The following is a 42,288-nucleotide window of genomic DNA, read 5'->3' as shown; positions in this document are numbered from 1 at the left end:
CAGCATCTAACGTAGTATATCTGCCAATATTATTCATACCATAAACGTCTGAACAAGCAACGGTTGCTAAAAATTCTCGCAGTACAGGGGCGGCTTCTCTTAATGCCACAGCACTATTACCATTAACATTAGCAGTGGCTAATTTACTTTTGATTGTTTGATATTGAGCAGAGGTCAAACTAGGTTGACCCGACATTGTAGAGCTTTCGCCTATTGATGTAGTACTACTGGTTGGAGTAGTTGATTGAGTACCTAAAATAGCGTCGGTCGCATTAATTGCTTTGGTTAATTCATCAAAAAATCCTGCGTAAGCTGGCATAGTGCTAGTCAATAGAGCCATTACTAACAATTTCTTCATTACTTAATCCTATTTAAATAAGTCGGTCACTTCAAAGCTAAAGTACACCTATCAAAGCAAAAAACAGGTATAACCGTCGATTTTAAAAGTTGTCATTTACAAATATAGCTAAATACATTTTAAATTAAAGTTAGGTGCTTTACCACAACCTTAAATAGCTGGTAAAACCTTATAAAACTGGCAACGTTCGTACAATCTTAGCGTTATTGACTGTAGAAATGGCAATGCTTAAAGCAATCGGCCCAGCCATACTGTCCTTGGCGTTTATGGCAATCACATCGAGGCGCACCTGTATTTTTACAAATTAAATAAGTCACGGGCAAAAAATAGCTAAGGACTACTGCTACTGCCTTAATGTAATTAGGCACACATTCTAATCAGTTGTATGAAACAATAAAAATAATTCGCTCAAGTTACCCTCGATACTATTAGCCATTTGCGCTAGGGCATCCTCATCACGACGAATAGCAGCTAAATCCTCATCTTCTTCGCCATCGATAGTATCAATCCCACTAAAGACCATCATCGGCAAAGTGAGCATCGCCACATCTTCACTGTTTTCTTCATCGCTAAACCAATCAACGTTTTCATCACCGTACATGGCGTCAACAAAACCAATCGACCAAGCGGTTAATTCTGACTCTGGAGAGAAGTCCATTTCGCCCGAATCATCATCGATATCTAAAGGTAAGGCAATGCCCTCTTCGCTATGAATATCTTCAAGTAGCGCCTCTCTCCATGCTGTAATAGCTGCTTTTACCTCAACATTGACCTTCGACTCTTGACCTTCAAAGAGTAAAGAGAGCCAATTTGGTAATGGCATACCCACTATTGTTGCGGTTAGAAATCCGTGAGTCGCCACACTGTCAAGGCCATGGACATTGTCCTCAGAATCTAGGAAGTTTTGTAACTCTTCTAAAGTCATAGTATTCTCATTTATTTTTAGGTGAAAAATGCGCACTAGCCGTGTCAATTAAATAGCGTTAAGACTCAGCAGTATATGTATTTAGCATACCATTAAATTTAGTACAAAATTTAAAGGTTTTAACAGGTTAATGGTTAGCTTGAGGCTAACCGCTTATCTTAATCATCTTCATCTTCATCCGACAAATCATCATCACCATCTTCATCATTAAGGTCTTCATCATCGAAGTCTTCGTCATCAAAGTCTTCATCATCAAAATCTTCGTCAAAGCCATCTTTTAGTTCACGAGCCAAGCGTTTTTCTTCTAGCATGTTATCGATCAGACGGCGCTTTTCAAGGCTGGTTAAACGTACAGTTTCTGTTTCCGCTTCATCCACCTTTTTTGCATCATCATCGTCTTCAAAATTTTCATCATCGAAATCATCAAGATCATTATCACTCATGGCTTTATCCTCTTATCTTAATGGTCTGATATGACCGATTATATTTATTGGTTAATGTATTGGTTATTTCAGGCAAATGGTACATCAATTAGTATCAACAACGTATACTTATATTTCTAAAAACACTAGTTTAATTAAGTTAGTCTATTTAGTTAATAGGTAATAGCAAACTTAATTTAAAGCAGACAACAATACGGCATCACGAACTTCAATTAACCGCTGCATCATTGAATCACTTACCCCTTCTACTATTGCACAATCACGCTCATAAACCGTGGTTGGGTTTTTCAAACTATTTAGCTGAATATAGCCACGTAGTTGTTTAATGCCTTCTACCGGCAATAATGCCAAAATATCATCCTCACTAGCATTATTAACGAGCAATTGCTCCATCTTTTCACTGGTGGCTTGATCACTTACGCCGGCGATCACTTGTAAAGCAAAACGCTGTAATTCACGATGCTTGATATAGGTAACTTCATTAAGCATGACGTAAGCTTTGGCCAGCATTATCGCTGCTAAACCAGCCTTGCTATGACTAGTAGTGGCTAAGAACTCAACTGTTGCCCCATTTTCATCGAATACTGGCTTATTATGTAGCTTAATACCAAATAAAATGGGCTGCTTTAGAAGCTCATCAATCGTACGCTGCAATAGCTGATTACAAAGCGCAAAATAGGGTTCTGATTTTTCAAACGCCAATGCCGTTAACAGAAGGTTAGGGTCATAAAAACGAATTTTGACAGTTGCCACTTCAATAGGTCTGTTGGCTGTTAAAGATTGCAGCTTAGCGCCCGTTGTTGTTAAAGCACCTTCAGACTCAGACAACTCATCTGCATTGGCCCCACCATTGCCAATGGCATTGTCATCTATTTTTTTCAAAATGTCTTGATGAGCGTTAGCAGGATTATCGGACGTAGATTGTACTGTATGTTGACCCTCATTGATTAGGTCGCTGTCAGCTTGAGAACTATCCTCATCTTGATGCGATTTTATATACGCACCCAATGCTTTATGAATACTTAACCCATCTTTAGGTTGCGAAGGTTCTGAAACGGAATGTTCGTCTCCTACTCGACCTGAATTTTGATTTTGATTAATCAAATAATCTTGAACATCACGACTTAAAGCGGCCAACTGCTCTCGCGTAGGCCGTGCCACATAGCCATATAGTAGCCAAATAAGTAAGTGAGTGATAAATGACCCCAAAATAAATATCCACTGTGAGGCGATAATTTCACCATTGCCAGTATCACGTAAGGTCATATCTACTCTACCGATTACGGAGTCTCCCATAATCACTTTACGACTTAGGGTCTTACCTTCTAAAAGTTGGGCTTGGCCGGTTTGAATTAACACTTGATTATCAATGTCTTTTACAGTCAAACTTGCAACAGTATTCTCACTGGTATATCTACCAGTTAAAACACTTAAACTGACTTTATCCTTACTCAGTAATGGCAGTTTTACTTCATCAATAAGTTGAACAAGCATTCTTTCGCCAGTCTGAGTTTTAAGCTCATCAAGCTGTTGATTGGTGCTAATCAACAACAATGTGGTGTGTATAAAAAAGCTGATGAGAATAATTATGGCAAACAGGCCTTGCCGTGGCGCTAAATAGGTCATGTTATGCTAAACTTTTATTAATAGGGAGGGGTGCCATGTTAGGCACGCTCTATTATTCCTAATCTTGCCTACGCTTACAAGGGGCTTAGCTCACCATGACGAAAAATACTACAACTAACTACCAAAATAATGAGATTTTGACTACTAAAGACGATTTTATTAACCTTAATAATGCCACTGCCAACTTCGCAAGCTTCGGTTCTGGTATGACAGCGCATTTAAAAGCATGGATTACTGCATTACAAAAAGCCAACGACTTATTGCCTCATCAGTTACGCTTTAGCGATATTGAGTTCGATCATGGAAATAATGAAAGTGGCAAAATATCATTACATTTGGTTGAGCAATTAGAGTCCTTGCCCGTTTTTGCGCTCTCTGTAGTAGTACAAAAACAAGCCCTGCATTCAGAATCAGCTAGTGATACAGATAAAAGTGATCAAGATAAAAATGCCGCGTTTGAGGCTCATATTGCTGAATGGGCATCACAAAATCCATTGTGGCAACTTATTGAAGTCGTGCGCGGCACCGATAGTCTTCAGGATATTACTGGCAGTGACCGTTTGACCCCAGTACTAACCTATCGTTATATCTTAATGCCAACGGATACTGCCACCATGCAGCCTGCTAAAAAGTCTGCTGCAGCACGTCTTCTTGATGACAGTATTACCTCTCATTTGCGCCAGTTTATTGATAGTCTACCTATTACGCATGATCTCGGTGGCGATGCCTCCATTGATTGCCATATTGTATCTTTAGCAAAAATGCTTCGCCCTCATCGTGTTGCCGTTTTTGATATGGATTCTACTTTAATTGAGCAAGAGGTGATTGTAGAGCTTGCCAAACACGTCAATATTGGTGATCAAGTGAGTGAAATCACTGAGTCTGCAATGCGCGGGGAGATTGATTTTGATACCTCATTTAGCGAAAGACTGGCATTATTAGGAGGCATTTCTACTGATGCATTAGATGAAATACAGCAACAGTTGACCCTTTCAGCCGGTGCCCGCACCTTAATTGCTACCTTAAAATCTTTGGGTTATCACACCGTATTGGTATCTGGCGGTTTTACTTACTTTGCTGAGCGAATCGCAAAAGAGCTAGGCATTGATGAAGTGCATGCCAATGAATTAGATATTGAAAACGGGGTCGTAACTGGCAATGTTAATTTGCCTATCGTTAATGGTGAGCGTAAAGCGACATTAGTACAGCAAATTGCCGATCGAATGAACATTACTACTGCTCAAATTATTTGCGTCGGAGATGGTGCCAATGATTTACCAATGATGGCCATTGCAGATTTAGGAGTTGCCTATCATGCTAAACCGATCGTACGTGCTCGTTCTGATGCAGCTATCAATGCCACAGGTTTAGAAGGCGTATTGTACGTATTAGGCTATTCAGCTCAAGACTTGCTCTAATCTGATGTAGTAAAAATCTATGTCCATTATGAACCCGTACTTAATTTTAGACATATTTAAGAAAAACCTAACAATTACTTGTATTTAGCGACAAAAAGAATCGATAAAGTCAGACTGTTTGCTATATTATAATGGCTATAGAGTCTGACTTTTTTATTTGCATTTTTTTATTTTTATGCTTATAAACTGGTATTATCAGAAAAAACAACCTTCTAAATAACGACCATAAAATTTTTACAAAATTAAATTTATTTCATTTAATTGTCATATTTTCTTCGCATTAAGTAACATCTAGCCTTGGACCCTGTGTCAAATTTTTCTTAAAACTAAGCGACAATCATTGTCGTAAGTTCTTTAGATTTACTTTGTATTTTAATAAAACATCGGCATAATAACTATCAATCAATCGCAACAATCGATTTACTACATGCAGTTATTGTGTAGTATCTATTGACCGTTCATGAGGCAAAATACATGACAACTTTATCCATCATGGCTAGTAGTACCCCTGGGTTAACTAGTACTTTATCTTGGTCTACTTTAGGTTACATGCTTCTCGTTGTAGGCATTGTAGCCACCTATTTATCTGGACGTCGTTATTTACTTGGATATTTAATTGGAGGCATGGGTTATTGGATAGCTATCGAGGGCATTCAGTCTATCGTGGTTAATGTCACCTCTGTGAGCAGTGGCTTCGGCTATTTGACCGCCATACTAATTAGTGTGGCTATGTTGGGTGCTTATTTAGCATACCGCTATAAACAGTTTGTCGATAATTTAGAAACTCAGAAATCTGGCGTGGAATCGTTGGGTCGTCGTACTGTTTCAATGTCGGCCGCTGCAAGAGTTCGTACCCCTCGTGATAAATATATTGAACATACGCCTATCTATAATAACTATGAGCCACGCTTTCGTAATTAATGCTAGGGTGCTTGCAACTTAGGATTAAAGTTATAATAGATTACGGTTAGTTTTAAATTTTTTAACAGTCTTATGATCTACTCAGATAGCTAGTCTCATTTAAACCCTATCTATTCATTTTAAATTATTTCTTAATCACGCTTCATTAGGGTTAATGAGGCGTTTTTTGTTATGGGCTAATTTATTGATATGTGATTATTTTATTATTAAGTTAGCTTAGCTTATAGGTCTTAAGCTTATTATTGGAAGCTCTAATAACTATTTTCTCAATTGCTGTAATGAGATTACAACGGATAATATATATTGACACTAATATAATCTAAAATTATGACTTACAATAATATTACGCATAGTATAGGGTTTATAATACTACTTAAGCATGTTGCTTTATAAATCGCTTGCCTAGTCATGAAGATAGTTTTAAGCTTATAACTAATCCCCCATCCTTATTATATGGACTTTATTTATGTTTACTGTTCCCGTATTAAATATCAAAGCCAATCCTTTAGACGCTCTATTGGCAGCCGTTGGTTATCGTTTATCCATGTTGGCTAAAAGCGATGACCCAAATATCCAGCAAATTCTTGAAGGTCGTAAAGTTAGTATCGAGTTAGGTAGTGAAGCTGATGGTATTGCTCGTTACTACGTTTTTGATGAAGGTTCTTTCCAGCAGTATTCAGGTAAAGCAAATCAGCCTAGCCTACGTATTGATTTTAAAGATTCTATGACTGGTGTGAAGCTGTTAACTGGTGGTAATGTTGCCGCATTCATGACAGCCATTCAGGACAAAGATTTAAAAATGGAAGGCGATTACAGCTTGCTAATGTGGTTCAATCAACTGGCCAAGCATATCGTTCCAGCTGTGCCTGAAGAACTTAAACCAATTCTAAAAAAAGCACGTCCGCTTGCTGAAAAAGCACGTCCATTAGCGCAAAAAGCACAAGGCATAGCTTCGCAAGCGTTGAATATGGTTATGCAAAAATTAGCCAAATAAGTCTTACTAGCTTACTCACTAGTCTTGACAGTCAGGATTAACCTCCTGATTTGGCTACGCTAATTTAGATAAACAGATTTAGATGCTCAGATTTAGATACATAGCTTTAGATGCACTGATTTACATGTACTTATTTAGACAAACAGATTGAAGCTATATTGAATGCCTAAATGGTTTTGTCCATTTAGGCATTTTTTACGCCAATTATTGCCATAACAGATTATAATTAAGTGATACAATCAAGATAACCTGTCACCTCCAGAAATGCTCAAATGGTGGGTAGTGATGAATTGGTGAGCGCTCTAACGGTTATAATTTGTTAACAATTACTATTGCCAAAAGTTAGCAATTTGATTAATAAAATTCGATTAATGAAACTTGACTATTAAAATTAGATTATCAAAATAAGATTTTATAACTTCGATTATTAACAAAGGAATGCAATATGAGCTCTTTGTCCCAACTTAAAGAGCCTGATACCAATGCTTGTTTAGACAATTTGACTATATTGGCCAAATCTAGTAATCAGACTCAGCAGTACAGCATATCTAATACATCTGATGTTTTTACTGATCCTGCATTGAATACTTCAACAGATGACGCGTCAGATTATAAAATCAAGGCAGTTAATCAGAAAATTAGTCGAAAGTATATACAATCGCTATTTGATCTGCCTTTTATGGATTTACTCATGCAGGCGCAAAGCATCCATCGTCAGCATTTTAATGCCAATGAAGTTCAGGTAAGTACTTTATTATCAATTAAGACCGGTAATTGTCCTGAAGACTGTGGTTACTGTTCGCAATCTGGCCATTATCGTGATAGCACTGGACTGCAAGCTGAAAAGCTACTACAGGTTGAAAAGGTGTTGGCTGCGGCTAAACGAGCAAAAGCTTCAGGGTCCTCCCGATTTTGTATGGGAGCGGCTTGGAAACATCCCAATGATAAAGACATGCTATATATTGCTACCTTAATCAAAGAGGTAAAAGCGTTAGGACTCGAAACTTGTATGACATTGGGCATGTTAAGTGCCGAGCAATCCGAGCTACTGGCAGAGGCAGGACTTGATTATTACAACCATAATTTAGATACCTCGCGCCATTATTATGATCAAGTAGTGAGTACCCGTAGTTATGATGATCGCCTCCAGACCATAGATCATGTGCGCCGCTCTGGGATTAAGGTGTGTAGTGGCAGTATTGTTGGTATGGGAGAGAGTCGAGAGGATCGTATTGATTGGGTATATGAACTTGCCTCAATGCCTTTACCTCCAGAATCTATACCGGTTAATCTACTGGTGCCAATCCAAGGGACGCCACTGGGGGACAAAGTGTTGACGGAAGGTCAATTGCCCGTATTAGAGTGGATACGCACTATTGCCGTTACTCGTATTTGTTGCCCTAAAAGTTATGTCCGTCTATCTGCTGGCAGAGAAAGTCTGTCAGACGCTGAGCAAGCTTTAGCTTTTATGGCAGGTGCTAATTCCTTTTTTTATGGCGATAAGCTGTTAACTACAGGCAATGCCAGTCAATCGAATGACGATCGTTTGATGACCATGTTGGGATTAAAAACCATGTCACCCAAGCCTGCCCTAAAGGTAATCGATGCGCTAAGCGGTCAAAAAAGCTATTTGTAATAGATAACTTAGAATTGAACGAATAATTCATACCTTCATTAAAGTGGAATAACAACTATGGTAGATTATTTATGGCAGATTATTTGAACTGGATAAAGGCCGCCCATGTCATCTCTATGGTATGTTGGTTTGCGGCTATTTTCTACTTACCTAGATTATTTGTCTATCATGCTATGAGCGATGACAAAGTGAGCCAAGATCGTTTTGTTATTATGGAGCGAAAACTGTTTCGCGGCATTATGATGCCGGCAATGATTGCCACTTGGATTTTTGGCTTATGGATGATTATATTAGGCTGGGATGTCTATAAGACTCAAGGTTGGCTGCACGTGAAGCTATTACTAGTGGTTTTACTCTCGGCATATCATGGTCTATGCGGGGTCTATCGAAACAAGCTAATCGATAATCCAAAGTTTAAAAGCCATGTATTTTGGCGTTGGTTCAATGAAGTACCGGTGTTCATATTAGTAGCAGTGGTGATTTTAGTAATCGTAAAACCCTTTTAATAAGTTTTTCAAAGGATTATTTTCATCTATTTTTTGGCTGACAATTAACTATAAAGTGGGCCGCATGACGTTATAGGTATTTGAGACATCATAAACTTTATAACTTGCCGGCTCGTTGCGACTCTCGCCTGCATAACTTAAGATCAAGGCTTGATTGGTACTGCGATTGACCCAACCCACAAACAGACCGCTGTGTTCAACATCATTATAGTCATGATTAATATAATACAACCAATCTCCAGGTTGGATCGCATTAGTGTCTATGAAGAAACCGTAAGGATATTCGCCCTTGAATATGGTTTCTTTTGTTACCCCTGCTTTATTGAAAGCTGCATTTAAATAATCCCAACAAGACCCTGAAATAATCTCCCTATTGTCTAATGCCATTTGACGTACTGTACGCAGCACCTGTTGACTGGCTCCCATAGAATTTTGTTCAGCTTGATATAGAATATCTATGTACTCGGCATTGATATTTGGGGCAAAAGCATAATTTTGATAAAAGCTTGTGGTACTTTGCAGATTATATGATGCCGGTGTGCCAGAACCATGATAAGAAGTGGTGGATTCAAAGGATTGGGTTTTTCTCTCAATTAAATCGGCCAAATCATCGGCATGTGACCAAGAGCTTGATAGAAACGTTACTAAGGCAACGGCCATAAAGGGTATAGCTTTAACTAACATAGCTTTTACCGACATTGATTTGACTGACATTGCTTTGATCGACATCGATTGAAGCATATTTGATTGATGAGTATGACGGCTCATATTTAGCCTATAGCTCATTATACTCAAGCAACGTAATCTCTTATTCAGCAGAATATTTGACACTTCTATATGTTACTCCTTATTGTATTTACTAAGCCAAAGTCTAATAAAAGCGCATTGAGAAGTGTCAGCTATAAAAACTGACAGCTATAATAAAAGGTGCATTTTTAAAAAAAGCTACGCTATAAAAAACAATTATGAAGATTGCATCTTGATATTGGCATTACGTTTGCCAAATTGCTGACCTTGCAAAATCGCTTGCATTACTTGAGCTTCTTTTTCAGAATCAAATCCAGAAACCTGACACTTGGTACCACCATTTGCGCCAATAATCGTTAAAGCTTTACCATTAACATTGATAGTGTCATCTGCAGCTAGGCTAATGCGTTGTATTTTACCCAAATGATTATGGACAAACAGTCCAGATTGAACTTTAACAATACCTGAACTTATATGAGTCTGACTGCCTTTTTGACGGCTACGCAGTCTATTAAAAAAATAGCTACCAACGATTAGCAATCCTAAAGCGCCTATTGCCAAGCGCTCAGGCAATAAGCTCATGCTTATTGCTACGCCTAATGCCCCAATCAATAAGGCCATACTGAACCAAAATACACCGTCGCCTCTAACTTCTGACTTACCTGACAAAGTTATATTAGCGCCATTATCCGTTACTTGCAGCATGATTCGTTGTGTCCTATTGATCGGCTTAAAAATAGCGACTTTTCAAATAACCACTACCAACCTAAAGCCGTTTGTTGTAGCTTGACCAAGTCTGCAATGCCTTTTTCAGCCATAGCTAGCATTTTATCTGCCTCAGCACGGGTAAAAGGCTTTTTCTCTGCAGTACCTTGAATTTCAATGAACTCGCCTTTTTGGGTCATTACTACATTTAAATCAGTATCGCAGCTTGAATCTTCTAGATAATTTAAATCTAGCAAAATTTCGCCATTTTTTACACCAACAGAAACAGCTGCTACCAACCCTACTAATGGATCTTCTTTCAATTTTTTCTTTTGTTGTAGAGCTTCTAGCGCATCGATTAGAGCAATGGCTGCACCGGTAATACTTGCAGTACGTGTGCCACCGTCTGCTTGTAACACATCACAATCTAAATAAATGGTGTTTTCACCAAGTTTATTTAAATCAACCATTGCTCTTAAGCTACGGCCAATCAAACGTTGGATCTCTTGGGTGCGTCCAGACTGCTTGCCACGAGCGGCTTCTCGTTGATTGCGAGTATTGGTGGCACGAGGCAACATACCATATTCAGCTGTTACCCAGCCTTGACCTTTACCTTTTAACCATCGAGGCACGCCAGATTCAACACTAGCGGTACAAAGCACTTTAGTATCGCCAAAACAAACTAACACTGAGCCTTCGGCATGTTTGGTGTAATTACGTTCAAAAGTTACAGCACGTAGTTGATCAAGCTGGCGGTTATCTATACGCATCGCTAAGTTATATCCTATCTCTATTAAAAAAATGAAAGGGCTAAATGAGAGATTGAGGTTTAACTCAACCCTTCTCAATTCGCCCAAATATATTGGCTCATCGTAACGTGATGACTAACCAATAGCAAGCGCTAGTCAAGGCTATTGCCTCTACTATTGACTATTCTAAACCCTCTCTTTTGCGTAGCTCTTTGCGTAAAATCTTACCTACGTTTGATTTAGGCAGTTCATCCACAAACTCAACAATACGCGGACGCTTATAGCCGGTTAATTGCTTTTTACCAAAATCTAATAACTCTTGTTCAGTCACTTTAGCGCCTAGTTTTTTTACCACAAATATTTTTGGATCTTCACCACGGCTATCACTTGGAATACCAATAGCACCAACCTCTAATATAGCCGGATGCTGAGCCATAGCTTCTTCGATTTCGTTAGGATAGACGTTAAAACCAGACACTAAAATCATATCCTTTTTACGGTCAACAATTTTAATAAAGCCTTTTTCATCTAAGATACCAATATCGCCAGTTTTGAAATAGCCATTTTCAGTGAAAGCTTCTTTGGTCTCATCAGGACGATTTTGATAGCCGACCATAACTTGAGGACCTTTAACACAAATTTCACCACGTTCCCCAATCGGCATCTCTTTGCCATCTTCATCGATTAAGATAATATCCGTATCTGGAGCAGGTACCCCAATTTTAGCGGTGAATTCAGAAATATTCATAGGGTTAAAGCTAACCACAGGTGAAGTCTCTGACAAACCATACCCTTCTACGATAGGTAAGCCCGTTACTTCATGCCAAGCTTTGGCAACGCTCGGTAATACTGACATACCGCCACCGATAGAGGCTTTTAGATTAGAGAAATCTAAAGTTTTAAAATTCTCATTGTTAACCAATCCATTAAATAAAGTATTTACTGCAGGGATATAAGCAGGTTTGTATTTATCTAACTCTTTAATTAGGCCATCTAAATCACGTGGGTTAGGAATTAACAGTGCCGCGCAACCTTCATACATCGAGTACATACCACATACCATAAAGGAGAACACATGATATAAAGGCAGAGCGGCTAACAGGACTTCACCATTGCTAGAATCCCCAAAAGCAGCTCTCATTACCATATCAATTTGAAGCATATTTGCGATAAGGTTACCGTGAGTCAACATAGCACCTTTAGCCACACCGGTAGTTCCGCCAGTATATTGCAATAAAGCCACATAACTTTGGTCAAGCTCAGGGCGCTTGTATTGATGAGCAGATACCGACTCTAAAGCTTTTTTGAAACTAGTACTGTTAGGAATCGAATAGCTTGGTACCATTTTTTTAACATAGCGCACCATAGTATTGACCACAAGGCCTTTAATCATCCCTAACATGTCACCCATGCTACAGACCACCACGTGCTTTACCTTGCCCTTGTCTTTCACATCTTCAAAAGTTTTGGCAAAGTTTTCAATAATAAAAATGGCCTGTGCATCGCTATCATGGATTTGATGCTCAAGTTCACGGCTGGTATAAAGTGGATTGACATTGACCAGTATCATGCCGGCACGTATCACGCCTAATGCAACTATAGGATACTGTAAGACGTTAGGCATCATTACCGCCACTTTATCGCCCACTTTAAGACCTAAAGATTGTAGATAGGCTGCGATTTGACGGCTGCGGTTGTCCAATTCACGATAGGTTAAGCTTGCACCCATACAGATATATGCATCACGATTGCCATAACGTGCAAAGTTACGTTCAAATACTTCTAGTAATGAGGTGTCATCAGCAGGCTTATCAATTGAAGCACTTAGGCCATAACGTTCATAAGATTCAAACCAAGGACGATCACTGGGGATATCAGGATAGGTGGGAAAAGTACCGTGATATTCACTTGAAGGTGTCTGATTGGTATGATTAGAAGCTGTTGTCATGTAATTACCTGTAGAATTATTTAATGGAACAATAACTGCATTATTATAAATAACCTCTTGTATACAAAGAGGTTATGTGAATATATTTGTCAAAAAATGCATGAAAGACTATCTTGTAAAAACCCTATAACTTATTATTTCTCTAACTTTTTGTAAAATATCAATCCTAATATAACAACGTAGCGCATAAAATTCGTCTACATAGTTTTATTTATATAGTATCCAAAAACACTGCTTAGTTTTTTATACAAAAAAAAGGATACGCCAAATGCTCGTATCCTTTTTAAATATGTCTAATGAATCCATTTATACTTTAGTATAGTACTGTGGTTATTGTACTCGCTAACCAACTAAACTTAAAGTATGAAATTTTGAGAGATTTTGTACATCAATTAGCTTTTATTCTTAGCTTCTTCCATATTACGTAATTCTTTACGTAAAATTTTACCGACATTTGACTTAGGTAATTCGTCCACAAATTCAACAAAACGAGGACGTTTATACCCTGTTAAATTCGCTTTGGCATAGTCCAAAACCTCTTGTTCAGTCAAACTTGGATCACTTGCCACAACGAAAATCTTCGGTACTTCGCCACTCTTCTCACTATAAATACCGATCACACCACACTCTAAAATCTTTGGATGACCGCTCATCACATCCTCAACTTCATTGGGATAAACGTTGAAGCCTGAAACGATAATCATATCTTTTTTACGGTCAACAATTTTGAAATAGCCCTCTTCATCCATTACCCCGATATCACCTGTGCGGAAATATCCATCTGGCGTCATAACTTCACTAGTCGCATCTTCACGCTTCCAATAACCTTTCATAACCTGTGGTCCACGCACACAAATCTCACCGCGCTCACCGATGGCAACTTCGTTACCTTCTTCATCAATGATGGCCATATCTGTAGCTGGGAATGGCACACCAATGTTTCCTGGGAACTCATCTAAGCCCATTGGATTCGCTGAAGCTACTGGTGAAGTCTCAGATAAGCCATAACCCTGAACGATCACATTACCAGTACCTTTTTTCCATTTCTCGGCTGTGTCAGTTAGTACTGCCATACCACCGCCCATGGACATCTCAAGCTTACTATGGTCAAGCGCACGGAAGTGCTCACTGTTAATTAATCCATTAAATAAGGTATTAACCGCTGGGAAGAATGCAGGTGGATAATCTCTATAAGCTTTAATTAAGCTTTTACCATCGCGTGGATTAGGCACCAGTGAGTTAATTGCACCTTTGCGTAAACCATACATACAACATACGGTAAATGAGAAAATATGATACAGCGGTAAAGCCGTTAAAATAACCGGCTGCTCATTTAATTCTTCAAACTTATCAAAGGCAGCACCAATGTAAGTGTCGGCTTGTATTAGGTTGGCGACCAAGTTGCCATGGGTTAACATAGCGCCTTTAGCAACACCAGTAGTTCCGCCGGTATATTGTAGTACCGCAACATCTTCTAGACCAATATCCGTAGGACGCTTATATTTTTTCTTAGCGCCAATTTTTAAAGCCTTTTTAAAAGTGATACTGCCTGGAATATTATAGGCTGGCACCATTTTTTTCACATAACGAACTACAGAGTTGACAATAAAGCCTTTGATGGGGCTCATTAAGTCGCCCATTGAAGCCACAACCACATGATCTACAGTCTTGTTAGCAATATCAGCATATGTTTTAGCAAAGTTTTCTAATAGAATAAGCGCTTTGGTATCTGAGTCTTGAAGCTGATGCTCAAGCTCATGCGTGGTATATAATGGGTTCACGTTTACCAGAACAAAACCTGCACGGATAACCGCTAAAATACAGATAGGCGTCTGTAAAATGTTGGGCATCATTACCGCCACTTTATCGCCTTTTTTTAGGCCTAGCGACTGCAAGTATGCGCCAATATATTTACTATAAGTGTCTAAGTCATCAAATGATAACTCTTGGTTCATACAGACAAAAGAGACCCTACCTTTATGGTTTACAAAATTTTCTTCAAAAACCTCAATTAAAGAAGTATTGGCTGCTGGCATTTCAATGTCGTACTGCATGCCAAATTTTTCGTATGTCTTTATCCAAGGTTTATCGTTGCGGCGAAATTGATTATTTTGATTGTCCATAATCTACGGAGCTCCTAAAGAATTGCTTAAACTGTATGATTTAATAGCATAAATTGTCATTGAATGGCTCTTACTACTCGCCTGTATTAATTTGTATCTAAAATACACTATTTAACTTGTAGATGACAACCAATATGTGAATTAATGTCACAAAAACGATTAACCAGTAAATTTATATTAAATTTAAAGCTTGGCGTCATCAGTTGACGCATAACACCTAAGATTACTACTTAATTTAGCTCATATCCTATACGATATACTGTACAGTACTTGCGTTTTTTTAGTAATTTAGAAATTGTTTATTCATTTCAATAGACAATAGCTTAAGCGTTAAAATAAAACCAACTTAAATAGTAGTTGATTTATTGCTACTGCTATAATAGCAAGATTACTGACCGAGTGATTGTATAAATAATAATTTAGACTACCGATATTAAACTTAAAATTTTCACACTGCTTAAATAAAAATTCTCACTGTAGTAAATTTTAGTACTTATAAGCACCTTTTTATTTAAAACAAGGCAAAATTACCAATTATGTCTGATATTTCAAATATCCCACCGACTTCAACTGTCATACCTACAGAAGCAATGGATACTCGCTCTGTAGCAGAATTCACAGAACAGGCTTATCTGAACTATGCCATGTATGTCATCATGGATAGAGCATTGCCACACATTTCTGATGGTCTAAAACCGGTTCAGCGACGCATCATCTATGCCATGAGTGAACTGGGTCTAAAATCGACAACCAAACCCAAAAAATCAGCACGTACGGTCGGTGATGTGTTAGGTAAATATCACCCTCATGGTGACTCAGCCTGTTATGAAGCCATGGTACTTATGGCGCAACCTTTTAGTTACCGCTATCCCCTAATCACCGGACAGGGTAACTGGGGTAGTCCTGATGACCCTAAGTCATTTGCAGCCATGCGTTACACTGAAGCTAAAATGTCAGCCTATGCCAACACCTTACTTGAAGAGCTGGCTCAAGGGACTGTAGATTGGCAAGACAACTTTGATGGTTCAATGCAAGAACCGATAACCCTTCCGGCTCGCCTACCTAATATTTTGTTAAATGGAACTACGGGTATTGCGGTAGGTATGGCCACTGATATTCCGCCTCATAATTTAAATGAGGTGGTGCGTGCTGCCATTCGTCTGCTAAAGAACCCTGAGTTATCTGTTAAGCAATTGACTCAATCTATACCCGCTCCTGATCTGCCCACTGCGGCCGAAATTATTACCTCTAAAAAAGACTTACAAGCTATTTATGAGTCTGGACGTGGCAGCTATAAAATGCGCGCCGTGTACCATGTCGATAAGCAGGAAAAGAATTTAGTTATTATTGATGCACTGCCTTATCAAGTGTCAGGCAATAAGATTCAAGAGCAAATTGCTAAGCTTATGATGGATAAGAAGCTGCCTTGGATAGTAGATATTCATGATGAGTCAGATCATGAGAACGCTTGTCGAATTGTATTGGAGCTTCGTTCTACTCGCGTTGACGTCGATCGGGTAATGAGTCACTTATTTGCCAGTACCGACCTTGAGAGCAGTTATCGCGTCAATATGAACGTGATTGGGCTTAATGGCAAGCCGCAAGTAAAAAACTTGAAAGAGATCATAGAGGAATGGTTGGTGAGTCGCCGTCAAGTAGTGACTCGCCGCCTACTGTTCCGCTTGGACAAAATCGATAAGCGCCTACACATTTTAGCAGGCTTGTTAATTGCCTATCTGCATATTGATGAAGTGATTCGCATCATTCGTGAAGAAGATGATCCAAAGATGGAGCTGATGACCCGCTATGACTTAAGTGAGATTCAAGCCAACGCTATTTTAGACATTCGTCTACGTCAACTAGCCCGCTTACAAGAGATTGAACTTCGCACTGAAAAAGATGCTTTGGAAGCTGAGCGTGCCACTATCCAAGAGCTACTTGATAACCCTGAAAGTCTAACTCAGTTAATTATTGCAGAGTTAGAAGCCGACATGAAGGAGCATGGTAATAGTCGTATGTCGCCTGTGATAGAGCGTGATGAAGCAACCGCACTTAAAGAGTCTGATCTTGTGCCAAGCGAACCCATTACTGCTATTTTGTCTAAAGCTGGCTGGATTCGTGCTGCTAAAGGACACGATGTTGACGCTACTGGCATGAGTTATCGCTCAGGCGACAGCTATCAAGCCCATGTACGTAGTAAGTCTAATGAAAAACTCTATATTATGGACAGCACCGGTCGTAGCTACAGTATTGATGCGCATATATTGGCTTCTGCGCGTGGTCAGGGCGATCCATTAACCAGCGTGTTAAAACCTGCCGCTGGTGCTAGCTTCGAGCAGCTGCTTGCCGGCGACGATGATCAGCGTATTATCTTGTCCAGCTCAAAAGGCTATGGCTTTATCAATACACTGGGTAATCTTGAGACCAATCAAAAAGCGGGTAAAAATGTCATTAACTTTGACAAAGATGCTCATTTACTTAAAGTGGCCTATGTTGATGTCAAAGCAGAGTCTGAAGATGATAAGCATGCCTTGGCTCAAGATCAAATAGCAGTGGTTACTTCAGCCGGCTATTTATTGATATTTGCAATTGATGAACTGCCAGAACAGCAGCGCGGTAAAGGCAACAAGTTAATAAATCTAAAAGACGATGATGATGTAGTGGCAGTGTTGCCTTTACATCATGATGACAGCTTGACGGTAACTGCTGGCAAGCGACATGTCACACTAAAACCTATGGATTTAGCAAATTACACCGGTAAACGTGGTAATCGCGGTAGTCAACTACCGCGTGGTTTTCAAAACGTGACTGATATTTGGGTAGCAGAGTAGCATCGCTATTTTGCTTAATAGAGAACTGTATCTCAATAAATTTTTGAAGTGAGTCTATTGATGGTGTTAAAACCTTTTTCCTTAAGGCAGCTACCTTTGGGTAAACACTTGCCAAAACAAATTTTGATTATTTCAGTAATAATGATGCCTTTAGCACTTAGCGCATGCTCATCTTCAAATAGCGACAAAGCTGGCATAAATATTGAGTCTATTAAGCACCTAAAAGATAAAATATTGCAGATTATTACCCCTGAACCTGAAGACGCTATAGAAAATGAATCACAAGCGCCTACTGAACCGGTTAAACAGTTGCGTCCGAATATTAGTCAGCAATTTATTGGCGATACGCCATCGCAGTTACGTCTTGCAAAAGCTTTACCAGAGCTGCCTTATGAGACCACTAACCTTCCTGAAAAAGCTCAACAGGTTAACCAAGCAGTCTGGACTGCTGATGCACCTCTTGATGAGAATGTCATTCTAAAGATTCAGGCTTTACTGAATTATAACCATCATTCTGTGGGTGCCATTGATGGACGACTTGGTAAAAATGCTATCAAGGCGATACAAGTATTCCAAGAAAAGCAGGGTCTAGAGGTTACAGGTAAAATAGATGACGCCACTTGGAAGTTACTGACAGCGGACAGTACTATAAGTGCTCAGCCAGTATTGGTCAATTACACCCTCACAGATGATGATGTGACTTTAATTAATAATCCAAAAGGGCAGCAGTTTAAGTCTGTGCTTGAGGCCATGGGTGAAAAATTTCACATGAGTAAAGCACTGCTATTGAAGCTAAACCCAAACACTAAGTTTGAAGCAGGCAATAAAATTGTGGTGTATAACCCATATCAGCCTAATGAGATTCCAGTGCACCGAGTCGTGGCGGTGAAGAGCAAGAACTTACTATATGCTTATGATGAAAATAATGAGCTTGTGGCCAGTTACCCAACCACTATGGGCAGTAGTTATAAACCTTCACCAAATGGTCAATATAAGGTTGTCAGTCGCATCATAGATCCAACTTATAACAAAGACTTTAAAAACCATAAAAGTGTGCTCCCTCCTGGTCCAAATAACCCTGTGGGCCGTGTCTGGCTAGGTCTTAGCAAACGCAGTTACGGCATCCATGGCTCTCCAGAACCTGAAAGAATCAGTCGTCAAAACTCTTCAGGATGTGTGCGCCTAACCAATTGGGATGCCCTTGGGCTATATGGCACTATTGAGGACGGCGCTAAAGTAGAGTTTTTATAACTTAAGGCTAACTTTAGCCATTACGCTTTTGGTTTAAACACGATACTTTAAAAATTGTATTGGGGGGCATGGTTTTGTCAGTCGCTCGCAAAAACCCCCAATTCGCCCAAAATCTTTTAAATATGATTAATCAAGAAGTTAATTGCGATACGGATAAAAAACGTTTGGAAAGTATCATAAATGAATTTAAGAATACTGTTATTACATAAAAAATTAATTATTCAATATTCCAATAACTCTTTAGAAAAAAATACTTAGGATTTAAATATTATTATCTTTTTGTTAGCAAGTAAGTTGAATTTTTTAATTAAATCAATCTTTAGTAAAGGGTATTTAAATGAAAAAATTCAAGTTATTAGCCACTACGGTTTTATCTAGTTTACTAATGTTCTCGGCAATCAATGTAAATGCAAAAGAAATTAATGAAAATTCTCTTAGCAGCCAAATTAAGAATGATAGATTTCACACTCGTATTATTCCATTACAAGCCGAAGATACTGTAAATCTATCTTCTTCATACAATGCTACAATTATTACCAGTCCAGAAACCGGACAAAGATTTTTAAAAGTTCCTGCACAAGTTTCTGAATATGGTTTAAAAAAGGCTGCCATAGTTATTGCCTTTAGATATGGCGGACCAAATCTCGCTCTAGTATTAGATACAGTCTCACCTGCTGTAGGAACATATATAAAAAATAATTCCTTGAAAATAGCCACTACAATTGATGGAGTAAGTTATATGGCAGAGGGTTCAATAATGCAAGCTCTAATTTCGGCAGGTATCCCATCTACAACTGCAAGAACTATCACATGGGCTATAACAACTGTCTTACTATAATAAAAATGGAATTAATAAATGTCTGATATTTCTATTGAAAACCTTGCAAAAGAAGTAACAGCTTTGAATAAGAAAGTTGAACAACTTCGATACCATAATTTTACCTTAGCGACCTTGGTTGCTAATTTAATTGAAGGTGAATCTGTTGTAGGTTCTTTACAAGAACTTACGGTATTACTAGACTTATCAAAGGAAGACTTAAAAATTTCCCAAAAATTAATATCTAGCTATGATGGCGATATTGATTTACTTAAGAAAAATTTTAACAATCCTGATGGTAACCTTAGTGAACAAAATCTACCTCTGATTGTTCAAGCCTATAGAAATAGTAGTTCAATGATAGAAAAATGCGATAAAATTATTTCTGACTTACAAAAATAATTTTATTTTTTTTGTTTTTCAAAGCTTTTAAACAACAATCCTTTATTTTTAATATATTTTTATTTTTAGACCCTAAATTATTTTTTAAAATCATATACTTACTAGCCTCCTTCTATACACTATTAGCCTCATAGTAAATCAATATGAACCTGATAAATATCAGACTATTTCTTACTTATTAAGATCCTTATTGATTGCTTTCTTAGCTTTCGCATCAGGCTTTGTAATAGTAGGATTTATAGGAGATTCTAGGGATCAAGAGTTAAAAATTGACCACAATACTTTCAATACCTTATCGTATTTTTCACTTACTGTACTTTTTTTTATACCTAGCATATCTAGAATGAATGCTAAATATAATTTGGAACTCTATCAGGAAAACTTTTTAATACTGAATTTACAAGGTTAATTGGCTAGTTACCCGTTGCTTGCCGGAATAGCCATACACCGAATTTATAAAATATAGTAGCTACCAACAGTAGTATTAACACAGCGATAATATAAACCATTGCGTTTGGAAAAGGACTTAACCAACCAATACTAAATGCTAAGTTCTGAAACCCTTCCATAGGCCATTGTGACATTGGCGTATTATTGCCTGAATTAAATACTGTCGATACTATAATTAGTCCGAAGATAGCACTAAATACGCCCATTATCTGTGGCTTATACATAATTTGAAGCCTTATTGATTATGCTTAATTGATAACCTAAATGTCACTAATTTTAGAACGCTTTTGCTGATTAGCGCAATCCGAGTATCGGTATAACCAAATCCTCTTCATCCGTCAAATGCTGCGATAAGAAGTCGCTGCCAGTAATTAAGTTAGCATGTAAGCGGTCTGCTAACTTTTTATCTTCATGCTGCGCTTTTGCCAACTCATCATTTAACCCTTGTAGATCATCTAATAACTTATCGAGTCTAACATGGTCACGCTCTAGAATATCAAAGCCAGTCTTTAACTGCGGATAGGAGCTGACAAACTCAGGAAAGAATCCATGATCCTCTACACTGTGGTGCTGATGCAATTTAAGCACATGCATACTAATACGCTGTAGCACCTGACTTCGATAATTATCCCAATTTAAGGCACCCATTAAATACTCTTCACTTAGCTGTCTTAAAATACGTTGACGCTTACGAATATTGGTATGGACGTTTAGCCACCCAGACGTTTTGTAAGCATAATCAGAGGAGTACCATTGATTAGGCGGTAGTTTTTCATATAAAAATAACCAATCAGGGTCCAATCGACTTTCAGGATGTCGGGGTGTTGCAATGACCTTGTTCTCTTGTTGATTATTTGGGCTTGTATTTTCAGTTGCGCTGTTCACAAGTCACCTCCTTAACGAAGCACTATTTGAGGCTACACCCGTTTTGACTAAACCTTAAGGTATATAACACTCGTTATTATTTACTAAATCCAAATTATTTAATAAATCTAAATATATCGAATTATAACTGTAGAGTTTATATAAGGTTTATCCGATCATTATCAAGGTTTTAACGGCGTTGATTTGTATAGGGCGTGTTGGTGAATACATCCTATTCATTCACGATATTTACTTTAATACTTGTAAATACTCCTTCCTGAAGCCTCATATTTATTCTTAAACACTTATAGTTAATTTAGGTCTAGTTCATCCCAAATATCAGTAAATATCGCTTCTAAATTGGCTCGCATTTCTAACGTCAGCTTGGTACATAAATGGCGTAATCCATGCACCTGTACCCCTGCCACCTCAGTGTAAGCATAATAGTCTTCCATTTTACCCATTAAAGGCAGCTTTCTGACGATTATCTCACTACCGTCACCATAGTGCTCTAAGAAACGATCAAAGGAGCGCCAACCCATACAAATAATATGCTTAGGATTGATGTGTTCAATATCCAATCGAGTCAGGGCATGATGCTCAAGTTGCATATCTTCAGGCAATTCGGATAATTGGGCGTGTAGGACGGCTTCTTTGGGCGCAGCAAAATAGGACACGAAGCTGGTCTCAGCACAGCGCTCTAATCGCTTAATATCGCCTGTACATACCACATCGACAATACGCTTGGCATAGCGACTGCCTCTTGCAACATCAGCAATATATTTACAGGTAAGCTTTTCAAAATCCTTTACCACAGCTTGAGCTCGGCGCGCTTCAATATCGCCCCAGTCCTCTCGATTACTGTGCCCAGGATTGATACTGACAAATAAAATATCCGGACGCACTGGCTGACCGGTAATAAAATCACCGGTATAGCACAAGGGATCATCACCGAGAATTAAATTAGCGCGCGCCACAAATTCGTTGATGCGTTGTTGCTTGTCTTCAAAATAAGCATAGGTCATACGATAGCTCCAATCAATCTTTTAACTCGCACTTTATTGAAATAGCACCTTGATTATAAATCCAGGTCGCTTTCTCTTCCTTGGGCATTGATGCGGCGCTGTTCCTGACGTTGATAACGAACTCCTGAACCTTTGTACCACTGTACCTGAGTTTGTTGTAGCAAGTCACTTAAGCTTTGTAATTGTGCCTGCAAGGTTTGGGTCAACCAAAAGTAACCCTGCCATTCAAAATCCAATTGGTGAATACTTGGATAATCTGATATTTTTATACGGGTAATAGGGCGAAAAACTTCATCACTGGGACTTCTTAACACCGCTGCCATATGGCGCATGGCCTGCGTTAACTCAGAATGATAATGTTCCAATAAAATACGATTATCCCCATCAATAGGGTGCTGATTAAGAGTTGGAGCCGCACTTAATAACAAGTCGATGGTGCCAATAATATTACGATGCATGCGCTGAATTTGATCAAGGGTTTGTTTGTCGATACCTGTCTCATTAGCGGTGGCGGCAATATGAGCACGTGCTTTTAAAAGGCGTTGATTAATTTTTTTAAGACGTTGCACCATATCATCATTCACCAGACTACCTATCTTGGTATCACTTAACTCGCCTATTGACGTAATGGTTGTGGCACCAAGATCCACTCTCGACTCTCGGGGAGATAATAGTTGATCGTCTAAGTCTACTCTTTGTATAGAAGCTGCCTTGATAGTCGGAGCTAAAGCTTCTATTGAAAGTGGATGTAGCTGCTGATTATCATTAGGCTCTTGAACGTGCAGCCCTACCCCATCGTATACTTGCGCGCAGGCTTCAAGATTATTGGCTAACAAAAAACGCCACATCAAGGTGGATTTAAGCGGCAATATTACGGTCGCAACCACCGATATCAGCGTGCCAATAATGACATTCAACGCACGGTATAGCCCATCTTCACCGACATTACTAGTACTGGAGATAATCATGCACATAGTGATGCCTGTCAGCATGCCGATATAGCCCAGTTGACGAATGGCATAATAGCCAATGATGGCACTTACCACCCCTATCACTAAATAATATAGCCATTGTTCATTTAGCAAATTATGGTTCAAAAATAATAACACCAGTCCTATGACGATACCGAGAGCGGTGCCAGCGATACGTTCAATCGCCTTGGTATATATCGCACCTTGGTATTGAAGTAGCCCCAAAATGATAAAGACGGTAATGGTCGTCCACTCACCATGCGGTATTTCCGTCACTTGGTTGATAATTAATGCCGTTACGATAGCTAAACCAATGCGCATGGCATGCAGCAAGTCTGCGTTTTGGTAACGGGCATAAGGCTCGATAAAAGGGGCAGCCAGACGTTGTTTGAGAGACTTATTTTCCACAATCTATTATTTCCAAAAGCATTTTTAGACAGCCGTTTTATAGACACACGGTTTTCAAAAGCAGTTTTTACAAAAGAAGTGACTTCAAAAGCAAAGCCACATTCGGATAGGGCCTGTTTAGATTTAACGTTATCCTATAACCCTTAGCAAACTTATTTAAAATTTTTATGATGAACAATTAATTCATAATCTCGAATGTCGTCAAATATTTCAATATCCGCTGGCGTATCGCTGGTTTTGATTACGCTCATATCGCCTGTCGTCTCCATCACCATAGCAAATACTTCAGAAGTAGACTTGATGCCATTTTTACGAAGCACTTCTTGCAAATCATTTTTCGACATTTTGGCTTCTTTAATATTATCCCAATTAAACTCACCATGCGCCATCAACACAATAGGTTGATTGTCAACCAGCCTTCTAATGACGGTTGATTTCCGGCGTATCACTGAAATACACCCTTGTAATAAGAACAAAATTGCAATCGCCAATAACCCTTTTAACAAAGCAGGTGACTTCGACAAAATAGTAGACGCCAGAATACTACCCATAGCGACCGTCATGGCAAAGTCGTAACTTGATAACTTAGCAAAGCTACGCAGCCCCATAATTCTAGTATAGAAGATAAGGGCAAAATATACAGCGGTTGCCGACAGTACCACCGCTAGAGCAACTTCCCAATCTATAAATAACCACTTTGACCAATCCATATTTTCCCTCAATATTGAACAGACTCTAAATGTTAAACAGACTCTAAACTTTATCGGTATAGGGTAACATTATCACCCTAGTGAACTCTTTAACAGTCATAGTGCTATTTTGTAGTCATGTGTCACGCTTTAATATTAATTGCATCTGATAGCTTTATTCAATTTTCATTATTTATTATTCATTATTCTCAACCTACTCTTGCTGTTCCCACCATGGTGAGGTAGGTAAGTTGTCTAAATCAAAAACTTGTCCAATCAGTGGCGCGGCAAGTTTAATTTTTTCTTCTTCTGGCAGAGTGCTATTGTGAGCATCAATAGCTGAAGTAATGCGTCTCACAGGTTCCCGCCAATGATGGGTCGACAAGTCAAACTTGCCCCAATGTATAGGTAATATCTCTTTGGCTTGTACATCAATACCCGCTTGATCAGACTCCTCAGGGAGCATATGCACCTCTCGCCAGCGCTCGTTATAAGCCCCATCCTCAATAAAGGCGATATCAAAACCCTCAAAGCGATCCCCAATCTTTGCAAACTCTTCACAGTACCCACCATCACCACTAAAATATACCGACAATTCAGGCGATTGTACCGCCCAACTACTCCATAATGTCTCACGATGCCCGGTAATACCTCGACCGCTAAAATGGTGACTGGGGGCAAATGTAATCGTAATAGCTTGACCATCGTTTCCAGCTATCTGTGTACTGTCATACCAATCATATTCACTAACCTTTGACTCCGCCACACCCCAACGCAGCAGATGTGCTTTTACGCCTAAAGGTACATAGAAATGACCAACCTTATCTTTCACTTGCTTGATGGCTTTATAATCTAGGTGGTCATAATGATCATGCGAAATAAGCACCGCATCGATATACGGCAAATCGTCAACGCTAGGTACATGCGTCATATCAAAAGGCTTGGCACCAATAGAAATGGGTGATGCACGATGAAAAAAAGGGTCAGTAATCAGGGTTTTGCCCGCCGTATTAAATAGTACGGTAGAATGACCTAACTAACCAAACAAACTCACCTTCTTTTAATGTCGTATTCGCAATACCATGACTTGGTGCCTTTGAGGCGTTTAAAGAATTGTTTTTTGAATCGGAAGGATTAGGGATTAAATTTAAGGGTATTGTCTTGATTGGTTGACTGGGGTTTTTACCTTTTGGCGGGAATAAAAAATCCCATAGCATATTACCATTTTGATCAGACTCGCCTTTAAGGACGCCGGAGAAAAAAACTGTACTAGCGTGAGTTTGGGTTAAATTAACGAACGTCTTTCCCTTAAAGTTTGGTGACGATTGAATGCGAGACTGGCTATCAGAATCCGGCTTACCCCCAAATGTTGGTGCAAACTTTAAAAATAAAACCGTTAAAATAACTAGGATGATGATAATAATCAGCAACCACTTAATGACCAATAAGAAGATATGCATAACAGCAAAATCCAACCGTAGAGTATGTGTAGTGAGAGTAGTGCGTTATACTAAGGCATCTAAAACCGTCATTTACGCATTAAATTTACGCATTAAATAAGCAATAAGCAATTAGTCTAAGAAATAGGTCTAATTAAACACATTGAGACAACTATATGATCTATGACATTATCGGAGATATCCATGGGCATGCCCGTAAGCTGAAAGGTCTACTTGACCTCTTAGGTTATACCCTTACTCATCACCCCTCATTAGCTATTGACTATTATCATCCCCCTGAAGGACATCGGGCGATATTCATTGGTGACCTAATCGATAGAGGTCCTGAAGAGCTTGAAACCTTACAAATTGTGTTTGCTATGTTAGATGCCGATGTGGCACAGGCTATTATGGGTAATCATGAATACAATGCGTTGGCCTATGCTACCCTTGATGAGCTTACCGATGATTCCAATCCTAAATATTTGCGAACTCGCAACGAGACCCATACCCGGCAGCATCAAGCCTTTTTAGATGAACTTCCTTTAGATTCTCAGGCACACCATTATTGGTTAAAGCGCTTTTATGAGTTGCCATTATGGATTGAGACTGAACACGCCTGCTTTGTACATGCCTGCTGGGATGAAGACAAAATGGCGGAGTTAAAACCCCTGCTAACCGATGACAACCGCCTTATCCCTGAAGCTCTGCAGCAAACAGGGCAAAAAGACTCAGAGGCTTATAATGCCGTTGAGCGCGTACTAAAAGGGGTTGAAGTACCTCTACCTGAAGGTAGTAGTGTGACTGATAAAGATGGCACGGTACGTCGCCGTATGCGAGTAAAATGGTGGCTGGAAGACTTACAACATCAGCGTATTATTGACATTGCACGTGCCTCAACCTCTGACATAGCGCAAGTGCCTCAATACGCTGTTATTGACCATGTGGATTTTGAACTGAAGACGGATAAGCCTATATTTATTGGTCACTATTGGCTAACTGGGACGCCAAAACCGTTAAGCCCACAAGTAGTATGTACTGATTATTCAGCGGCTGGTAACGGTTACTTAACCGCTTATCAATTTGATACCAAAAAGCCTATGCCATTGTCTGCCGATAACTTTGTACAATATATTGAAGACTAACTTTTTATAAACCCTTAATATACGTCATCCAAGATTAAAGGACACACTATGCCAAAACTTAAAAAAGTAAGCAAAAATGAATGGGCTTTTGAAGCAGACTATTCTCGAAGTAATATGCCTAAGGATGTTGAGAATTTTCTAGAGCAAAAGTTAAAATCTGGTGAGCTTGAACAGATGTCACCTGAACAAGTTATGCTCGAGCTTATGACAACAATGCCTGACGCCTTAATTGATCTAAGTCATGAGCCCACCCAGTTTGATGAGTTAGCAGCCACTGCAGAACTACTACAAATTGGGAGTTTTTTTGAAGCAAAGTTGTCCTCAGAATCCTATGTCACCACTTTTCCTAACGACCCTGATGGTTGGGGTATGCTCGCAAGTACATTTAAGATGATGGATGAAGATGTGTCATCGATGCTAGCCTATCGTATGTGCATTGATGTCTACACTAAGGATTTCCCAAAAACCTTTGACTGGAAGAAAGCCAAGATTGATTGGGGTTTCCTCGAAAATCGTCCTTTTTTAACAGCACTTTCTCAGTTGGCCTTAAGCTATGCTGATCTCGATATGTATGAGCCAGCTATTGAATGGGCTGAAAAATTAATCCATTTAAACCCAACGGACAATATTGGCATAAGAAGCAACTTAGTAAAGTTTTATCTAGAAACAAAACAGTATCAAAAGATATTCAATCTAGCCAAAAAATATCCTGAAGATACTATTGCGGTTGAAATCCCTTATGGTGAAGTGTTGGCATATTGCTATTTAGATGATGTAGAAAACGCACAAAAAACTTGGCTGTCAGCTCAAGAAACACTACCACTGGTTGCCAAAGAGTTAGCAAAAAAACGTCATCCAAAACCTAAAAATGTGGATGGTTATGTCACTATTGGCGGTGCTGACCAAGCATATTACTACTGGGAAACCAGCGGTCAATATTGGCAAAACAACGTAATAGCGCAACAGTTGATAGAAGACTATCGTAACGCGAAAAAATAATCCTTTTTTCTCATTCGAAAATTCGATATGATAGTATGTTTTCAAACTCTATTCTACTTATTAAATTCCCTTACGATTTAATGATTAGACCGTAGAATAGAGTCAAGTTAAGCCAGTAAACTCTTTACGGCTACTAGGAAACCCCACATCATGAGCAAAAGCCAAATAAAAACCTCACAACCGGCACCTATTAAATCTCCTGAAGGTACAGCCAAAGTCGGTATTATCATGGGCTCACAGTCTGATTGGGCAACCATGAGTTTGGGCGTCCAATTATTAGCAGACTTTGGCGTGCCATTTGACTGTGAAGTGGTTTCGGCACATCGTACTCCAGATAAGTTATTTGAATATGCTAAATCCGCTAAAGGCAAAGGCCTACAAGTAATTATTGCAGGTGCAGGCGGAGCTGCGCATTTGCCCGGTATGTGCGCCAGCCAAACAGAGCTGCCAGTATTGGGCGTGCCTGTTAAATCTTCTACTTTAAGCGGTTGGGACAGCTTACTGTCAATCGTACAAATGCCAAAAGGCATCGCAGTAGGGACGCTTGCTATTGGTACCGCAGGTGCTTATAACGCTGCTCTGTTAGCCATTCAAATCTTAGCATTACAAGACGAGGCTTTGGCCAAACAGTTGGTTGAATTCCGAAAAAATCAAACCGAAACGGTACTAGCCAGCCCAACCCCAGGCATTATTAATCCTTAGATTTGCTATACTTGAACAGCTATTTATTGACAGTTTTTATTAACTGTTCTGTATTAATGGTTTTTTAAACTAAATTGGTGCTATAAGCACCTTTTTGTGTTTTATGATTCTGCTATACAAATTCTGCTATAAAATAAGTATCTTAATCATTTGATTATTTAGCTTTAATTTTGCCACTATCATTTCTTCTACTTTTCAATAATTTAAGAGCCAAACATGACCATAGCCAATACATATCCTGCTAATCAAACCTTCCACACCATTGGCATTCTAGGTGGCGGCCAACTCGGTATGATGTTAGCCGAAGCGGCGCTGCCTTTGGGATACCGATGTGTATTTTTAGAAGACGCAGCAAATTGTCCTGCCTCTTTGTATGGTCAGGTTTTTAGTAGTGATCATGTAGAGGCGTTTATTGCCGCTGCGGATGTCTTTACTCTAGAGTTTGAAAACACCCCAGCAGAAACTGTGGCACGCTTAAAAAAAATGTCTGATGCAGGTGAAAAACAAGGTATGTTCCCACCTCCACAAGCATTGGAGGTGGCTCAAGACCGCTTAAATGAGAAAACCTTATTTAACCAGCTTGGTATCAAAACCGTTCCCTTTAAGAGCGTTAGTTCAAAAGCTGAGCTTAAAGAGGTTAGTGACACCCTTGGGTTGCCTTTAGTGTTAAAAACTAGCCGCGGTGGTTATGATGGTAAAGGTCAATTTGTGGTTGCAACTGAAGCGGATATCGAAGAGGCTTGGAAAGCATTGGGCGATGCGGTCAGCGGCAAAGGTAACCTTACGCCCACCCCAGCACCATTAATTGCTGAGGGCTTTATTAATTTTAGTCGTGAAGTGTCTATCATTGCCACTCGTGCTCAAGATGGCACTATTCATACCTATGATTTGGTTGAAAACCATCACCATACAGGTATTCTAGCCATTTCTCATGCCCCTGCAGTGGGAACTAGCCATCTTTTACCTGAAGCGCAAAATGCCATTTCGTCGTTAATGACTCATTTAGATTATGTCGGCACTATGGCGCTTGAACTATTTGTGAGTAAAGATGAGAAGGGAAATGACGTTATTTTAGCCAATGAGTTTGCGCCTCGAGTCCATAATTCAGGCCATTGGAGCATTGAGGGTGCAGTCACTAGTCAATTTGAGAATCATATTCGTGCGGTGGTCGGCTTACCTCTTGGTGATACCGATAATGTTTTCCCGTCAGTGATGGTCAATGTATTGGGTGAGTATCCAAATCTGGCAGAAGTATTGGCAATCGATGGTGCTCACTACCATACTTATCATAAAGAAGAGCGTGAAGATCGCAAGATTGCTCACATTACTCTAATGCCTAATGACGTTGCCAAACTAGACGATGCCTTACAGCAACTGATTGCTATCTTGCCAAATAAGATGGGGCTTGATTCATGAGTGATGAGCAGCAATTAATTAACAAAAGTGGCATGACTATTTGGATTGATGCCGATGCCTGTCCCTTGGTGGTGAAAGATCTCATCACCAAGACGGTTATTCGTACCAATACGCCGGCAATTTTTGTCGCCAATCAACCGATTAAAGTGCGCAAGTCACCACTAATTAGCATGAAAGTGGTAGGCTCGGGCTTTGATGTGGCAGATGACTATATTGCTGATAATGTTGCGCCCGGTGATTTGGTAATCACCAGTGATATTCCTTTGGCCAACGACGTGCTTGACAATGGTGGTCAAGTATTAACGCCACATGGCATTATTTATGACAAAAATAACATTAAGCAAAAGCTAAACGCTCGTGATTTTATGGATACCATGCGCTCAACGGGCGTGCTCGACCTCACCCAAATGGGCGGTCAAAAGCCTTATTCGGATAAAGACAAAAAACAATTTGCTGATGGACTTAATAAGTTGGTGCGTTAACCGTAGCAAGCGCACTATTTATGTTGCTCTAAGGTCAAGCTCATCTTATAGGCCACTAACTTACCTGCTTCAAACACCTCCTCAACAACTTTAAAGCCATTGGCCAAATAAAATGGTCTGGCGGTCAAAGTAGACTCTGCTGTTAGACTGCCAATACCTTTTTGTAAATACACTTGCTTGGTTTGGTTCAAAAGCTTTCTGCCTATCCCCTGCCCTTGGCTTTTTGGCGCTACATAATTGAGTAATATCTCAGCTTTTGGCGACACCAATATTATCCCTTGCACTTCATTTTGTTGTTTAAATACCCAAGCAAAATTCTCGATTATCCACTGCCTTACATTCTCTTCAGTTTTATTCTCAAGCCATTGTTCAATAGCGTGTGGATCATTATTATGATCCTCGATACAGGATCGAATGCTTGCCCTAATCAGGTCGGCTATTTGTGCTGCCTCCGATAACTGTGCTTTTTTTATCATCTTTTTCGCCTAAAATATTTATTATTCAACAAGTCTTACTTCATTAAAAAATTACTTAAAATCTTTGATAATCAAAAGCATACTAACAATTCTAGACTTATTTTAAAAAATAATAAAAATAATTGTAAGAAAATAGCACTTTGAAACGTCTAACTAATAACACAATGATAGCTTACCGCTATTTGTAATGCTCTTCTTATTACTTTGACAAAGCTTTGATGGAAAGACAACTACCTTCCTCTTATTTTTTACAACCAACGGAGAACCTTATGAAAAATACTTCTATTATTACTGGCTTAGCCATCGGCTCATTATTGGCAATGAGTGGCGCTCAAGCAGGCAACCCTTTTCATGCTACCTCAATGGCAACTGCGCATAGCAATAGTAGCAAAGCTGCTGAAGCAAAATGTGGTGAAGGCAAATGCGGCGCCGATACGGTCAAAAAGCCTACTAAAAAAGTCGATGGCAAATGCGGTGAAGGAAAATGTGGCGGCACTAAATAGCTATTAAGCTTATCTATTTACCTTAACAAATTTTAAAGGGTTTCTTTTAACCCGCTGTTAACCTGTTAACTTACTCTTATAGACGGAATATAAAAATGAAAACTAAATCAATTGTTGCAACATTAGCGCTAGGCTCTTTGGTTACTTTAGGTGGCTGTACTTCCAACCCCTTTGCTGCAAATCCTATGGAGTCTGGCTATAAACATAGTGAGATGGCCAAAGAGGGTACGTGTAGTGCTCATAAAATGGCAAAAGGCGCTCATAGCAATAAAGCAGTTGAAGGCTCCTGTGGCGATAAAAAAATGGAAGGATCATGTGCTACAGATAAGAAAATGGAGGCTAAATGCGGTGAAGCCAAATGTGGTGCCACTAAATAGCTTTATATCAAACCCTAAGGTAGAAAGAATTTTATTATAGGATCATTATGACGATATCAGATTTAGACACGATAATTTCTAAAGCCGATACTGCTAAACATGCTAGACCGCTAGGCGGCGCAGGTTTAGGGTTTCGTCGTGAGCTCATGTCCGAAATGGACAAAGCAGATCTAACTGGTATCGACTTCTTTGAGGTATCACCAGAGAATTGGTTGAACACGAATGGTCAAATAGGTGGCCAATATTATAATAAGTTGCGCGCTTATACCGAACAATATCCTTTCGTTTGTCATGGCCTGTCGTTATCAATCGGTAGCACAGCCCCCCTAGATACGGCTCTATTACACAACATAAAAGACTTTATGCGAACCCATGATATCGGTCTTTATACTGAGCACTTATCCTGGTGTAGCGATCAAGCGGGTCATCTATATGACTTATTGCCCATTCCTTGTACCGAGGAAGCAGTTCATTGGGTGGCGGATAGAATTAAGCAAGCTCAAGATATTTTGGGTCAGCAAATTGGCTTTGAAAATGCCTCTTACTATTTTAAACCTGAACTTTATGGCATAACAACGCAAATGAGCGATTCTCAGTTTATTACCGCCGTTGCCGAGGAATCCGATTGTTTGCTTCATTTGGATGTGAATAATATTTATGTTAACAGTCAAAATTTTGGCTTTGATGCACACAAGTATTTACGTCAGCTTCCTTTAGAGCGTACTTGTTATCTGCATGTAGCAGGGCATCATACCGAAAACGATGGGCTTATCGTGGATACCCACGGCAATAAAGTTATTGATCCTGTTTGGAGCTTATTATCAGACGCTTATAGCCTTATCATAGAACGCACCAATAAGCCTGCTAATCTATTGCCAACCTGTTTAGAGCGAGATTTCAACTTCCCAAGTATCAATGAACTTATTAATGAAGTTACCCATATTCGCAGCTTACAATTTCAGGCGGATAGTGTGAGAACTGGCATAGCTAATGACCAAGATGTCGCTGTGTGTAATCACAGGACGTATGCCCATGACCTTATCTACTAACACAGTATTAAACCATGAAACTAGACAAGCCAGTACCTTAGCAGACTTTCAGCAAAGCTTTGGCCGATATTTACGTGAACAAAAACCCTTGTCAGCTTTAAACCGTTCTAGTGCTATAGCCTCCTCATCTCTATCTAACCGTGTGGGCAGTCTCTATCAGACGCTTATTTTTAATAATGTTTGTGGTTTTTTAGATAAGTGCTTTCCTGTTTGTCAAAGCTTGCTTAGCGATGCACAGTGGTTGCAGGTTTGCCATCAGTTCTTTTTGCACTATCCTTGCCACAGCCCCTATTTTACTGAAATCAATCAGCACTTTGTCGATTATCTATCTAATAAGGGTGTTTTAGAGAGCTTAAACTTGCCGCCATTTTTCGCTGAGTTAGCTGATTATGAATGGTCTGAGCTTAAAGTAGACACGTATTATATTGAGCCCGAATATGAACCAACACTTGGTTATGAGATAAATCAGGATACTATCCTAAGTTTAGGTCTGCATGCGGATTATTTAGCCGTTAACCCAACGCTTCAAAACCTACATTACCATTGGCCGGTTCATCAGATTAGTGCCGACTTTAAACCATCTACTTTAGATGACAGCTTCTATTTGGTCTATCGAAATAATACACATAAGGTGCAATTTATGACGGTTAATGCGCTGACTCACGCTTTAATCGAATTTATTAAAGTTGATGCTCCTATTGATGCTTCAGAGGAGGCTTTAACCCAACTTATGCAAAAGTTTGCGGATCATTTAGGATTTGAAGAGACAACAATATTGATATCATTTGGAATACCTTTGATTCAGCAATTGTTGCAACAACAGGTTTTATTGCCCCTTATTGCCAATGACACTAATGACACGAACAACAACACTAATGACATTAACAATCCCTTTAACAACCCCTTCAAAAAAGAAACTATCTTATGAGCTTTGTCAGTACGACGCTACGACCTTTTAATGGAGTCGTATCACGAGTTGAATTATTAGATTTTCTCGCCCCTTTAGCGATACGCTTATACCTTGCGCCTATTTTTATCAGTGCCGGTTGGACCAAGCTAATGAGCTTTGAGGATATTGTTCAATGGTTTGGCAATAGTGAGTGGGGTTTAGGGTTTATGATGCCTACTCTCATGGCCGTATTGGTCATTTTAGCTGAGCTTGTCGGCGGTATTATGCTGCTATTGGGCATTGGTACGCGGTTTGTCTCCTTATCCTTAATTATCACCATGCTCGTAGCTATGGTTACTGTCCACTGGAGCAATGGTTGGTATGCCATTACGCCGACCAATCCTGAGACCAGTTTATCAAGTCTTATGAATAGTTTTGGGTTTTGGGGCAGTGAAGCAAGCCTTACCAACTCACACGAAGCTGCTTTACGACTCGATAAAGCACGTGAGATTCTACAAACTCATGGCAATTACGACTGGCTTACTGAAACTGGCAATTTTGTTATTCTAAACAATGGTATCGAATTTGCGGCCACTTATGCCATTATGCTACTGGTTACTTTATTTTATGGAGCAGGTCGATTTGTTGGTTTGGATTATTGGTTTAATCCTTCAGCCTCAAACAGACATTAATATTATGCGATAAAATTTTACCTACCTTCTTTAAGTAGCTATTAAAAAAAGATTTTTAAAAATGAGCGATGTAGACCCTAACCCAAATCACGCCAGCATTACCCCCGAATTTGTTGAGGGAGTACGCCATCAGATGTTGGCTTTTGCACTCCTGCAACTCGATGATTATCATATGGCAGAGGATGTAGTGCAAGACGCCTTACTCTCTGCACTTCAATATGGCGGTCAGTTTAAAGGCAATTCAGCTTTTAAAAGTTGGGTATTTGCAATTTTGAAAAACAAAATCGTTGACCATATTCGTAAAGACAGTAAATACTCAAGTGTTTCAAGCTTAAAGGGATTAAAAGAAGGTTTTGAGGAGGGCTGCGATGATAGCTTAATGGATGCTTTGTTTGATGAGGCAGGCTCTTGGCACCCCGAATGTAAACCCAAACAATTTGATAATAGCTGGTGCGACCCTGAAATGCACGTTCATTCTGAAGGGTTTTGGCAAGTTTTGGAAGCCTGCTTAACCAATCTGCCTAGTGAGCAGGCTCGGGCGTTTTTGATGAAAGAGTATGTCGAACTTGAAACGCAAGAGATTTGCAATAGTCTAAAAATCAGTTCTAGCAATTACTATGTCCTGATGCACCGCGCAAGGTTAGGATTACAGACCTGTCTGACCATTAAGTGGTTTAATCATTGAGATTCAATCATTGATAGGTATGGATATTAACCGCACTTAGCAAATAGGCTCATTGAAAAAATAAAACATTGAAGCATCGAAACAATGAAACATTTATAGATTAAGACATAGCTTGAATTAAGGACACGCTCAATTATGAAAAACTGTAACCGCATTACTCAAATTGCCAGCGATGGGCAAGAACGTCCTCTAACTTTGGCCGAGAAAACCCATTTACACTCTCATCTGTTTTTTTGTCCCGGTTGCCGAGCCTTTTATGACAATAGCAAAACGTTAAGTAAGATGATGAAAGACTTTAAATCTAAAGATACCAAGTAAGGTTTGATTGATAATTAAAAAAATTAAGCCTTATCCAAACTAAAGCCAATCACTTCCTCAATACGCTTGGAATCTGTTAATACCATTAGCAGTCTATCCACACCCAGCGCAATGCCGCTACAGGCTGGCAGGTCATCACAAGCTGCTACTAGACGCTCATCAATAGGCATCACCGGCAAACCACGCTGAGCCCGCTCCACATTATCTTGCTCAAATCGTGCCTTTAATGCCTGACTATCGGCTAGCTCATCATAAGCATTGGCAATCTCAATCCCCTTGATATATAGCTCGAAGCGTTTGGCCACCTCATTGCCCTGCTCATCGACCTCAACTTTGGCCAAGGCTGCGGTAGCAGGTGGATAGTCGGTAATCAGCGTCGGTATTTCATGGCCCAGATTAGGCTCTACCAAATGGCTAAATAGCACATCAAGCCAGCCTTGGCGATCCTCACCTAAGTCAAGTTCACCTAACCCTTGCTCCTTGGCAGCTGAAATAATCGCTTCAAGGCTAGCATTCAGTGGATGAATACCCGCATAATCAATAAAAGCTTGACTATAACTATAGTGGGTTAAAGCTTGTGGCTGTCCATACACTATTGCCAGTAACTCAGACAGCTCAGCGGCCAGAGCTTCTAAGTTAAAGCCGGGGCGATACCACTCAAGCATGGTGAACTCGCTATTATGGCGACGACCCGCCTCGTTATCTCGAAATACAGGGCAAATTTGATATATTGCCACTTTCCATGTCGCAAGCATTCGCTTCATCGCAAACTCAGGCGACGTATGCAGATAGTATGTTCTGGGTTTATCAGCAACAGTGATATTGGTAGAGATTGAAGGCACAAAAACATCGGTATTACCCGCCTGCGACATCAAAGGTGTTTGTACCTCTAATACTTGACGATCAGCAAAAAACTGTCGAATTTGCCCTATAAGTTGTGCACGTTTAAAAGCCATGTTTAGGCTCATAGTAGGCTGATAGTCGCAGCGGCTAACTGGTTTTGAATTTGGCATAATTTACTCTTAAGCTAATTTGGTGCATCAATATAAGTGGACAATCTTATTGAAACAACCACTCACGACGTAAATTATAGTTTTTTCGAAGCGAATCAAAGTCAGCACCCAATACTGCCTGAGCCTGTTCATTAATGCAGCTCCTTAATAGACCATCATCAGCTTTAATATCATAAAACTGAGACAACTTCTGATGAGCCTGCTTTAACTGCGACCAGTGATAAGGGTTTTCTGGCAACAACTGATCCATTAAATACGCTTTTTTTACCTTAATTTGCTTAGTCCCTTCAGTACCAAAAACCTTTAAAAAATGATCGAAAATGATTTGAGTCCCACGTAGTTTACCTTCAAGGGTATAGCCGGCAATATGGGGAGTTGCAATTGCTAATTTGTCTAGTAGCACTGCTGACACATAGGGCTCATGCTCGAATACATCAAGCACGATATCACGCTGGTCTTGATTAGACTCAGTATGTTGTAATGAATGCAATAAATCCGCTTCATTGATTACTGGACCACGAGCTGTATTGATTAATAATGTGTGTGAGGGTATTTTTGCCAAAGCAGCATGGTCGATTAAATGATAAGTCGGGTATTGACTATCCATAACTTTGGTCAATGGCACATGTAGACTAATTACATCGCTTTCACTAAGCACTTGCTCAAAGCTTGCATTATTAATCTCAGATTTCGGTATTAAGGGATCATAGCCCAATACCTGCCAACCTATGTCTAGAGCATAGCTTGCCAAAGTACTGCCAATATTACCCAGCCCGATAATGCCTAACTTAACGCTAGTAGCTTGAGAAGTTAAAGTAGCTTGAGAGGTTAAAGTAGCTTGAGAGGGTAAAGCAGCTTGAGAGGGTAAAGCAGCTTGAGAAATAGCAAGGTGCGATAAATGAGCCTGATTCCAATACTCAGGGCGTAAAGCAAAAATTGCTGTTAATACATACTGTGCTACCGAATGCTTGCTGCAACCACCTGCATTAGTAAAATAGATAGCTCGTTGTAGTAGATAATCTTGATCAACATGATCAGTTCCAATAGTGGCAGAACCCACATACTTAATGCTATGATTATTCGCCAATAAATCAGCATTAACCTTAGTAACTGAACGCACTAATAAGGCATCAGGCTGATACTTATCTATAATAGCCGCATCAATTTCGCGACCGGCCATTGCGATAACTTTAATCGGGTGTTGTAAAACCTGCTCATTGAAATAGTCATGTAAGTGCGTAATATTGCTATCTGCAAGAATGGTGAGCATGCTAATTACTTATCCTTATGACTTATGATAACTATTTATTCTTATCACTCATGATTGCTACTTATCCTTGTCTGATTTCACAGGAGACTCTACCTTTATGCCGTCATCAGAGTGAATAGACTTAGGGATTGACTCGCTTACCTTTGAACGCTTAACCCGCTCATCACAATTGTCAGTACTATGTGCATCTACTTTATCAGGGCCGTGTATCGCAGAATCAGCAAAAGGATATTTGCTAAAAGAAACCACATCAGGAGATAGCTCAAAGGACATGGGTCTATCTGCAGGTTTCCAGTGATGCTGATTAAGCTTGGTATAATACGGTGCAAAAATAACATTGCGATGTTGATTAATCCATTCACGCCAGACTGCTAACGCAATCGCCAACAACACTGGTCCAATAAATAAGCCCACAAAACCAAATGCCGTCAGACCGCCTAACACACCGATAAAGATAATAATAAACGGAATTTTAGTAGCGCCTGAGATAACGATAGGACGAATTAAATTATCCACCCAGCTAATAACCAACATCCCCCACAGTGCCAAACCAATAGCTTCTGGGGTATGACCCTGAGTCATTAACCAGATAGCAACTCCCATCCAAGCAAACGGAGTGCCAAAAGGGATTAAAGCAATAACAAAAGTCATCAACGTTAACAAAATAGGACTAGGTGCACCGGCAACATAATAGCCAAGTCCTGCCAAAATAGCTTGCGCTAAAGCGGTTAAACCGATACCGTAAACCACAGCTTGGGTGGTTGAACCCACAGAATCAATATAGTCATCGATGCGGTTGCCAATAATGTTACTTAAAGCTTGACGTATTTGGCGTATCAAATTAATGCCATCACGATAAAAGAAAAAGATAGTCATCAACGCCATACCCAACTTGGCTAAACTACTAAATGCTACGTCTAAAGCTATCTTTCCATAATATAAATGCGATTGTAACCAAGCTCTAAATGCATTCAAAGTAGCTTCAGGATCTTTATTAATTTCCCATAGAATATCTTTTATCTGCTGCCCAATTACGGGCATATTTTTGATTTCGTTCGGAAGATCTACATAACCTACTTTAATTCTATAAAGAACATCACTGTATAAACTTACCGCTTCTTGTTGCAACACAAATATACCCAAAACTAATGGGATCCCTAGCATTAAAGAAATGCCCACTGTCATAATAGCGGCACTAATATTAGAGCTTAGTTTTACTTTTTTATGAAAGAAGGTATAAACCGGAAAGGTCACATAGGCCAATATGGCTGCCCATAGCGCAGGCACAATAAAAAATTGCACCACCCTAAAACACAAAATAAATAATATTACCAGCAAGGTTGCGGTTAATACTCGCTGTGTGACTCGCTCTCGTGTCCAGTTCTCAGTCATAACAACTTATATCCAAATAATATGATAAAAATAGCTTGGTTTATAAATAGCCCTATTCATCACTGGCTCAACAATAATTAAACACAAGAAACAGCATTTTAAATAAAAAATGTAGCCTTTATTATGCGATATGCGTACTTAAATAGGTAATACAGACTTGTAATTTTTACTTACATAATTACTGCTGTATCAGCTATTTAAAATTTAGCCGTATTACTGAATAAACTACTTAATAAATTACTTTATAAACCACTCAAAAAATCATATTGATAAAAAAGCTATAAACTTGAAAACTATGCCTTTTTTTAAATATGTTACTTTGTTTCAAGCTATAATTTAATAGCTTAGTAGACAAATAACCTTGCCAAATATGCGCTGAATTAAATCTGCAATTCGCCCACATCAGCTACGGTAAGGAACAATTCACGCACACGTTTTAGTAGCGATAAACGGTTTGTTTTTTGCGCTTCGTCGTCACTATTCACCATAACGTTATCAAAGAAATTAGTCAGCGGTGCTTCAAGCTTGGTTAGCGACTGCAAAATTTGAGTATAGTTTGCTACAGCTTGTAACGGTATTACAGTAGTTTCTGCTTCCATTACTGCCTGATATAAGGCTATTTCAGCGTCCTGGGTTAGTAAATTCTTCTCTACACAATCGCTGACTATGCCCTCTGACTTAGCTAAGATGTTTGCAACGCGTTTATTAATCTCAGCAAGAGTTGCGGCTTGGGGCAAATTACGGAACTGGCTCACTGCATGAATACGCTGATCGAAATCTAGCGGCACCGAAGGAGCAATGGCTTGAACGGCTTGAATAGTATCAACATCGACGCCTTGCTCAGTATACATTGCACGATAACGTGAATTCACAAAGTCAATGACCTGAGTTAACGTTTTAGTGCTGTTTTCAAGCTTGCCCTGATAATTAGTAACCGCCTGTTCGATTAACTGATCTAAATCAATGGGTAACTGCTTTTCAATTAAGATACGTAGCACCCCGATTGCAGAACGACGCAGACTAAAAGGATCCTTAGAGCCCGTTGGTGCTTGATCAATCCCAAAGATACCAACCAAAGTATCTAGACGGTCGGCCAATGCCAAACAGATACCGATTGGCGTTTGGGGCAATGCATCGCCACTAAACTTAGGTAAATATTGTTCTTCAATTGCTGCCGCTATGGTCTCAGGCTCACCATTTAGGCGGGCATAGTAAGTGCCTGCAATACCTTGTAAGTCTGGAAACTCACCGACTAAAGTGCTGGTTAAATCCGCTTTCGATAGTATCGCAGCACGGGTGGTCTGCTCCACATCAATGTCTTCAAACCCTTTTATAGATTGCTGTTTTAGCGTAGCAGCAATAAAGGTAGCTAGCTTTGCAATACGTTCAGACTTCTCCCAAATGGTACCTAGTTTGTCTTGGAATACACGATTTTTAAGACTTTCTGCCATTTCAATTAATGGCTGCTTTTGATCTTGTAAAAAGAAAAATTCTGCATCAGCCAGACGAGGACGTACCACTTTTTCATTGCCACTAATCACTTGGCTGGGGTCTTTTGATTCGATATTGCTAATAAAAATGAAGTAAGGCTGCAACTTGCCTTCTGTATCAGTCAGACAAAAGTATTTTTGATCGGCTTGCATGGTGCTGATTAAAGCCTCTTGAGGTACTTGTAAGAAGCGCTCTTCAAAGCTGGCCCGTAATGCTACGGGTAAATCAACTAAGGCAGTTACTTCATCCAATAAGTCTTGAGGTATGATAGCTTGTGCATTAACCTCATCAGCCAACTCTTTAACTCGCTCAACGATAGTTTGTTGACGACGATCAAAGTCAGCAATAACTTTTGCATCTTCTAATACCTGCTCATAGTCTTTAGCATGTGGAATTAATGCATCATTAGAATGGTATCTATGACCTAAGGTAATATTACCCGTTTCAATGCCATGGGTGGTCTTCACACCTGTTGTCAGACCTTGAATGGTTGCTGGTATGATTTGGTCGTCTTGCATGAACACTAACCACTTAACTGGACGTACAAACTCTTCTCGACTTGCACCCGATCGCATACGCTTAGCGATAGGTAAGCTGTCTAATGCATTTTGGAGAATTTGTGGTAAAAGCTCCGTGCTTTTTTGACCCTGAACTTTTAACTCATAGCCGATATAGTTCCCTTTATCAGTTTCAATGGTCATCAGTTCATTAACATCGATACCCAAACCTTTGGCAAAACCTTCAGCAGCACGTGTTGGTTTACCCTCTGCATCATAGGCCGCCTTAATAGCAGGCCCACGCTTTTGTTCTCTGCGGTCAGGTTGTTTTTCTGCGATACCTTCGATTTGAATCGCTAAGCGGCGAGGCGCGGCATAGGCTTTAATTTGATCGTAACCGATGCCAGCTTCTTTTAATTGTGCCTCAACGCTAGATAGCAGAGCATCACGTAAAGGTTTTAGGCTTTTTGGTGGTAGCTCTTCACTACCTAGTTCGAATAAAATTGTACTCATGAGACTCTCTGTTTTAGAAGATGTTATCAATAGGCATGAACTATAAACGATGTGTCAAAACTATTTAAGTTAACTATCCGGTATTTTAACTATGCAATACTTTAACTACTCGGCATTTTAACTGTACAATATT

The 42,288-nt window shown here is 39.5% G+C and carries 42 protein-coding genes; 21 read left to right on the top strand and 21 right to left on the bottom strand.

Translation table 11 applies throughout. From position 1 onward, the window contains the following. The 4 genes from QZ265_RS01505 to QZ265_RS01490 all read right to left on the bottom strand — a co-directional run. Window positions 1-358: hypothetical protein (locus QZ265_RS01505; RefSeq protein WP_296402673.1), on the bottom strand; the 358-nt coding region annotated here is incomplete at its 3' end. Window positions 359-731: 373 nt separating this feature from the next. Beyond that, a complete protein-coding gene (locus QZ265_RS01500; protein ID WP_296402672.1) occupies window positions 732-1,283 on the bottom strand; it encodes a YecA family protein in 552 nt (183 codons plus the stop codon). A gap of 158 nt (window positions 1,284-1,441) precedes the next feature. After that, on the bottom strand, window positions 1,442-1,726 hold the full coding sequence (locus tag QZ265_RS01495) for a PA3496 family putative envelope integrity protein (RefSeq protein ID WP_296402670.1): 285 nt from the start codon (window positions 1,724-1,726) through the stop codon (window positions 1,442-1,444). A gap of 171 nt (window positions 1,727-1,897) precedes the next feature. Continuing rightward, the gene (locus QZ265_RS01490; RefSeq protein ID WP_296402668.1) at window positions 1,898-3,352 is read right to left on the bottom strand and encodes a hypothetical protein; all 1,455 of its coding nucleotides are present in this window, start codon (window positions 3,350-3,352) and stop codon (window positions 1,898-1,900) included. 95 nt (window positions 3,353-3,447) lie between these two features. Between QZ265_RS01490 and serB the strand changes: the two genes are divergently transcribed. From serB to hemJ, 5 genes are all read left to right on the top strand, one after another. Further along, window positions 3,448-4,770: a phosphoserine phosphatase SerB gene (gene serB / locus QZ265_RS01485; protein ID WP_296402666.1), complete on the top strand. Its 1,323-nt coding sequence runs from the start codon at window positions 3,448-3,450 to the stop codon at window positions 4,768-4,770. Window positions 4,771-5,244: 474 nt separating this feature from the next. Further along, the gene (gene aciT, locus QZ265_RS01480; protein ID WP_296402664.1) at window positions 5,245-5,691 is read left to right on the top strand and encodes an AciT family ciprofloxacin tolerance protein; all 447 of its coding nucleotides are present in this window, start codon (window positions 5,245-5,247) and stop codon (window positions 5,689-5,691) included. Between the two features lie 466 nt (window positions 5,692-6,157). Continuing rightward, the gene (locus tag QZ265_RS01475; protein ID WP_296402662.1) at window positions 6,158-6,685 is read left to right on the top strand and encodes a hypothetical protein; all 528 of its coding nucleotides are present in this window, start codon (window positions 6,158-6,160) and stop codon (window positions 6,683-6,685) included. A gap of 445 nt (window positions 6,686-7,130) precedes the next feature. Then, window positions 7,131-8,321 carry a biotin synthase BioB gene (bioB, locus tag QZ265_RS01470; protein ID WP_296402660.1) on the top strand — a complete coding sequence of 397 codons (1,191 nt, stop codon included), beginning with the start codon at window positions 7,131-7,133 and terminating at the stop codon, window positions 8,319-8,321. 71 nt (window positions 8,322-8,392) lie between these two features. Continuing rightward, window positions 8,393-8,827 (top strand): protoporphyrinogen oxidase HemJ, encoded by a 435-nt coding sequence (gene hemJ, locus QZ265_RS01465; protein WP_296402659.1) that lies wholly within the window; start codon window positions 8,393-8,395, stop codon window positions 8,825-8,827. 48 nt (window positions 8,828-8,875) lie between these two features. Here hemJ and QZ265_RS01460 read toward each other — a convergent pair whose 3' ends face one another. The 5 genes from QZ265_RS01460 to QZ265_RS01440 all read right to left on the bottom strand — a co-directional run bounded on the left by QZ265_RS01460 (window position 8,876) and on the right by QZ265_RS01440 (window position 15,099). Then, window positions 8,876-9,595, bottom strand: a complete 720-nt coding sequence (locus QZ265_RS01460) for a hypothetical protein (protein ID WP_296402657.1) — start codon at window positions 9,593-9,595, stop codon at window positions 8,876-8,878. A 195-nt stretch (window positions 9,596-9,790) separates the two neighbouring features. Continuing rightward, complete coding sequence (locus tag QZ265_RS01455; protein WP_296402655.1) at window positions 9,791-10,279, bottom strand: hypothetical protein; 489 nt, start codon at window positions 10,277-10,279, stop codon at window positions 9,791-9,793. Window positions 10,280-10,332: 53 nt separating this feature from the next. Continuing rightward, window positions 10,333-11,049 (bottom strand): ribonuclease PH, encoded by a 717-nt coding sequence (rph, locus tag QZ265_RS01450; RefSeq protein ID WP_296402653.1) that lies wholly within the window; start codon window positions 11,047-11,049, stop codon window positions 10,333-10,335. 160 nt (window positions 11,050-11,209) lie between these two features. After that, entirely contained in the window at window positions 11,210-12,976 is a 1,767-nt protein-coding gene (locus QZ265_RS01445) for an AMP-binding protein (RefSeq protein ID WP_296402651.1), read from the bottom strand. 392 nt (window positions 12,977-13,368) lie between these two features. Next, entirely contained in the window at window positions 13,369-15,099 is a 1,731-nt protein-coding gene (locus QZ265_RS01440) for an AMP-binding protein (RefSeq protein WP_296402649.1), read from the bottom strand. Window positions 15,100-15,635: 536 nt separating this feature from the next. Between QZ265_RS01440 and parC the strand changes: the two genes are divergently transcribed. From parC to QZ265_RS01420, 4 genes are all read left to right on the top strand, one after another. After that, window positions 15,636-17,930: a DNA topoisomerase IV subunit A gene (gene parC, locus QZ265_RS01435; RefSeq protein WP_296402647.1), complete on the top strand. Its 2,295-nt coding sequence runs from the start codon at window positions 15,636-15,638 to the stop codon at window positions 17,928-17,930. Window positions 17,931-18,038: 108 nt separating this feature from the next. After that, the gene (locus QZ265_RS01430) at window positions 18,039-19,181 is read left to right on the top strand and encodes a L,D-transpeptidase family protein (RefSeq protein WP_296402645.1); all 1,143 of its coding nucleotides are present in this window, start codon (window positions 18,039-18,041) and stop codon (window positions 19,179-19,181) included. Between the two features lie 337 nt (window positions 19,182-19,518). Further along, complete coding sequence (locus QZ265_RS01425) at window positions 19,519-20,019, top strand: hypothetical protein (RefSeq protein WP_296402644.1); 501 nt, start codon at window positions 19,519-19,521, stop codon at window positions 20,017-20,019. Between the two features lie 18 nt (window positions 20,020-20,037). Next, window positions 20,038-20,400 (top strand): hypothetical protein, encoded by a 363-nt coding sequence (locus QZ265_RS01420; RefSeq protein WP_296402643.1) that lies wholly within the window; start codon window positions 20,038-20,040, stop codon window positions 20,398-20,400. 413 nt (window positions 20,401-20,813) lie between these two features. Here QZ265_RS01420 and QZ265_RS01415 read toward each other — a convergent pair whose 3' ends face one another. The 7 genes from QZ265_RS01415 to QZ265_RS01385 all read right to left on the bottom strand — a co-directional run bounded on the left by QZ265_RS01415 (window position 20,814) and on the right by QZ265_RS01385 (window position 26,267). Continuing rightward, window positions 20,814-21,074, bottom strand: a complete 261-nt coding sequence (locus tag QZ265_RS01415; protein ID WP_296402641.1) for a hypothetical protein — start codon at window positions 21,072-21,074, stop codon at window positions 20,814-20,816. Window positions 21,075-21,144: 70 nt separating this feature from the next. Next, entirely contained in the window at window positions 21,145-21,735 is a 591-nt protein-coding gene (locus QZ265_RS01410) for a hemerythrin domain-containing protein (protein ID WP_296402639.1), read from the bottom strand. Between the two features lie 290 nt (window positions 21,736-22,025). After that, the gene (locus tag QZ265_RS01405) at window positions 22,026-22,739 is read right to left on the bottom strand and encodes a hypothetical protein (RefSeq protein WP_296402638.1); all 714 of its coding nucleotides are present in this window, start codon (window positions 22,737-22,739) and stop codon (window positions 22,026-22,028) included. Between the two features lie 53 nt (window positions 22,740-22,792). Continuing rightward, window positions 22,793-24,118 (bottom strand): FUSC family protein, encoded by a 1,326-nt coding sequence (locus tag QZ265_RS01400; RefSeq protein ID WP_296402636.1) that lies wholly within the window; start codon window positions 24,116-24,118, stop codon window positions 22,793-22,795. Between the two features lie 152 nt (window positions 24,119-24,270). Continuing rightward, complete coding sequence (locus QZ265_RS01395; RefSeq protein ID WP_296402634.1) at window positions 24,271-24,828, bottom strand: YetF domain-containing protein; 558 nt, start codon at window positions 24,826-24,828, stop codon at window positions 24,271-24,273. Window positions 24,829-25,021: 193 nt separating this feature from the next. Next, a complete protein-coding gene (locus tag QZ265_RS01390) occupies window positions 25,022-25,798 on the bottom strand; it encodes an MBL fold metallo-hydrolase (RefSeq protein ID WP_296402677.1) in 777 nt (258 codons plus the stop codon). Between the two features lie 19 nt (window positions 25,799-25,817). Further along, window positions 25,818-26,267, bottom strand: coding sequence for a hypothetical protein (locus QZ265_RS01385; RefSeq protein ID WP_296402632.1), 450 nt, complete (start codon window positions 26,265-26,267; stop codon window positions 25,818-25,820). A 155-nt stretch (window positions 26,268-26,422) separates the two neighbouring features. Between QZ265_RS01385 and QZ265_RS01380 the strand changes: the two genes are divergently transcribed. The 5 genes from QZ265_RS01380 (at window position 26,423) to QZ265_RS01360 (ending at window position 30,990) form a co-directional block, all read left to right on the top strand. Continuing rightward, window positions 26,423-27,391, top strand: coding sequence for a metallophosphoesterase (locus tag QZ265_RS01380; protein ID WP_296402630.1), 969 nt, complete (start codon window positions 26,423-26,425; stop codon window positions 27,389-27,391). A gap of 48 nt (window positions 27,392-27,439) precedes the next feature. Then, window positions 27,440-28,390 (top strand): hypothetical protein, encoded by a 951-nt coding sequence (locus QZ265_RS01375; RefSeq protein WP_296402627.1) that lies wholly within the window; start codon window positions 27,440-27,442, stop codon window positions 28,388-28,390. A 150-nt stretch (window positions 28,391-28,540) separates the two neighbouring features. Then, window positions 28,541-29,092: a 5-(carboxyamino)imidazole ribonucleotide mutase gene (gene purE / locus QZ265_RS01370; protein WP_296402625.1), complete on the top strand. Its 552-nt coding sequence runs from the start codon at window positions 28,541-28,543 to the stop codon at window positions 29,090-29,092. Between the two features lie 216 nt (window positions 29,093-29,308). Further along, the gene (locus QZ265_RS01365) at window positions 29,309-30,508 is read left to right on the top strand and encodes a 5-(carboxyamino)imidazole ribonucleotide synthase (RefSeq protein ID WP_296402624.1); all 1,200 of its coding nucleotides are present in this window, start codon (window positions 29,309-29,311) and stop codon (window positions 30,506-30,508) included. Window positions 30,509-30,540: 32 nt separating this feature from the next. Beyond that, window positions 30,541-30,990: a YaiI/YqxD family protein gene (locus tag QZ265_RS01360; RefSeq protein ID WP_296201757.1), complete on the top strand. Its 450-nt coding sequence runs from the start codon at window positions 30,541-30,543 to the stop codon at window positions 30,988-30,990. A gap of 14 nt (window positions 30,991-31,004) precedes the next feature. Here the strand turns inward: QZ265_RS01360 and QZ265_RS01355 are convergent, their stop codons facing one another. Next, window positions 31,005-31,466: a GNAT family N-acetyltransferase gene (locus tag QZ265_RS01355; protein ID WP_296402622.1), complete on the bottom strand. Its 462-nt coding sequence runs from the start codon at window positions 31,464-31,466 to the stop codon at window positions 31,005-31,007. Window positions 31,467-31,735: 269 nt separating this feature from the next. Here QZ265_RS01355 and QZ265_RS01350 point away from each other — a divergent pair, with 269 nt between their 5' ends. The 7 genes from QZ265_RS01350 to QZ265_RS01320 all read left to right on the top strand — a co-directional run bounded on the left by QZ265_RS01350 (window position 31,736) and on the right by QZ265_RS01320 (window position 35,979). Beyond that, complete coding sequence (locus QZ265_RS01350) at window positions 31,736-31,969, top strand: hypothetical protein (protein WP_296402620.1); 234 nt, start codon at window positions 31,736-31,738, stop codon at window positions 31,967-31,969. Between the two features lie 95 nt (window positions 31,970-32,064). Next, window positions 32,065-32,346 carry a hypothetical protein gene (locus tag QZ265_RS01345; protein ID WP_296402618.1) on the top strand — a complete coding sequence of 94 codons (282 nt, stop codon included), beginning with the start codon at window positions 32,065-32,067 and terminating at the stop codon, window positions 32,344-32,346. Between the two features lie 47 nt (window positions 32,347-32,393). Next, the gene (locus QZ265_RS01340; RefSeq protein ID WP_296402616.1) at window positions 32,394-33,395 is read left to right on the top strand and encodes a DUF692 domain-containing protein; all 1,002 of its coding nucleotides are present in this window, start codon (window positions 32,394-32,396) and stop codon (window positions 33,393-33,395) included. Then, window positions 33,379-34,323 (top strand): putative DNA-binding domain-containing protein, encoded by a 945-nt coding sequence (locus QZ265_RS01335; protein ID WP_296402614.1) that lies wholly within the window; start codon window positions 33,379-33,381, stop codon window positions 34,321-34,323. Before QZ265_RS01340 ends, QZ265_RS01335 begins: the two co-directional genes overlap by 17 nt. After that, complete coding sequence (locus tag QZ265_RS01330) at window positions 34,320-34,976, top strand: DoxX family protein (RefSeq protein ID WP_296402612.1); 657 nt, start codon at window positions 34,320-34,322, stop codon at window positions 34,974-34,976. Before QZ265_RS01335 ends, QZ265_RS01330 begins: the two co-directional genes overlap by 4 nt. A gap of 61 nt (window positions 34,977-35,037) precedes the next feature. Further along, entirely contained in the window at window positions 35,038-35,661 is a 624-nt protein-coding gene (locus QZ265_RS01325) for a sigma-70 family RNA polymerase sigma factor (RefSeq protein WP_296402610.1), read from the top strand. Between the two features lie 135 nt (window positions 35,662-35,796). Further along, window positions 35,797-35,979, top strand: a complete 183-nt coding sequence (locus QZ265_RS01320; RefSeq protein WP_296402608.1) for a zf-HC2 domain-containing protein — start codon at window positions 35,797-35,799, stop codon at window positions 35,977-35,979. A gap of 23 nt (window positions 35,980-36,002) precedes the next feature. Here QZ265_RS01320 and epmA read toward each other — a convergent pair whose 3' ends face one another. The 4 genes from epmA to glyS form a co-directional block, all read right to left on the bottom strand. After that, complete coding sequence (epmA, locus tag QZ265_RS01315; RefSeq protein WP_296402606.1) at window positions 36,003-36,992, bottom strand: EF-P lysine aminoacylase EpmA; 990 nt, start codon at window positions 36,990-36,992, stop codon at window positions 36,003-36,005. Window positions 36,993-37,038: 46 nt separating this feature from the next. Next, window positions 37,039-38,268 (bottom strand): 4-phosphoerythronate dehydrogenase, encoded by a 1,230-nt coding sequence (locus QZ265_RS01310; RefSeq protein ID WP_296402675.1) that lies wholly within the window; start codon window positions 38,266-38,268, stop codon window positions 37,039-37,041. A gap of 51 nt (window positions 38,269-38,319) precedes the next feature. Beyond that, the gene (locus QZ265_RS01305; protein ID WP_296402604.1) at window positions 38,320-39,654 is read right to left on the bottom strand and encodes an AI-2E family transporter; all 1,335 of its coding nucleotides are present in this window, start codon (window positions 39,652-39,654) and stop codon (window positions 38,320-38,322) included. A gap of 380 nt (window positions 39,655-40,034) precedes the next feature. Then, window positions 40,035-42,155, bottom strand: coding sequence for a glycine--tRNA ligase subunit beta (gene glyS, locus QZ265_RS01300; protein WP_296402602.1), 2,121 nt, complete (start codon window positions 42,153-42,155; stop codon window positions 40,035-40,037). Window positions 42,156-42,288 lie beyond the last annotated feature (133 nt).

The organism is Psychrobacter sp., from assembly GCF_018260395.1.
Lineage (GTDB): Bacteria > Pseudomonadota > Gammaproteobacteria > Pseudomonadales > Moraxellaceae > Psychrobacter.
This window is presented reverse-complemented; position numbering and strand designations above follow the sequence as displayed.

Excerpts from the sequence above, each read along its gene's own strand:
- QZ265_RS01500 (WP_296402672.1), bottom strand. The coding sequence starts at position 1,283 with ATGACTTTAGAAGAGTTACAAAACTTCCTAGATTCTGAGGACAATGTC.
- QZ265_RS01405 (WP_296402638.1), bottom strand. The coding sequence starts at position 22,739 with ATGACCTATGCTTATTTTGAAGACAAGCAACAACGCATCAACGAATTT.
- parC (WP_296402647.1), top strand. The coding sequence starts at position 15,636 with ATGTCTGATATTTCAAATATCCCACCGACTTCAACTGTCATACCTACA.
- QZ265_RS01415 (WP_296402641.1), bottom strand. The coding sequence starts at position 21,074 with ATGTATAAGCCACAGATAATGGGCGTATTTAGTGCTATCTTCGGACTA.
- QZ265_RS01365 (WP_296402624.1), top strand. The coding sequence starts at position 29,309 with ATGACCATAGCCAATACATATCCTGCTAATCAAACCTTCCACACCATT.
- QZ265_RS01335 (WP_296402614.1), top strand. The coding sequence starts at position 33,379 with ATGACCTTATCTACTAACACAGTATTAAACCATGAAACTAGACAAGCC.
- bioB (WP_296402660.1), top strand. The coding sequence starts at position 7,131 with ATGAGCTCTTTGTCCCAACTTAAAGAGCCTGATACCAATGCTTGTTTA.
- QZ265_RS01350 (WP_296402620.1), top strand. The coding sequence starts at position 31,736 with ATGAAAAATACTTCTATTATTACTGGCTTAGCCATCGGCTCATTATTG.
- QZ265_RS01420 (WP_296402643.1), top strand. The coding sequence starts at position 20,038 with ATGTCTGATATTTCTATTGAAAACCTTGCAAAAGAAGTAACAGCTTTG.
- QZ265_RS01475 (WP_296402662.1), top strand. The coding sequence starts at position 6,158 with ATGTTTACTGTTCCCGTATTAAATATCAAAGCCAATCCTTTAGACGCT.
- QZ265_RS01455 (WP_296402655.1), bottom strand. The coding sequence starts at position 10,279 with ATGCTGCAAGTAACGGATAATGGCGCTAATATAACTTTGTCAGGTAAG.
- aciT (WP_296402664.1), top strand. The coding sequence starts at position 5,245 with ATGACAACTTTATCCATCATGGCTAGTAGTACCCCTGGGTTAACTAGT.
- QZ265_RS01460 (WP_296402657.1), bottom strand. The coding sequence starts at position 9,595 with ATGAGCCGTCATACTCATCAATCAAATATGCTTCAATCGATGTCGATC.
- QZ265_RS01330 (WP_296402612.1), top strand. The coding sequence starts at position 34,320 with ATGAGCTTTGTCAGTACGACGCTACGACCTTTTAATGGAGTCGTATCA.
- QZ265_RS01325 (WP_296402610.1), top strand. The coding sequence starts at position 35,038 with ATGAGCGATGTAGACCCTAACCCAAATCACGCCAGCATTACCCCCGAA.
- QZ265_RS01495 (WP_296402670.1), bottom strand. The coding sequence starts at position 1,726 with ATGAGTGATAATGATCTTGATGATTTCGATGATGAAAATTTTGAAGAC.
- QZ265_RS01385 (WP_296402632.1), bottom strand. The coding sequence starts at position 26,267 with ATGCATATCTTCTTATTGGTCATTAAGTGGTTGCTGATTATTATCATC.
- hemJ (WP_296402659.1), top strand. The coding sequence starts at position 8,393 with ATGGCAGATTATTTGAACTGGATAAAGGCCGCCCATGTCATCTCTATG.
- serB (WP_296402666.1), top strand. The coding sequence starts at position 3,448 with ATGACGAAAAATACTACAACTAACTACCAAAATAATGAGATTTTGACT.
- QZ265_RS01360 (WP_296201757.1), top strand. The coding sequence starts at position 30,541 with ATGACTATTTGGATTGATGCCGATGCCTGTCCCTTGGTGGTGAAAGAT.
- QZ265_RS01340 (WP_296402616.1), top strand. The coding sequence starts at position 32,394 with ATGACGATATCAGATTTAGACACGATAATTTCTAAAGCCGATACTGCT.
- glyS (WP_296402602.1), bottom strand. The coding sequence starts at position 42,155 with ATGAGTACAATTTTATTCGAACTAGGTAGTGAAGAGCTACCACCAAAA.
- QZ265_RS01445 (WP_296402651.1), bottom strand. The coding sequence starts at position 12,976 with ATGACAACAGCTTCTAATCATACCAATCAGACACCTTCAAGTGAATAT.
- QZ265_RS01305 (WP_296402604.1), bottom strand. The coding sequence starts at position 39,654 with ATGACTGAGAACTGGACACGAGAGCGAGTCACACAGCGAGTATTAACC.
- rph (WP_296402653.1), bottom strand. The coding sequence starts at position 11,049 with ATGCGTATAGATAACCGCCAGCTTGATCAACTACGTGCTGTAACTTTT.
- QZ265_RS01490 (WP_296402668.1), bottom strand. The coding sequence starts at position 3,352 with ATGACCTATTTAGCGCCACGGCAAGGCCTGTTTGCCATAATTATTCTC.
- epmA (WP_296402606.1), bottom strand. The coding sequence starts at position 36,992 with ATGCCAAATTCAAAACCAGTTAGCCGCTGCGACTATCAGCCTACTATG.
- QZ265_RS01395 (WP_296402634.1), bottom strand. The coding sequence starts at position 24,828 with ATGGATTGGTCAAAGTGGTTATTTATAGATTGGGAAGTTGCTCTAGCG.
- QZ265_RS01440 (WP_296402649.1), bottom strand. The coding sequence starts at position 15,099 with ATGGACAATCAAAATAATCAATTTCGCCGCAACGATAAACCTTGGATA.
- QZ265_RS01425 (WP_296402644.1), top strand. The coding sequence starts at position 19,519 with ATGAAAAAATTCAAGTTATTAGCCACTACGGTTTTATCTAGTTTACTA.
- QZ265_RS01380 (WP_296402630.1), top strand. The coding sequence starts at position 26,423 with ATGATCTATGACATTATCGGAGATATCCATGGGCATGCCCGTAAGCTG.
- QZ265_RS01320 (WP_296402608.1), top strand. The coding sequence starts at position 35,797 with ATGAAAAACTGTAACCGCATTACTCAAATTGCCAGCGATGGGCAAGAA.
- purE (WP_296402625.1), top strand. The coding sequence starts at position 28,541 with ATGAGCAAAAGCCAAATAAAAACCTCACAACCGGCACCTATTAAATCT.
- QZ265_RS01355 (WP_296402622.1), bottom strand. The coding sequence starts at position 31,466 with ATGATAAAAAAAGCACAGTTATCGGAGGCAGCACAAATAGCCGACCTG.
- QZ265_RS01375 (WP_296402627.1), top strand. The coding sequence starts at position 27,440 with ATGCCAAAACTTAAAAAAGTAAGCAAAAATGAATGGGCTTTTGAAGCA.
- QZ265_RS01345 (WP_296402618.1), top strand. The coding sequence starts at position 32,065 with ATGAAAACTAAATCAATTGTTGCAACATTAGCGCTAGGCTCTTTGGTT.